Below are 57,671 nucleotides of genomic sequence, written 5' to 3'. Positions count from 1 at the left end.
ATATCCGCTACGTTTTTCTATTCATTTCATTGGGTGAGGCATTTATGCGTAATCTCACATTGACCGACCTCCAGCGCGTGGTGGCTTTAGGAGGGGGACACGGTCTGGGACGCGTCATGTCTTCACTCTCTTTTCTCGGCTCGCGCCTGACCGGTATCGTCACCACCACCGATAACGGCGGATCGACCGGGCGTATCCGCCGTTCCGAAGGCGGCATCGCCTGGGGCGATACCCGCAACTGCCTCAATCAGCTCATCACCACGCCCAGCACGGCATCGGCGATGTTCGAATACCGCTTCGGCGGCAGCGGCGAACTGGCTGGCCACAATCTGGGCAATCTGATGCTCAAGGCGCTGGACAATCTCAGCGTCCGACCGCTAGAGGCCATCAATCTCATCCGCAACCTGCTGCAAATTGACGCCGAACTCATCCCGATGTCCGAGCAGTCCGCCGACCTGCTGGCGACGGACGCGCAGGGGCTGCCGGTGTACGGGGAAGTCGCCGTCGACCAGTTGGCGACATTGCCGCAGGACCTGCGTCTGTTTCCCGCCGTCACCACCACACGTGAAGCGGTGGAAGCCATCGCCAACGCCGATTTGCTGCTCATCGGCCCCGGCAGTTTTCTGACCAGTTTAATGCCCTTGCTACTGCTGGAGGATCTGACCGTCGCGCTTTACCACAGTCACGCGCCGATGGTGTATATCGCCAATCTGGATCAGGAGCTAAGTCCCGCGGCTTCGCAGCTTACGATATCGCATCAGATTGAGATGATTGAGAGCAAAGTCGGCCGCCGGATGATCGACGCCGTAATCCTGGCTCCGCAGATGAACACCGAGGCCCTGACGGATCGCCTGGTGATACAGCAACCGCTGGCGGCGGCTGACGTCACACACCACCATGATCGACAGTTGCTGCGCGAGGCCATCGCTCAAACCCAGCGACAGCTGGCCTTGAATCTGCATCGCCAAACCGCCTGAGGGTCGTCGCGCCCCCCACTCCGAATAATGGTCGCCGTTATCCCGACGGCGACGGTCCTATGGCCCCGTGTTTTTCTTATTTCCTGCGCGTACCCCTTGTTTTTTGTGTAAAAAACGTTACTGGTCCTGAGGATGATGGACCGCTGTGCGCGTACTGTTGATTCCGAACGGGTCTCTGTCTGGGCGGCTCAGTTAACATCTTATGTGCCCATCTATCGCCATATTTCTTAGTGGTGGTTCTATTTTCCGCTTCATAGACTGGCGCGCAGTCTGGTGACGCAGCCGGAAATTCTGCTGATGGGCGCCCCCTTATCCAAGCTGGCCCCGCAAACACGTAGTGCCATGCTCGGCGAAATCCTTTATCCATGAGGGCGGCCATCCCCCACCCTCACGAGACCGCGATAAACTGCGCCCGCAGCGCCTGAACCTCGTCTCGCAGGCTGGCGGCGTCCTCAAACTCCAGATTTTGCGCGTGTTTCAACATTTGCGCTTCCAACTGGGCGATCTTCTGCTCCAGCGCCTTCGGAGTCAGCAGCGCATAACTCGCATCCGGCTCGGCGGCCTGACGGCCACGCCCTTTGCCCTTGTTGTTCGGCGACTGGCCGATCTGCAGGATATCGCCAATTTTTTTGTTGAGCTTCTGCGGCACGATACCGTGCTGCTTGTTGTACTCCTGCTGTTTCTCTCTGCGACGCTGAGTTTCCGAGATCGCCCGCTCCATCGACGGGGTGATCTTGTCACCGTAAAGAATCGCTTTACCATTCAGGTTACGCGCCGCGCGACCAATGGTCTGGATCAATGAGCGCTCGGAACGCAGGAAGCCCTCTTTGTCCGCATCCAGTATCGCCACCAGCGAGACCTCCGGCATATCCAACCCTTCTCGCAACAGGTTGATCCCGACCAGTACGTCGAACTCGCCCAGCCGCAGGTCGCGGATGATCTCCACCCGCTCAACCGTATCGATATCCGAGTGCAGATAGCGGACACGCTCGCCGTGCTCCTCCAGATATTCCGTCAGGTCTTCCGCCATCCGTTTGGTCAGCGTCGTCACCAATACGCGCTCGTTGATGGCAACGCGCTTGCGGATTTCCGATAGCAGGTCGTCCACCTGCGTGGACACCGGCCGCACCTCGATAATGGGGTCCAGCAGACCGGTAGGACGCACCACCTGATCGATAACGTCGCCGCCGGACTTCTCCAGTTCGTACTTGCCCGGCGTCGCCGAGACATAGATGCTCTGCGGCGCCAGCGCTTCGAATTCCTCAAACTTCATGGGTCGGTTGTCCAGCGCCGACGGCAGACGGAAACCATACTCCACCAGCGTTTCTTTGCGCGCCCGGTCGCCGCGGTACATTCCGCCCAATTGCGGGATTGTTACATGGGATTCATCGATGACCAGCAGGCCGTCCGCCGGCAGATAGTCGAACAGCGTCGGCGGCGGCTCGCCCGGGCCGCGACCGGACAGATAGCGGGAGTAGTTCTCGATGCCTGAGCAGTAGCCCAGCTCGTTCATCATCTCCAGATCGAACGTGGTGCGCTGCATGATGCGCTGCTCTTCCAAAAGCTTATTGTTGGCGAGCAAAATTTTGCGGCGCTCGCCCAACTCATCTTTGATCTCTTCCATCGCCTGCAGAATGCGTTCGCGCGGCGTGACGTAGTGCGTCTTGGGATAAATGGTAAATCGCGGTACGTTGCTGATGATCTGGCCGGTCAGGGAATCAAACAGCGACAGACGCTCCACCTCGTCGTCAAACAGCTCCACCCGGAGCGCCACGTCATCCGACTCCGCCGGATAGATGTCGATGACATCGCCGCGCACCCGAAAGGTGCCGCGCTGGAAAGCCTGATCGTTGCGGGCGTACTGCAATTCAGCCAGGCGACGCAAGATATCTCGCTGTCCAATCAACATGCCCTGAGACAGGTGCAATATCATTTTCAGATATAGCGCCTTATCGCCCAGACCATAGATGGCTGAGACGGAGGCCACCACCACCACATCGCGCCGCTCCAACAGCGCTTTAGTGGCGGAGAGACGCATCTGCTCGATATGTTCGTTTACCGACGCATCTTTTTCGATGAACGTGTCTGAACTCGGTACGTAGGCTTCCGGCTGGTAGTAGTCATAGTAGGAGACGAAATACTCCACCGCGTTCTCCGGGAAGAACTCCTTCATTTCGCCGTACAATTGCGCCGCCAGGGTCTTGTTGGGCGCCAGCACCATCGTCGGCCGGTTGAGATCGGCGATAACGTTAGCCACGGTGAAGGTTTTGCCTGAACCGGTCACGCCCAGTAGCGTCTGGTGTGCCAGGCCGTCTTCCAATCCCTCCTTGAGCCTGCGGATCGCTTCCGGTTGGTCGCCTGCGGGTTGGTAGGCGGAATGCAGTTTAAATTCTTTACTCATGAGCTGGGCTACCTGATTGGAGAGAATGAAAAAAACGACGGTCGGTCACACCAATGTCGACTTCCTCAGTATGGGAAGCGATCGGGCTGATTGCCAGCCACATGATACTGGATATAACCACAGCCTCAAGTTTCGTGTGCCTGGTAGCATATTGTGAGGCCCTTAGCCAGCGCGAAAATGCATCTTATCCCCAGCTGTCACCATAGTGACATAAGAATGTCTTGAACGTTGACCGGAATTTACACAACTCGTCAGCGGCGTGACAAATGGCGCTTGATTTTCATTAACTTATTGATTTTGAATGTGTGAAGTAAAAAGCCGAGAATACCGTCAACCCGAGCAAAACCCGCGCCAGCTCTCGTCTGGATGAGTTTTTCTAATCCTCATACACACAGTTATCCACAGAAATAGTGGATAACTCCCACAAGCGCCCGGTGGTCCTGAGTTGGAGATGGCGACCTCGACTTACGGTATGGGGACGCAATCATTTTTTTAAAGTTTATTTTTAGACGGAATGATGATCCAGCGAGGCGAAAAAAGGCGCTTGAGTGTTGATTAACGTCAAAAAAAACACGCAAATTCACCATGAAAAAGGTTTTTTCAAGATGCTTTTTCCTATCAATTCTCAGCGCCTTTAGCCTTTAGGGCGCCCGTTAAACCAGAAGCGCGGTCAGGCTCAGATACTGTCCCAGATTCTGGCGCGGTTCAGGATCGGTCAAATGCGGGATTTCTCCCAGCATTGGCGCAGGGATGCACTGCTGAAGCGTCTGCAAATACGCCTGATGACGTTTTCCGGGCGGAGCGACGTCATTGGCTATCCACCCCGCCAGCGTCAGCCCGGCCTGCTGCACGGCCTGCGCAGTCAGCATGGCGTGATTGATGCAACCCAGCTTGACGCCGACCACGAGAATGACCGGCAGTTGTTCTTCCGCCACCCAGTCCGCATAGGTGTGCCGACCGGAAAGCGGCGTGAACCACCCGCCGGCCCCTTCCACCAGCACCCACTCCGAACGTGCCGTCAACGCGTCTAAACCGGCGCTGAGCACGTCAAACGCGATCGGACGCCCCTCTTCCGCACTGATGATATGAGGCGACGTCGGCTCGGCGAAAGCCAACGGATTGACCTCGTCATAGGCCAGCGCCAGACGACTGTTGGCCTGTAGCCACAGCGCATCCCGATTTCGCAGCCCGTCCGGCGTCATGTCGCAGCCGGAGGCCACGGGTTTGTAACCCGCGGTGAGATACCCGGCGCGTCCTGCCGCCTGTAATAGCGCGGCGCTGGCGACGGTTTTTCCCACGTCGGTGTCCGTGCCGGTCACGAACCAGCGCTTAGTCATGTTCAATTACTCCCAGAATGCGTTGATACGTCAGAGGGTAGCCCTGCGGCTCACGCGGATAGACCTCCGCCAGCGCCCGCAGTCGCTCCCGATTGATCGCGCGCGAAGGCCGCCCCTCGTGCAACCAGGTCGCGCCCACGCCTTTGAGCGAGCGCATTAGGCTCAGCACATCGGGGAAATAGCAGGTCATCGGCGCGCTCACTAACCGATGGCGGTAGGGCTGACAGGCGGCTTCGATCTCCGGCGCGGTCAAGAAACGGTTGACCCGGCGCGAGCCATCCAGCTGCAACCATGCTTTTTCCAGCTCCGCCAGCGTACCTTGAGCCAGAGTACAGAAGGCGACGGCCCCGCCGGAACGCGTCACTCGATATAGCTCGCCCAGTCCGCGCGACAGTTCGTCGCACCACTGGATCGCCAGATTGCTGAAGCACAGATCCACACTGGCCGTCGGCAACGGCAGCTGTTCGATATCGCCCAGCACATAGTGTGATGCCGACGCCCGCTGCCGCGCTTCCGCCAGCATCTGCGACGACAGATCCAGCGCGGTGACGATTTTGCCCTGCGCCTGCCAGCGGCGGCTGAAGTAGCCCGTCCCGCAGCCTGCATCCAACAGTTCCCGTCCGGCGTGTTCGTCGAGCAGCGACATCAGCCGCTCCCCGCTATCGCGCTGCAACTCGGAAAAACGGTCATAGTGCGTGGCGGCGCGGCCGAACGCCCGCGCAATCGCCTGCTTGTGAGGGGCCTCAGCCGGCGTCATGTAACACCTCCAGCAGCCGGTCGATATCCTGCGGCGTATGACTCGCCGTCAGGGTGATGCGCAGACGAGAAGTGCCCGGCGGCACCGTCGGCGGCCGCATTGCGCCGACCCAAAGCCCCTGGTCGCGCAGCGTCTGGGACAACGCCAGCGTCTGGTGATTGTCGCCGACAATCAGCGGTTGGATCGCGCTCTGGGAGGTTTGCAGCTGATAAACCAGCCCGGCGGCACCGTCACGAAAGTGGGCGATGTTGTCCGTCAGTCTTTGTCGGAGGTCGTCACCGTGTCGCACTACCTCCAGCGCCGCGCTCAATGCGCAGGCCTGAGCAGGCGGCATGGAGGTGCTATAGATGAGGTGCCGGGCGAACTGCGTCAGATACTCCGCGACGTCGTGGCGACATAGCACCGCCGCGCCGCTGGCGCCGAACGCCTTGCCAAAGGTGACAATCAGCAGCTCAGGCTGAACGCCTTGAGTCCAGCAGCTGCCGCGCCCCTGTTCGCCCAGCACGCCGATGCCATGCGCATCGTCGACCATCAGCCAGGCGCCGTGCCGACGACACGCAGCCTGAAATGCCGGTAGCGGCGCCGCATCGCCGTCCATGCTGAAGATCCCTTCCGTCACCGCCAGCGTCTGACCGTCGCACGACGAGCGCAACAGGCGTTCCAGTCCTTCCGGCTGATTATGCGGGAAACGGCGCAACGTGGCCGGGGACAAGGCGGACGCCTCCAAGAGCGATGCATGGCTGAGTTTGTCGGCCAGAATGCGATCTCCCGCTTCCGCCAGCGCGGCGATCACCGCCTGATTGGCGGCATAGCCGGAGATGAACAGCAGCGCGCGATCGTAGCCGAGCCAGTTCGCCAACTGCCGTTCCAGCGCTTCGTGCGCAACGCTGTAGCCGGTGACATGACCCGAACCGCCGCTGCCCACGCCGAAACGCTCGGCGCCGTGCTGCCATGCGCGCACAATGCTGGGATGCTGGCTGATGCCAAGATAGTCGTTGCTGGAAAAATTCAGATAGCCACGGCCATTGGTCTCCAGCCAACGCCCGCCGCCGCCTTCATTCACCTGACGCTGACGGTAGGCGCCCTCCTCGCGACGCTGCGTCAGCGCCCGTTCGATACGTTGCTGCCAGCCCATTCAAACCGCCGCGTTGTAGAACTGCTCGGTGTCGGCGTTCATCAGCTGCTCGGTCAGATGTTGCTGCTGCTGGTTATCGCCGTACTCGGTGCTGGTCTGCTGCGGGTTAAGTCCCAGCTTGCGGAACAGCAGCAGGTCTTTGTCTTCCTTCGGGTTCGGGGTCGTCAACAGCTTACAGCCGTAGAAAATCGAGTTTGCCCCGGCCATAAAGCACATGGCCTGCGTCTGCTCGCTCATCTGCTCGCGCCCAGCGGACAGACGGACGTGCGAGGTCGGCATCATGATGCGGGCGATGGCGATGGTACGCACGAAATCGAACGGATCGACGTCCTCGTTTTCCGCCAGCGGCGTGCCTTTGACCTTGACCAGCATGTTGATCGGCACGCTCTCCGGCGGCGTCGGCAGGTTGGCCAACTGCACCAGCAGACCGGCGCGGTCGCGCACCGTCTCGCCCAGACCGATGATCCCGCCTGAACAGACTTTGATCCCCGCTTCACGCACTTTGCCGAGCGTATCCAGACGCTCTTGATAAGTGCGGGTCGTGATGATGCTGCCGTAGAATTCCGGCGAGGTATCGAGGTTATGGTTGTAAAAATCCAACCCGGCTTCCGCCAATCGCTCCGCCTGATCGCCTTGCAACGTACCCAGTGTCATGCAGGTTTCCATGCCCAGCTCTTTCACGCCGCGCACCATCTCTTCCAGATAGGGCATGTCGCGCTCATGCGGGTTTTTCCAGGCGGCGCCCATACAGAAACGGGTCGAGCCTGCCGCCTTAGCCTGACGGGCCGAGGTCATTACCTGCTCGACCTGCATAAGACGCTCGGTTTCGATGCCGGTACGATAACGGGAACTCTGAGGGCAATATTTGCAGTCTTCAGGGCAGGCGCCGGTCTTGATCGACAGCAACGTGCTGACCTGAACCTGGCGCGGATCGAAATGCTGCCGGTGAACAGTCTGCGCCTCATACATCAGCTCCAGAAAGGGCTTATTAAACAGGTCTTGCGCCTGTTCCAACGTCCATTGAACTCGTTCTGACATCGCTACAACTCCGGGTGAAAAAGATTTCGTCAGTGTAATTAATGGGGATATACTGTCAACCAAATTGAATTAGATTTAGTTGACAAGTTATGATCACTCCAGACGATCTCCAGTTTGACCAACGCCATATCTGGCATCCTTATACGTCCATGACCCAGCCTCTTCCCTGCTATCCGGTGAGCGCCGCGCACGGCGTGGAGCTACAGCTGGAAGACGGCCGTAAGCTGGTAGACGGCATGTCGTCCTGGTGGGCGGCGATCCACGGCTATCACCATCCCCGCATCAATCAGGCCGTCACGGAGCAACTGGGCCAAATGTCCCACGTCATGTTCGGGGGCATCACCCATGCGCCCGCCATCGCGTTGTGCCGACGGCTGGTAGCGATGACCCCGGAGGCGCTGGAGTGCGTTTTTCTGGCGGATTCCGGATCGGTGGCGGTTGAGGTCGCCATGAAGATGGCGTTGCAGTATTGGCAGGCGCAGGGACAGTCGCGTCGCCAGTTTGTGACGCTGCGTCATGGCTATCACGGCGATACGCTGGGGGCGATGTCGGTGTGCGATCCGCAGAACTCGATGCACAGCCTCTATCAGGGGTATTTACCGCCACATCTGTTCGCGGATGCGCCGCAGTGTCGCTTTGGCGAAACGTGGCGGGAAGAAGACGGCGATTCGCTGGCGGCAATCGTCGAACAGCACGCGGACAGCATCGCGGCCGTGATTCTGGAGCCGATCGTGCAGGGCGCTGGCGGCATGCGCTTCTATCATCCCCAGTATCTGCGTCGGGTGCGCCAGCTATGCGACCAGCACGGCATCCCGCTGATCGCCGATGAAATCGCCACCGGCTTCGGCCGCACCGGCAAATTGTTCGCCTGCGAACATGCAGGCATCACGCCGGATATTCTGTGCCTGGGTAAAGCCCTCACCGGGGGCTATATGACGCTGTCCGCGACACTCGCCACCCGACACATCGCCAACACCATCAGCGACGGCGAGGCGGGCTGCTTTATGCACGGCCCGACCTTTATGGGGAACCCGCTCGCCTGCGCGGCCGCCAACGCGAGCCTGGCGCTGTTGGAAGAAGGACATTGGTCGTCTCAGGTCGCGGCGATTGAAGCGCAGCTGCGCGCTGAGTTATTGCCTCTGGCCGCCTCTCCCCGCGTGGCTGATGTCCGCGTACTGGGCGCCATCGGCGTGGTGGAAACCGTCGCGCCGGTGAATATGGCGCGGCTGCAACGCTTTTTTGTTAACAAAGGTGTCTGGATCCGGCCCTTTGGCAAACTGATCTACCTCATGCCTCCGTATATTATTTCAGCGGAATCCCTATCCCGACTGACGAAGGCGATCGCCGAAGCCGTATCGCAGAGTGAATTGTTCGACTAAACCTTGGTTTAGCGGCGAAAAAACCTTGATTTCCGATCGGGGGAAACGGTGCTGCGCAACCCGTAGCACCGGCTTTCGGTTAGCGCTATCATAAATCCCCCCAGATAATCAGGAATCCTTCCATGCGTAATACGATCACACTCTGCTGGCAGTATTTACGCGCTTTCGTATTGATTTACCTGTGCCTTTACGCAGGCAATACGATATCCGCGTTACTGCCTATCACTATCCCCGGCAGCATCATTGGTATGCTGATTCTTTTCGCCCTGCTCTCTTCGCAAATCCTGCCCGCCGACTGGGTCCGACCCGGTTGTCATGTACTGATCCGCTATATGGCTTTGCTGTTCGTCCCTATCGGCGTCGGCGTGATGAGCTATTTCGATCTGTTGCGCAGCCAGTTTGGTCCCATCGTCGTCTCCTGCCTGATCAGCACGCTGGTTGTGATGGTGGTTGTCGGTTACTGCACCCAAATCATGCACCGGGAAAGGACGCTGCCGGGAACCCCGCAGGCAGCTAAGGAAAAAGAGCAATGCTGACCTATTTATGGTGGTCCTTGCCGCTGACGCTGCTGGTGTTCTTCGGCGCGCGCCAGGTGGCGATTAAACTGAACATGCCGCTGCTCAATCCGCTGCTGGTCTCCATGCTCATCATTATTCCCGTCCTGCTGCTGCTACGCATTCCTTACGAACACTATTTCAAAGGCAGCGAGGCGCTGAACAACCTGTTGCAGCCCGCCGTGGTCGCGCTGGCTTTCCCGCTCTACGAGCAGATTCATCAAATTCGCGCCCGGTGGAAATCCATTATTACCGTCTGCTTTGTCGGCAGTCTGACCGCGATCGTCAGCGGCACGCTGGTGGCCCTGTGGCTGGGCGCGACGCCGGAAATCGCCGCGTCGGTCCTGCCGAAGTCCGTGACTACCCCGATCGCGATGGCGGTCGCCAGCTCGATCGGCGGCATCCCCGCCATCAGCGCCGTCTGCGTGATTTTCGTCGGGATCCTCGGCGCGGTGATGGGACACAGCCTGCTCAATCGCCTGAAGATCACAGTGAAGTCGGCGCGCGGGCTGTCGATGGGCACCGCGTCCCACGCCCTGGGCACCGCCCGCTGCGCGGAAGTCGACTTTCAGGAAGGCGCGTTTAGTTCGTTGGCATTAGTGATCTGCGGCATTATGACGTCGCTGCTCGCCCCGTTCGTCTTCCCGCTGCTGTTGCTGATGGCGCACTAAGGACAGGAGCGCTCTCCGGCTTGTGCGGACGAGCGCTCATGCGAGTCATATTTTGATCAATAGGGTCCCCCAGCTTTTCATTCCGTTTCATGTCATTGTGCTAAAGATCACATTTAGGCGATTCGACGTCGTCTGTCCGCTATGCTTGAAAAAAGAAGAATGAGAAGGGGGACGTACATGCAATCACGGTTTCACGCTGCACTCAGCCAGTTGCCCGACGCGATGCAGGCGGTGCTCACGCCGATGCTTAATCGGGGAGATTTCGCCGCGTGGCTATGTGCCGCGGACGTCGGACGTCTCTGCGCCGCCGCTCAGGTCGATGAAGCGCAGCTCGCGCTGATGCTGCTTCCGCTGGCGGCGGCCTGCGCCCATGCGCCGATCTCGCATTTCCAGGTCGGCGCGGTCGTCCAGGGCGCCAGCGGCAACCTCTATTTCGGCGCCAATATGGAATTTCCCGGTATGCCGCTGCAACAAAGCGTTCATGCAGAGCAAAGCGCCATCACCCATGCCTGGCTGCGTCATGAGCGGGCACTGCGCGCGCTGACCGTCAACTATTCGCCCTGTGGGCACTGCCGTCAGTTCATCAACGAACTGAACTCTGCGGCGACGCTGAGTATTAGCCTGCCCGAACGCACGCCTCAGCCCCTTTCTCATTATCTGCCCGACGCCTTCGGCCCGCGTGATTTGAATGTCGCCACGCTGCTGATGGACCAGGCGCATCACGGGTTAAAATTGTATAGCGAAGACACATTAGTACAGGCCGCGCTGGCGGCGGCCAACCGCAGTCATGCGCCGTACACGGAGTCCTACAGCGGCATTGCCCTGCAGACGCACTCGGGCGCGATCTACATCGGCTGTTACGCTGAAAATGCGGCCTTCAACCCCAGCCTGCCGCCGCTACAGGCGGCGCTGAACCTGATGAATCTGTCAGGGGAAAGAATCGCGAATTTGCGTCACGCGGTGCTGGTTGAACGTAAACAGGCCGTCATCAGTCAGTGGAGCGCTACGCAGGCCATGTTGGGGGCCTTGGGAGATGTTGATTTCCGGTACGTTGTTATTACGTGAATGTTGCCCAAGGCCAAACAGGGTGTGACCTTGCTCACTTTCTAGTTGAATGCAAGTCATATGTAATTATTTTAATTAACATTGCCTGTACATATTCAGTGGGTTCTTTAAGATTTTAAAGACACTTCTTTTCGTTGCTGCACCTGAACCCATTTCTGTTACCCCTAAAAAAAAGAGCTAAACGTCATGGAATTAGAATACGAAAGTAAACGCCCTCTCTATATCCCTTATGCTGGACCCATCCTTCTCGAATTTCCGCTACTAAACAAAGGCAGCGCCTTTACCGAAGAAGAACGATCGCAGTTCAACCTGACCGGCCTGCTGCCGGAAGCGGTCGAAACCATTGAAGAACAGGCCGAACGCGCCTGGCGTCAGTACGAAGGCTTCAAAAACGACATCGAAAAGCATGTCTATCTGCGCAACATTCAGGACACCAACGAGACGCTGTTCTACCGACTGCTGCAGGGTCACCTGAGTGAGATGATGCCGATCATTTACACCCCAACCGTCGGCGAAGCCTGCGAACATTTCTCCGATATCTACCGTCGCGCGCGCGGCCTGTTCATCTCCTACCCAAACCGTGAGCATATCGACGACATGCTTCAGAACGCCACGAAACAGAACGTTAAAGTCATCGTGGTGACCGACGGCGAACGTATTCTGGGGCTGGGCGATCAGGGTATCGGCGGCATGGGGATTCCTATCGGTAAGCTGTCGCTGTACACCGCCTGCGGCGGCATCAGCCCAGCCTATACGCTGCCGGTCGTGCTGGATGCCGGAACCAACAACCCCCAGTTGCTGAACGATCCGCTCTATATGGGCTGGCGTCATCCGCGTATTTCCGGCGACGAGTACTACGCCTTTGTGGACGAATTCATTCAGGCGGTAAAACGCCGCTGGCCGAACGTTCTGCTGCAGTTCGAAGACTTTGCGCAGGGCAACGCCATGCCGTTGCTGAACCGCTACCGCGATGAAATTTGCAGCTTTAACGATGATATTCAGGGCACCGCCGCTGTGGCGCTAGGTAGCCTGATTGCCGCCAGCCGCGCCGCCGGTAGCCAGCTGCGCGACCAGACCGTCGCCTTCCTCGGCGCCGGCTCCGCCGGTTGCGGCATCGCGGAGCAGATTATCGCCCAGATGGTGGCGGAAGGCCTGACCGACGAAGAAGCGCGCTCCCGCGTCTTCATGGTTGACCGTTTCGGCCTACTGACCGACAAACTGCCGAACCTGCTCAACTTCCAAAGTCCGCTGGTGCAGAAGAGCGAGAAAATCGCGCATTGGGATGTCAGCAGCGACGCGATTTCTCTGCTGGAAGTGATGCAAAACGCCAAGCCGACCGTGCTGATCGGGGTTTCCGGCCAGCCGGGGCTGTTTACGGAAGAGATCATCCGTGAGATGAACAGCAACTGCGCGCGTCCTATCGTTATGCCGCTGTCCAACCCGACCTCACGCGTAGAAGCCCGTCCGGAAGATATCTTCAACTGGACCGACGGTACGGCGCTGGTCGCCACCGGCAGCCCATTCGCTCCCGTCACGCACAAAGGCGAGATCTACCCGATCGCTCAGTGCAATAACTCCTATATCTTCCCGGGCATCGGTCTCGGCGTGCTGGCCAGCGGCGCGCGTCGCATCACCGACGGTATGCTGATGGCGGCCAGTCGCGCGCTGGCCGACTGTTCGCCGTTGGCGAACGATGGCAAAGGCGGCCTGCTGCCGGAGATCGAGAAAATCCAGGACGTGTCGCACCACATCGCGCTGGAAGTCGCCAAAATGGCGCAAGAAGATGGCGTCGCGGAAGTGACCTCCGAAGAAGCGCTGATCAAGGCGATCGAGCACAACTTCTGGCACCCGCAGTACCGCAAGTACAAGCGTACCTCGTTCTAAACACTCCTCGTCCGCGCCGCATTCGCCGCGCGGACGCCAGACAAAAAACGCCGTGTCATGTTCGACGCGGCGTTTTTTTAAACGAACCAGTCCGATGCAGACCGTTGAATAAAAAGATTACGACTTCAGCTTAGGATCCAGCGCGTCACGCAAACCATCACCCAGCAGATTGAATGCCAGCACCGTCAGAAAGATCGCCAGGCTGGGGAAAATCGCCACGTGCGGCGCCAGTACCATATCCGACCGCGCCTCGTTAAGCATCGCCCCCCACTCCGGCATCGGCGGCTGCGCGCCCAGACCCAGAAAAGACAGGCTCGCGGCGGCGATGATCGACATCCCGATGCGCATGGTGAAATACACGACGATGGACGATACGGTGCCGGGTAGAATATGGCGCAGTACGATAGTCCAATCGGACGCCCCGATGCTGCGCGCCGACTCAATGAACGTCTGATGCTTTAACACCAACGTGTTGCTGCGAACCAGACGGGCAAAGGCCGGAATGCTGAAAATCGCGACCGCCACCACCACGTTCGCCATGCCGCTGCCCATGATCGCCACGACGGCAATCGCCAGCAGGATCCCCGGGAAAGCGAACAACACATCGCAGAGACGCATGATGAGGCGGTCCCACACGCCTTCGTAGTAACCCGCCACCAACCCCAGCGCCGTGCCGATCGCCATACCGACCAGTACGGAACACACGCCGGAGACCAGCGAGATCCGCGCGCCGAGCAGAATCCGGCTGAAAATATCCCGGCCCAGCGAATCTACGCCAAGCCAGTGCAGCACCGACGGCCCTTCGTTCAACCGGTCGTAGTCAAAGTAATTTTCCGCGTCGTACGGCGCCAGATAAGGGGCGAACACTGCCACCAACACCAGCAGCACGACAAACAGGCCGGCAACCAGCGCCACCCGCTGCTGACAGAAGCGCCGCCAGAATTCCCGCAGCGGCGTCCGGTTTTTCCCCGTCGTCGCCGTCGGCATGCCTGCTATCACGGCGTTGCGTCGCCAGTTTTTCATTGTGTCCCTCACTGATAACGAATGGCCGGATTGATGGCCGCATACAGCATATCCACCAATAGGTTGATAAGAATAAACTCCAGCGAAAACAGCAGCACTTCCGCCTGAATCACGGGATAGTCGCGCATCTCGACGGCGTCCACCAATAATCGGCCCAATCCCGGCCAATTAAATACCTTCTCCACCACGATGGAGCCGCCCAGCAGAAAGCCGAACTGTAGACCCATCATCGTCACGACGGGGATCAACGCATTGCGCAATCCGTGTTTCACGATAACCAGCGACTCCCTCACCCCTTTGGCGCGGGCGGTGCGCATATAGTCTTCCTGCATCACCTCGACGAAGGACGCGCGAGTAAAGCGGGCCATCACCGCCGCCACGGCAGCGCCAAGCGTGATGGATGGCAGGATATAGTGCCGCCAGCTGTCGGCCCCAACGGTCGGCAGCCAGCCCAGTTGGACCGAGAAAACCTGCATCAATAACATGCCCAGCGCAAACGCCGGGAAAGAGAGTCCCGACACCGCCAGCGTCATGCCGACCCGATCTGGCCAGCGATTGCGCCACACGGCGGAAACCATCCCCATGCTCATGCCAAACAGCGTCGCCCAGGCCATGCTGCACACCGTCAGCCAAAATGTCGGCATGAAGCGGGTGGCGATCTCTTCCGTGACCGGCCGTTTGGACACCATCGAGTGGCCAAAGTCCCCCCGCAACACATTAGCCATAAAATGCAAAAACTGCTGCGGCAGCGGTCGATCCAGCCCCAGTTCCTGGCGCACCATCTGTACGACTTCGGCATCCGCATCCTGTCCGGCCACCAGACGCGCGGGATCGCCCGGCAACAGGTGAACAAACAGAAATACCAGCACCATGACGATGAACAAGGTCGGGATGAGTCCCAGTAAACGTTTGAGAAAATAATTCAGCATTGACGCCTTTCCACATACGGTGTTTCGCCGACCGGCCGATACGCCGGTCGGAAAAGCCGCCGGTCTGAAGCCGGCGGCGCAGGTTGATTACTCAGTCAGGTCGGCGTTATCAAAACTGAACGAGGTGTCCGGCATCATGTAGAAGCCGGTCAGTTTTTTGCTATTGGCTGACACCAGTTTCTCCGTCACCAGGAACGCCCAGGGCGCATCGGCCCAGATCTTGTCCTGTGCGTCGGCGTAGAGTTTCTGCTTCTCGGCGCGATCCGTCGTTTTCAACGCGTTGGTCAGGTCGGCATCTACCGCCGGATTGCTGTAAAACGCGGTGTTAAACTGCGCGGGCGGCCAGGCGGCGGTCGAGAACAGTGGGCTCAGCGCCCAGTCGGCTTCGCCGGTGGAAGCGGACCAACCGGTGTAGAACATCTTAACCCCGCTCTCTTTCACGCCTTTGCCTTCCACTTCCGCGGCGCGCTGTCCGGCGTCCATCGCGGTCACTTGCACCTTAATACCCACCTGCGCCAGCTGCTGCTGGGTGAACTGCAATACCTTCTGCGCCGTGCTGTGGTTATGCGACGACCACAGCGTGGTGGTGAACCCGTTGGGGTAGCCCGCTTCTTTGAGCAGCTCGCGCGCCTTGGCCGGATCGTACGGCCAGGGCTTGTACTGCACCGCGTAGTCAATGCCCGCTGGCAACGGCCCCTCAGACGGCACCGCATAGCCCGAAAACGCGACCTTGATTAACGCATCTTTATTGATGGCGTAGTTAATCGCCTGACGCACTTTAGGATTGTCGAACGGCTTTTGCGTCACGTTGAAGCTGATGTAGCGATGCAGGATCGACGGCGACGCCACCAACGAGATAGCCTTGTCTTTTTCCAGCAGCTTGGCCTGCTCGAAGGGGATCGGATAGGCGAACTGCGCCTCGCCGGTCTGCAACAGCGCCGCGCGCGTATTGTTATCGACAATTGGACGCCACGTGATGCTATCCAATTTCGGCAGGCCGGACTGCCAATATCCGGCGAATTTTTCCACCTTCACGAAGTCGGTCTGATTCCAGGTCACAAAGCGATATGGCCCCGTTCCAACCGGATGAAAGCCGATCTCCTTGCCGTATTGCTTCAGCGCCGCCGGCGAGATGATGACCGCCGCGGGATGCGCCAGATTATTGATAAACGCGGAGAACGGCGTCTTCAGCGTGATTTTCACCGTCAGCGGGTCGACCACTTCCGTGCTGGCGATACTCTTGAACAGGTTGTAACGTTTCAGGCGGTTGTCCGGATTGCTGGCACGATCGAAGTTGACCTTCACCGCTTCGGCGTTGAAATCGCTACCGTCATGGAATTTCACGCCCGGACGCAGTTTGATGGTATACACCTTGCCATCGGGGCTGGCCTGGTAGCTCTCCGCCAGAACATGGGTGAGCTTCATCTCCTTATCAAAGCCGAACAGCCCCTGATAAAACGACTTGGCCACCGTCTGAGACAGCGTGTCGTTAGCGTCGTAAGGATCGAGCGTTGTGAAGTTGGAGGCGACGGCGATGACTGCGTCCTTCGCTGCCCATACCGGGGCGGCGGTTATTGAAGCAGCGATGCCCGCGGCCAACAGCCAGCGATGCGACTTAACTGTATTCATGTTGTGCATTCTCCTTGTGTTCCCTATCAGTAGGCGCCGGCGATGCGGTGGCGGGCGACGAAGTGCCGCTCCCCCACCTGCACCAGCGGAGCCGTCGCGGGCTCATCGCCCAATGCCCGGATCGGGCTGGGTATTTCATCAATCTCTAGCGTCAGGTTCTGATGACGTCGGGCTGGATCGGGACTGGGCACCGCCGCCATCAGCTTGCGCGTGTAGGGGTGCTGCGGGTTTTCGAACACGTCCTGACGCGTGCCAAGCTCGACGATTTGCCCCATATACATCACCGCCACACGATGGCTGATGCGTTCTACCACGGCCATGTCGTGGGAAATAAACAAAAATGCGGTGCCGAATTCGCGCTGAATATCCATCATCAAATTGACGATCTGCGCCTGAATCGAGACGTCCAACGCCGAAACGGACTCATCTGCGATCACCACCTTAGGATTGAGCGCCAGCGCCCGTGCGATGCAGATACGCTGGCGCTGACCGCCGGAAAACTCGTGAGGGTAGCGCTGCGCGTGCTCCGGCGACAGTCCCACGCGCTCAAGCAACGCGGCGACGCGCTGCTCCGCCTCCGCCCGATTGGCGACCTTGTGCACCAATAGCGGCTCCATGATGGAATATCCCACCGTCTGACGGGGGTCCAGCGATGCGTACGGGTCCTGAAAGATAAACTGAATGTCCCGCCGCAGATGCTGCAACGTGGCCCCTTTCAGCTGATTAATACGCCGCCCATTGAAGGTAATTACGCCGTCCTGACTGTCAACCAGCCGCAGCAGCGAGCGGCCGGTGGTGGATTTACCGCAACCGGACTCGCCCACCAATGCCAGCGTTTCGCCCGGATAAAGGTCGAAGCTGACATGTTCTACCGCATGAACCTGACGGGTGATGCGGTTCAAGATCCCTGAACGAAGGGGGAATCGCGTCACCAGGTTCTCCACTTGCAGGACCGGCGCCGCGCCGTCGGGTAAAGTGTTCTGCGGCGCCGCGGCGACTTCAGGCGATTGACCCGGCAACATGAACGGCAGGGGGAAAGGCTGTCCGCTCATGGCCCCCAGCCTCGGGACTGCGGCCAGCAAGGCCTGCGTATAGGGCTCCTGCGGCGCGGAGAACAGCGGCGCGACAGCGCCGGATTCGACGCAGACGCCACGGTGCATGACCAGCACCCGGTCCGCCATCTCAGCCACCACGCCCATATCGTGAGTGATGAAGATCACCCCCATCTCCATCTCGCGCTGCAGCGTACGAATCAATTGTAGAATTTGCGCCTGAATGGTCACATCCAGCGCCGTGGTCGGTTCATCCGCAATCAATAGCTTCGGCCGACAAGAGAGCGCCATCGCAATCATCACGCGCTGGCGCATGCCCCCGGAAAGCTGATGCGGATAACGCTTCAGAACGTTGGCGGCTTCGGGGATCCGCACCCGCTCCAGCATTTGCAGCGCCTCGCGTCGGGCACTGGCATGATCCAGTCCCTGATGCAGGCGCACCGACTCGGCGATCTGTTCGCCCACGGGAAAGACCGGATTCAGGGACGTCATGGGTTCTTGGAAAATCATCGCCATATCCGCGCCGCGAATATGCCGCATCTGTGACTGGGGGATTTGACGAAGGTCGACGACCTGCCCGCCACGGCGGCGGAATAGCAGTTCGCCACTGGAGAACGCGCCGCCCGCCTGCTCGATCAGGCGCATTAACGCCAGTGAAGTGACCGACTTGCCGGAGCCGGACTCCCCGACGATCGCCAGTGTTTCGCCGCGATCGACGGTAAAAGACAAGTCTCGAACCGCATCGACCCGATGCTGATGTTGCACGAAATTGACGCCCAGCCCGCGAACGTCGAGTACGCGGGCTGGGGGCAGCGTCCCTGCGCTGCCTGCCTCGGAGGTAGGCAATAGATCTATCTGAGACGACGGTGTCATGTACGGTGAATCTCCCATAAAACTCGCTTCCCGCCGCTGTAGTTACGGGATCCTCATCGGTTTTCGACTATATTTAGCGCTGGCGTCAATGTAAAGAACAAATCATTCGCCGAGTTGATAAAAAGATCTTTTATAACAAAAAGTTACTACACATACTCTCGCGCTATAAGGCCAAAGAAGCCCCCTTGTTCACATTTTCTACCTGCGGCGTGCGCCCCCTCATCCATCACGTTCTCCCGTCAGGCGTTCTCTGACATAATGATGGCATAGGAACCCTGTTTTCGCCTGCGCGCCTGCTGCGGCGCAACTCTTTGTGGAGTATTCATGAACACATCCGGCCTTATTTCCCTCGACCAAGCGCTACAGCGCATGCTGGCGCAGATTACGCCGATCGCGGATATCGAGACGGTATCGATTTATCAGGCCGACGGCCGCATCGCGGCAACGCCGCTGACCTCCCCGATCAACGTGCCCCACTTCGACAACGCCGCGATGGACGGCTACGCCGTACGCGGCAATGAAGACGTCAGCCAACCGCTGCCGGTAGCGGGGAAATCCTTCGCGGGCGCGCCGTTCGAGGGCGTCTGGCCCGCCGGCAGCTGTATTCGGATTATGACCGGCGCCCCCATCCCCGCCGAAGCGACCGCCGTTGTGATGCAGGAACACACGGCGGTGTCCGACACCGGCGTACAGTTCATGCATCCGATAGCGCCGGGGCAAAATATTCGCCGCGCCGGGGAAGATATTCGCGAAAATGAGCCGGTTCTGAGCGCTGGTACGCGGCTCGGAACGGCCGAACTGCCGCTACTGGCTTCTCTCGGTATCGCGGAAGTGAATGCCTATCGCCGACTGCGCGTCGCCGTATTTTCGACCGGCGACGAACTACAGCCAGTAGGACAACCGTTGCCCCCGGGGCAGATTTACGATACCAATCGCTTCGCGGTGCAATTGATGCTGGCGCGACTGGGCTACGACGTGGTCGACCTCGGCATTATCCCTGACGATCCCGCGGCGCTGCGTCAGGCCTTTACCGACGCCGATGCCTGCGCGGACGTCGTCGTCAGCAGCGGCGGCGTCTCCGTCGGGGAGGCCGACTACACCAAGTCGATGCTCGATGAGCTAGGCGACATCCATTTCTGGAAGCTGGCGATAAAACCGGGTAAACCCTTTGCCTTCGGCAAGCTCCCCCACGCCTGGTTTTGCGGTCTGCCGGGGAATCCGGTTTCCGCCGCCGTGACGTTTTATCAGTTGGTGCAACCGCTATTGGCGAAGCTATCCGGCTATTCGCAATGGCGATTGCCGGCCCGTATGCGGGTCAAAACCACGACGCCGCTGAAAAAGACACCCGGTCGACTTGATTTCCAACGCGGAATTTTCTCGCGTAACGCGGACGGCGACATCGAGGTACGCAGCACCGGTCATCAGGGCTCGCATGTATTCAGCTCATTCAGTCAAGGCAACTGCTTTATCGTGCTCGACGCCGAGCGCGGCTCCGTCGCCGCGGGCGAATGGGTGGAGATCGAGCCGTTCAGCCGTCTGTTGGGAGACGTATGATGCCAACGCTGACGGATGCCGAAGCGCTGCGCTATAACCGGCAGATTGTCCTGCGCGGCTTTGACTTCGACGGCCAAGAGGCGCTGAAAGACGCCCGTGTGCTCGTCGTTGGTCTCGGGGGACTCGGCTGTGCGGCGGCACAATATCTTGCCGCGGCGGGCGTGGGACACCTGACGTTGCTCGACTTCGATACAGTTTCGCTCTCAAACTTGCAACGACAGATCCTGCATCGCGACGACCGCATCGGCATGACGAAAGTCGCTTCCGCCGCCGTCGAGCTACAGAACATCAATCCGCACATCGCAGTGGAGCCGATAGACGCCCGCCTGGACGACCCCGAGCTACGGGAGCGCATCGCCGCGCACGACGTCGTCGTCGACTGCACCGATAACCTGACCACCCGCAACCAGCTCAACCGACTCTGCTTTGGGCTGAAGAAACCGCTCGTCTCGGGCGCGGCCATCCGTATGGAAGGACAGCTCGCCGTCTTTACCTACCAGCCGGAAGCCCCCTGCTATCAATGCCTCAGCCGGTTATTCAGCGACAACGCGCCCACCTGCGTGGACAGCGGCGTCATGGCCCCGTTAGTCGGCCTCATCGGCTCTCTGCAAGCGATGGAGACCCTGAAACTGCTGACCCACTTCGGCACCCTCAACTCGGGGAAGTTAATGATGGTGGATGCCATGACGCTACAGTTTCGCGAGCTGGCCCTACCCAAAGATCCATCCTGCGAGGTGTGCGGCAACCCGTCTTCCTCTTCTCCCCGTTGATCCACAAAATTTCGCCGTCAGCGCCCACACAAGCCACGCACATCACCTATCCTTAGTCAGGTATCTATCCCACAGCCGCTGACCCGCATCGCAACCCCTATTCAGCGGCGCCAGAGAGATCAAGGGAACTCGTCCCTTGCAGAGAGGAATGACCTATGAGTAATCGATTTCTTGAGACCATCAAGGCCCGTCGCTCCATTTATGCTCTCGGCCCTACGCTGTCCTTGTCGGAAGATCAGGTCACGCAGATTATCATGGACGCCGTCAAACTTAGCCCGTCCGCCTTTAATTCGCAGACTTCGCGGGTCGTGATCTTGTTCGGCGAGCAGCATCGCAAGGTCTGGGACATCACCCGGCGACAGTTACAAAAGATCGTGCCCGCCGAAACCTTTGGGCCAACCGAGAAAAAATTGGCCTCGTTCGCCGCGGGAGCCGGTACGGTTCTGTTTTTCGAAGACACCGAGGTAATTAAAGCGTTACAGAAGCAATACGCCACCTATGCGGACAACTTCCCGGTCTGGTCTGAACACTCGACCGGCATCGCGCAATTTGCCGTGTGGTCGGCGCTGGCGCAGGAACACATCGGCGCATCGCTGCAACACTACAACCCGTTGATCGACGACGATATCAAAACCACCTGGTCGCTGCCTGAGAGCTGGCACCTGCGGGCTGAGATGCCTTTCGGCGCTATTGAACAGCCAGCCGGAGACAAAACGTTCATCCCGGATGACCATCGTTTCCGTCTGTTCAAATAACGGTTCTGCGCGTCGCGGGGGGTTCACCCGCGGCTTTGCTCAACTTCCGCTATCTGGCCCGTTTTCTGTCCCATCACCGCCCCCTACATGCCCCAAAAACCGCCGATTGTGTTGTCCCAGAGGGGGGGCTAGTATCAAGAAGTTCGCTCTGAACACCCTGCGTATACAAAACCTGTGCGCGTTCTGATTCCAAATTTTTGAAACAGAGAGGCAGACACATGAGTAAGATCGTTGTGGTTTATTTTTCCGGCTACGGTCACACCAAGCTTGTTGCTGAAGTGGTGGCGGAGAGCGCTGGAGCAACATTAATCCCTATCGACAACAACGGGGACATTGAAGAGGCGGACTGGCAGACGCTGGCCAATGCCGATGGCATTATTTTCGGCTCCCCCACTTACATGGGATCTGTCGCCTGGCAGTTTAAGAAATTCGCGGACGCGTCGTCCAAAGTGTGGGCTGAACACGGCTGGCAAGACAAAGTGTTCGGCGGGATCACCAACAGCGCCAGCCTGAACGGTGACAAGCAGGTCACCCTCATTTATCTGCAAACGCTGGCCGCGCAACATGGTGGTATTTGGGTCAGCCTGGGACTGCTGCCCGCCAATACCCAGGCATCGACGCGCAGCGACGTTAACAACCTCGGCGGCTCCGTCGGCGTGTTGGTTCAGTCCCCTGCGGATGCCGGGGCGGACGCCATTCCGACGGGCGATTTGGAAACCGCAAAACTGTATGGCGCCCGTATCGCGGACATCACCCGCCGCCTGCACGGCTAGCCACACGCTCAATCGTTAACAGGGACTCACGCTCAGCGGCAGTCCCTCTCTTTCGGGCGGTGCGCGTCATTTCGGTGTCGACGGCGTCGGCCCCACGTCGGACGCCGGAGCGAACACCCGCACCGCGCTTCGGCGAATACGGAATCTCGCGGGCGTAGTGCCGACAATCTCTCCGTCGGCATTGATATCGTGTGGTCGTGACGTCTGCAACGTCAACGCCGTGGTCGAAAAAGCACGGACCTTACGCCAGCGCCCATGAGTGCCGCGGCGGAGAAACGGGATCAGCGCAATCATCTCCCACCAGTGGTCGATTTCGAGACTGTAGACATCGAACAGCCCATCATCCGGTCTGGCGCTTTGCTCCACTGCCATCCCCCCGCCGTAAAAACGCCCGTTGCCGACGGACACCTGCACGGTTTTGACCCGTTCGCGCCGACCGTCGTGGTCGATCTCCACGGTAAACGGTCGGCTCTGTTTCAGAAGTCGAATGGCCGCCAGCGCATAGCCTAGCGTTCCCCAGCGTTTTTTCGATTTAGCCGACAGTCCGCGCGCCATCGCGGCGGAAAAACCGATGCTGGAGACGTTAAAGAAAGGATGACCGTTCACCTCGCCCAGATCGATGGCACGCACCGCGCCGCGGGCGATAACCGCCACGGCCTGCTTGATATCGCGCGGGATCCCCAACGTCCTCGCCAGATCGTTCGCCGTGCCCAACGGCAGAATTCCCAGCGGCAGACCGGTTTCCGTCAGCGCGTTAGCCGTCGAGTTCAGGGTCCCGTCGCCGCCGCCGACAATCACCATATCCACATGACCGGCATGCGTGCGAATGACATCCCAGTAACGGCTATGCTTGTCCATTTCAGGAATAACGGGATCGATGTCTGCATCGCGCAACCACTGGGCAATTGCGTCGATCGAGGTATCGCCATTGCGGGCCTTGGGATTAATTAACAATAGCGCGCGGAAGCGATAGGTATTCGACATCTCTTGGGTATTCACCATAAGGCCTCTCTGACCCGCCACAGGGGAAAAACTCGCAAAGTTAACCACAGTAAAAATCGCCGGTACAGGTTTTAGCCCGTGGTGAAAGGGATAATAGGCAAAACATTACATTCACTGACGCGGCGGCCACGCCTTATACGCGAATAAGCGCACCCTTCCTGAGGAAAAAACAGTGAGGCGTGCGGTGAAATAGGGAGGAAGACGGAGATAAACCTTATTAGCCTGAGGGGAATAGCCGGTACGAACACAGGGTTGAGGTTAACGTGGCGCCATCAACGCCACGTCCGGTAAATAATCGTGGGAACCGCGGACGCTTTATTTATGCATCCGATTTGGTCTGCACCCAGAACGCATGAATCAGACCTGGAATATAACCCAGCAGCGTCAGGATAATATTAATGATAAAGGCCCCGCCCAGCCCTTTGCCTAACAGCACACCCAGCGGGGGTAAAATAATCGTGAAAACAATTCTCCAAAATCCCATTCGCTTTCTCCACTCGAGGATAGTCAAGGTAACCATAGTCGCACGGCGTTAATATGCCTACTGTCGGTATATCGAAGGCCGGTGTATTCAGCCCCTTTCGACCCGGCCCTTTTTCGGGATAATTCACGGGACAAGTTGCGCGTGGGCAACGGTCGAAATCCATACGCACTTCGCCGTTGTTCCATTCCGTATCCAGTACCCGTGGTCAAACTGGCGTCGCCGGTCGCACCAACCGAGCCTGGCGCCTATACAGTTATGGAGGTAAAAGATGAAAAACCAATCCCCCCGATAAGCCCACCCCAAAACCATCATTTTTTCTAAACATTACCAATTGATATTGATAAAACTGGCTAATCAAACAATAGTTAATAGTGGTCTATATCACTGAACACTTTTAGGAGGATGAATGGGTCATTTCGTTATCAAGAAAAGCGCTAAGCAAACCGAGCAGCCTTACTACTTCAAGCTGGTTGCCTCTAACGGCGAAACTATCGCAACCAGTGAGATGTACGCGTCTAAACAAGGTGCGAAGAAAGGGATTGAGTCGGTGCAAAAAAACGGGCCAACGACCGATGTTCGAGACGAAACGGGCGCCTAACCGATTAGATTAAAGGCCCTTTGGGGCCTTAGTTGCTGAGGATGGTCTTGCTCTGACTCTCTCAGCCGGACCCACAGCGGTTGGATAGCCGTCCAGCCGGCGGAAAAACGTCTCAACTTGCTATCTCTGAACAGATCGCATCCTTTATCAGTCACCCCGGCGGTTAGCTAAGCGGCGTCTGACTACAGGGCCGAGACAAGCGATTTTATCTTTTCAGCCTTCTCGAAGTGATCCAGCTTCATCTCCATAATCCACCAGTGTGCAACTTCCATGAGTTGTTCGGGATCATCATTTTTGTTGGCAAAAAATGCATAAAAAGACAGCCCGACGTGGCTGCCTTTTGTATTGATTTTAGCCTCACAAATCTTGATGATTTTCTCTTTCATCGCTGCTCGCACGCTTTCTCCTTCGGGGATAGTGGCTATTGGTTTTGCCTATTATATCCCCGTGTTACGAAACTGTGCGAGCAGAAAAAAAGACACTGTGTGAGAGCTTTGCCTTGTGTTTATTCTCGCCCGAGTGTCTTAAGCACGAGTTGAATATTTGAGGTTGGTTTTGACACCCCACAGACCGCCCATCACGCTGACAACCGCGCCGACCAGCAGTGCGAAGAAGGACCACAATGCGGCCTTAGCCATCATGCTGGCTGCCTCTGCCGCCTTTTCAGTTGCTTGCTGTTTGAATTCAGCGTACTGCTGTTTAGCCTGATTGATCTGCTCCTGGGCCTGGCTCAGACGTTTGTCCACTTCCTGAGCCGCTTTTTCACGAGCCTGGACCATATTGTCGACGGTTTTATCCACTTCTTGCGGCGTCATCGAGGTATTTTCAGTCAATGCTTTCTTCAGGTCGTCGCGGTTGATCCCCTTGGAAATCGTGTCGGCACGCGCTTTAAGTTTATCTGTCAGTCCCTGAATCACGGCATCGCTGTTACTCGGCGCGGTGGCCAACTGTTTCACCGCCTGAGTGACTTCGTCTTTCGCTTCCATCATTTGCTGCTTCAGATAGTCCGGCTGCAGCGTCGGGATATTGGATTTTTTCAGCGCGGCGGCAACATTGTCCTGCACCTTATCGGACTGGACATCCGTATTAAGGGTGAACTGATTGAACGCGGATTTGCCCATTTCACCCAGACCTTCGGCGCCGTGGCCCAGCATATTGCCGGCACCGGAGATGACCGAACCGGAGGCGGAAGCGATGGAACCCAGCATGTTACCCGCCGTGCGGACAGCGGAGCCGACCAGCATCGCGCCCAGAATCGCCGCGACAATCAGCGACGTGGCCCACACCAGGAAACCGTGGATCATGCCATCGTTGCCAGCCAGGCGACCCGCCACGAAGGCACCGGCCAGCAGACTAATGACGATCGAAACCGCCGTCCACAAACCAAAGGCCATACCGGCGCCGTTAGCAGGATTTTCGGCATTGGGATCAACAATTGCAAAGCCCATGCTGGTGCCTAACGTCGACAACAGCATAGACACGGCGAGAACCGTGACCACGCCACCGATAATGCTCCCCCACGATATTGTTTTGAACGGTCTAATTTGATTGGTAACGTCCATCATGACTCCTTAGATTGAACATGCATAAGATTACGATCGCTAATGAGTATAGACCTATAATCGTTCTTCAAGTCTTGATATGTTTAACAAAATTAAATGGTCATGTAGGGGCCGACACAGACAAGGAGGCGTGAGTTTTGATCCACAGAACACAGAAGCGCGAGGAACCGGCTGGAGCATCGACGGCGCAATACCGTCGGCCCCTGTCCCAGCAGCTCAACAGGTCTATAGCGACATCTTTACGACACGGTTTTTTTTCATTTCACACGCTGTCTCACGCTTATCCACAGGTGAAATACCGGCGTCATATTCTCTTCTTCAATGACTAAGTCACTCTCGATATTTGTCAGGTATCGATTAATAAGGCGAGTCATTATTCCTATAAAAGGATTGCACCTCATGGAAACGGTCATTCCACCGGACGATTCAAGCACAATCAACCGTCCGGATGATTTCGAGCTAATCGCGCTTATGGAGTTATTAAGTTTCGAAGATATAGCTTTTACGTCAATAAATTATTATTTATCCACCATGTTCCACTCCGAAGAACCGCCTCCACCATTATTCATCTCCTCAACCGGTAACCGGCGTCTCTTTATTAATTATCAGGGGCCGGTGGATAATCGTGAACCTCATGATGTCGTTTTTAAATTTGCTCATCAAATCCACGCTGTCGCCGTCAGCGCCAGTGACAGAATTCGACGAATGCAAGCATTCACGTACAGAAATATTCATGCGTTTATTATCGAGCGTATTATTTCTCCCCAACCCAAACCTCAAATAAACGTCATTGAAGGACAAATTGAATGGCGTATTCCCTCCCCAGAAATTAAGTATCAGAGTCGCCTATCTATTTCGGATAACTGGAAACCGGGTGCGCTCAATTACGTAAAGCAAGTCATCAATCGTTATCAGCACACCCGCTGTGCTAACTATCATGAGTGAGGAAGACGCTATGAGCACGAGATTACATCTTATTTGGGGACCAACAAGTACAGGGAAAACCGCCAGATCGGTGGCGTTGGCGGAAAAAAACGGCGCGCCGGTATTGGTTCTTGACCGTATTCAATGCTGCCCTGAAGTGACGATGGGCAGCGGACGTCCGACCGAACAAGAGTTGCATGGCACCGAGCGCATCTACCTCAGCACTCGTCCCATTGGTCAAAGCATCATCTCTGCGCCACAGGCCGTTAAACGGCTGCACCTCCTGGTGGACCATTACGCCAAGATCCATCCGCTGATCATTCTGGAGGGAGGCTCCGTCTCGATACTGCAGGAAATGGTCAAACACCAAACCTGGGGCCAGCAATACACCTGGTCTTTCGAACCGCTCCCCATGCCTTCCACCGAGCATTTCCTGAAACGCGCCAGAAAACGCATCTGGCAGATGTTCTACCCCGGTGGCGGGCTGACGTCGTTGCTGGATGAGATGGTCCAGATATGGGCCCACCCCGAGTATCGTGACACATTGGCGGACATTGACGGCTATCGCTGCATTATCGGCTATCTGCGTCAGCGGGGACGCCGCGTAGATGACATCCTCCGCATGCCTCTCCACGAGCATAAACAGATGGCGGAAGAAATCGCCCAGGAGTATTGGCAACATGCCGTTTGGCAAACGGATAACTTCCCTGAGATCCCCGCCAGTTGGCGCTAGGCCGTCGCCACCACGACTGATTTAAGGTCACTGAACCAGCGGGCACCGCGCATGCCGTGCCCAGCGAGTGCGTGCTTTAGCCATAGCCTGCTCCGCGGGTATCCGACAGCACCGCGTCAAAAACGCGAAAAAGAATAATTAAGATGTTTCCTTCCTGCATTCCTGCCAGCCTTTGCTACGCTTAGTGTGACATTTAGCCATTAGTGAAGGAGCTGGTATGTTCGGAAAAGCAGAAGATAAAGTAAACGAAGCGGCAGGCGCTGCTCAGGAAACTTTCGGCGAGGCCACTGACTCACACGAGCATCAGTTCAAAGGGGCGGCGAAAAAGTACGCTTCTCAGGCCAGCTATGCTGCACGTGATGCGGCTGATGTGGTCAAAGACCAGGTTAAATCCAATCCGATGGCAGGCGTCGCGATTGCCGCCGCGACCGGGATTGTGCTGGGATTTTTACTCGGCCGTAAGTGATCGAAAAGCCGTTAGCAAACACCCTGTAAGTTGCGGCAACGCGGCAAACATAAAGGCCCCTCACCGGGCCTTTTTTATGTTTGTCGCCTGTTGGTTTATAACGAACCGTTTTTCATTGCGACAATCGTCAGCGTCAGGCCTCGGTATCCCGTATTTAATAAACGTTCTTTATCCACACGATCATCCCCCCATCATGGCGCATCAGATACCATTACCTGATGTCCGGGGCCGACCTCGCGATACACACGCGGCGGGGGTACATAGCCAACAGGACGCACCGGGCTGTGCAACTCTTCGATCGCCGCATTGCGCCGCATACCGCGTCGCGCAGGATCCGGCACCGGCACTGCCGCAATCAGCTTCTGCGTGTAGGGATGCTGCGGGTTGGCGAAGATCGCCGCGCGCGGCCCAATCTCGACAATTTCCCCGAGACGCATCACCACCACCCGGTGACTAACGCGCTCCACCACCGCCATATCGTGGGAGATAAACAGAAAGGCGATATTGAACTGCTCTTGCAAATCGAGCAGCAGATTGCACACCTGCGCTTTTATCGATACGTCTAACGCCGAGACGCTTTCATCCGCAATGATCACCTTGGGATTCAACGCCAGCGCCCGGGCAATCGCCACCCGCTGGCGCTGCCCGCCGGAAAATTCATGCGGGAAGCGATCCATCATGGACGGCGAAAGCCCCACTTGCTCCAGCAAATTGGCGACCTTCTGCCGCGCCTCGGACGGCGTGGCCAGCCGGTGTTTGATCATCGGTTCCGCGACGGCCGCGCCCACCGTCATACGCGGGTTGAGGCTGGAAAACGGGTCCTGAAAAATCATCTGCGCGCTGCGGCGCATCGTGCGCAGGCCGACGACATCAAGGTTGAGTACATCGTAACCGTCCAGCTGGACGTCGCCGCTTTGCGGTTCGATCAGGCGAATAATGGAACGTCCGGTGGTCGACTTGCCGCAGCCGGACTCGCCCACCAGCGCCAGCGTCTCGCCCTGAAATAGATCGAACGACACATTTTCGACCGCGTGTACCGCGCCGCTCGATCGCCCCAGCAGGCCGGAACGAAGCGCGAACCGCGTCACCAGATTTTTTACGGACAGCACCGGCGTTTGGCCGCTCTCCACCGTGTTGGGCACGTTATGCGCAGGAAGGGCTTCGCCGCTCTGCATGTCGATGCGCGGAAAGCGCAGCGGCCAGGGTTGATCCCCCATCGATCCCAGCGTCGGCACCGCCGCCAGCAGCGCTCGCGTGTAGGGATGTTTGCCGTGCCGGAACACCTCCGCCGTCTCGCCGGTTTCTACTTGTTCACCACGAAACATCACCAGCGTCCGGTCGGCTATTTCCGCCACCACGCCCATGTCATGCGTGATGAACAGCACGGCCATCCCCTCCTCTTCCTGTAGGGTTTTGATCAGATCCAGAATCTGGCCCTGAATGGTGACGTCAAGCGCGGTCGTCGGCTCATCAGCAATCAGCAGTTTGGGCTTAGAGGCCAGCGCCATCGCAATCATGACGCGTTGGCGCATACCGCCGGAGAACTGATGCGGGTAGTCGTCAAACCGGGCGGCGGGATTGGGGATGCGCACCTTGTCCAGCAGTCGCAGCGTCTCTTCCCGCGCGGCCGACTTGCCCGCCCCCTTATGCTGACGCAGCACCTCCGAAATTTGCCGCCCAATGGTGAATACCGGATTGAGCGACGTCATCGGTTCCTGAAAAATCATCGCGGCGTCGTTGCCGCGCACCGCGCGCATTGCTTTCTCCGGGAGCGACAGGACATCTTTCCCGTTCAGCATAATGCGACCTTCGATACGGCTGGACCGCGGATCGAGCAGCCGCATGACCGACAGCGAAGTCACGCTTTTGCCGGAGCCGCTCTCGCCGACCACGGCGACCGTCTCACCGGCGCTGACCTCAAAGGACATCCCGCGCACCACCGTTTTCCACACGCCGTCCACGCGAAAAGAGGTGGTAAGGTTCTGCACGGAAAGGACGCATTCCCGCCGCGTTTCTTGCTCATTCATGATGCTATCTCCCCGTGAGTGGCGGCCGTCTTCGCACACCGTATTAACCCGTTTGTCTCGCTGCTCTTCACGCCGCAGGCCGACATTAATCACCGGCCTATCGCATATGCCTGCATCAGACGCGGCGTGGCGGCGGCGCGTAGCAGCCCATCTTCGTCCCGACGCGCGGCCGTTAAGCGACCGATCGTCCAGGGGTCGGACGCCACAATGTCATGTCCGCGCGCTTTAAGAGCCGAGAGCGCGGCGTCGCCGATGCTGCTTTCAATCATGACGTGACCCGGCTGGCGGGTGCGCGGATAGAACGAGCCTGGGAAATGCGCGGTATGGAACAGCGGCAGGTCGATCGCCTGCTGCAGGTTCAATCCGTAATGGGCATAGCGCAGGAAAAAAGCCAGCTGCCATTGATCCTGCTGATCGCCGCCCGGCGTACCAAACGACAGCGTCGGCCGACCTTCATACAGCGCAATTGACGGTGTGAGCGTGGTGCGCGGACGCTTGCCGGGCGCCAGCGACGTCGGCAGGCCCGGTTTCAACCAGAACATCTGCGCGCGGGAATTCAGACAGAAGCCCAGCCCCGGGATCACCGGCGACGACTGCAACCAGCCGCCGGACGGCGTGACCGACACCATATTGCCCTCGCGATCGATGACGTCGATATGCACCGTGTCACCGCGTTTTTCGGTCAGGTGCGACATGGTCGGTTCATACACGGCACCGCTGCCGCGCTGCGCGGCAAGCATGTTCAGCGTCAGATCGTGCTGATGCGTGTACCCCGGCAGGCAGCCCGGCCGCAGCGCCAACGACGCCTCGTCGGCAATCAGTTGGCGGCGAACCTCGTTATAGCCGTCGGACAGCAGAGTCTGCATCGGCACAGAGGCGAAGTTCGGGTCGCCGTAATAGACTTCGCGATCCGCATAGGCCAGCTTCATGGCTTCCACCACCGTGTGTACGAAGTCCGGCCCCGCCGGATCCATGGCGGCGATGTCGACGCCTTTCAGCAGCGCTAGCGACTGCAACAGCACCGGCCCCTGCCCCCACGGCCCGGTCTTGGCGACGGTCCAACCGTGGTAGTCATACGTAGTGGGCGCTTCGACCGTCGCCTGCCAGTTCGCCATGTCGTCGGCGGTCAGTACGCCTTTATGCCGATGGCCGCTGGCGTCCATGACCTCGGCCGTGCGCAGATAGTCCGCGATGGCCTCCGCGACAAAACCACGATAAAAAGCGTCTCTCGCGGCGTCGATACCCGCCTCTCGTCCTGGTCGGGATTCGGACTCCCGAATAATGCGCTTCCAGGTTTCGGCCAGTACCGGGTTGGTAAAGTTCGACAATGCGGCAGGCGCGGCGCCGCCGGGCAGCCATGTGTCGTACGACGTCGGCCACTCCGTGCGGAAGAACTCGGCCAGATCGCTGATGGTCGCCGCCACTCTCGGCAACACAGGATGACCGTGCTCCAGATAGCCAATGGCCGGTTCCAGCACCTCGCGCACGGTCAGAGTGCCATAGTCGCGCAGCATCAACATCCAGCCATCGAACGAGCCGGGGATCACCGTCGCCAGCAGGCCGTCGCCGGGGATCAGGTCCAGCCCCTCGGCGGTATAGTGCTCAAGCGTCGCCGCCGCCGGCGCGGTCCCCTGCGCGCAGATCACCTCGACCTTGTCTTTTTTACGCGAATAGATCACGGCGGGCATATCGCCGCCGGGACCATTCAGATGCGGTTCAACCACCTGCAAGACAAAGCCGGTGGCGACGGCCGCGTCAAACGCGTTGCCGCCTTTCTCCAGAATGCTCATGCCGACCGCCGAGGCGATCCAGTGGGTAGACGTGACCACCCCGAAAGTGCCCAAAATCTCCGGGCGCGTGGTAAATGCGTTCATGACGCTCTCCATCTGTTATGCGTTTTCACGCGGGTCGAGCGCGTCTCGCAAGCCATCGCCCAGCAGGTTAAAGCCAATCACAACCAGGAAGATGGCGGCCCCCGGCCACAACGCCATCCAGGGCGCCTGCGTCAGGAAGTTTTTGGCGACGTTCAGCATCGATCCCCAACTGGGCGCGGGCGCCTGCTGGCCAAGGCCTAAGAAGGACAGACTGGCTTCCGCGATAATCGCGGTCGCCACCGTCAGCGTCGCCTGCACGATAATCGGCGGCAGGATATTCGGCAGGATGTAGCGCAGCAGAATATCGCCGTGGCCCAGTCCGATGGAGCGCGCGCCTTCGATGTAGTCTTCGGTTTTAACCGCCAGCACCTGCGAGTGCGTCAGCCGGATAAAAATCGGCATCGCGGACAGGCCGATGGCGATCATCGCATTTGTCAGGCTCGGACCGAGAAAGGCCGCCAGCGCAATCGCCATAATCAGAAAAGGCATCGCCAGAAACGCCTCGGTCACACGGGATATCCCCTGATCGATCCAGCCGCCGAAGTAGCCGGAAATCAGGCCGAAAGGGACGCCGGTCAGTACGGCGATGGCGACGGAGATCACCCCCGCCATCAGCGAGGCCTGCGCGCCCCACACCATCCGCGACAGCACGTCTCGGCCGATGTCGTCCGTCCCCAGCCAGTGCGCGGCCGACGGCGCCTGGCGGATGGCGCTCCAACTGGTCGCCAGCGGATCGGCCAGCGGCAGCAACGGCGCCAACACCGCCAAAAGGGTGAAAAAGACGATGATGATGAGACCGGCAATCGAACTGCGGTTGCGCTTCATCTTCTTCCAGGCGCGGTTTCCGGTCACGACCTGTGCGCCGCCGACGACGGGTTCAGACAGGCTCATAGCGCGCTCCTCATTCGCGGATTCAGCAGCATGGCGGCGACGTCCGCCAGCAGATTCATGACGATGAAGCCCACCGCCGTACACAACACCACGCCCTGCACCACCGCGTAGTCGCGGTTGAAGACCGCATCGACGATCAGCTTGCCGAAGCCGGGAATGGTGAAAATCTGTTCGGTCAGCACCGCCCCCGCCAGCAGTTCGCCGAACAACAGCGCCGTGAGCGTGATGATAGGCGACAGCGCATTGCGGAAAGCGTGGCTCAACACCACCTCCCGATTGGATAACCCTTTGGCGCGCGCCGTGCGAATGTAGTCCGCTTTCAGGACCGACAGCATCGCCGAGCGCGTATGCCGCATCAGCGTGGCCGCCAGCGCGGTGCCGAGCACAAAGGCGGGCATGAGCGTGGTTTGCAGGGAACGCAGCGGGTCGGTGAACAACGATTCGTAGCCCGAGGCAGGCAGCCAGCCCAGCTGTACAGACACCAGCAAAATCAGCATGATGCCGAGCCAAAAGTTCGGGATCGACAGCCCTGACAACGCCACCACGTTCGCCAGATAATCCAGCGTCGTGTTCTGCTTCACCGCCGCCAGAATGCCGATCGGCACACCGAGGATCAGCGCAAAAAACATCGCCATCACCGCCAGTTGCAGCGTGACCGGCAGTTTTTCGCCGATCAGATCCAGCACGGGCTGATTGGTGCGGAGCGACACCCCGAAGTCGCCCTGGGCCACGGCCCCGAGCCAATAGAAGTACTGATACACCACCGGGTCGTTCATACGGTATTTTTCACGCAGTAGCTCCAACACCGCCGGATCGCGCTCTTCGCCCGCCATCGCCAGGATCGGATCCCCCGGCAGCAGCTTTTGCAGCGAAAAAACGAAAATGGAGATAATCAGGAGCGTCGGTATCGCCACCAACAGGCGTTTGCCGATATAGATGTGCATTCGCGCGTTTCCTCATTCAAAGAGTGCCTCGACCGGGTCCGCCGAGGGGATAACGGGCCTCCCCCCGGCAAGCGCACGCCGAATTAGTTGCCTTTTTTGACGCCCGTCAGGCGGATCATCCCGTCAGCGGACGGCGTAAACCCGGCGATTTTTTTGGAGTAGGCATAGAGGTAGGCCTGATGACCGAGATAGATCAGCGGCAGATCGTCGTCCAGAATCCGGGTCGCGGCATCGTAGCGGGCTTTGCGCACCGCGTTATCCGTGGATTCGCGCGCCTCGTTCAGCAGCTTGTCGACCTCAGGATTGCAATATTGGGTGTCGTTGATACCGCCTTTGCAGGTCACAAATGGATGGATATTGCCGTCCGGATCCGAACGCCCGGACCAGTCGGAGCGCGACAGCACATAGTTCCCCGCCGTCTGTTCGGAGAGCAGCGTGGCGAACTCGGTCGCTTTCAGTTTGACGTTGAAGCCGGCTTCGGCCGCCATGGACTGGATCACCTGCATCATCTGGGTCTGCGTGGTGTTGTTGGCGTGCTGGAGTTCGATATCGTATTTCTCATAGCCCGCCGCCTTCATCAGCGCCTTGGCTTTCGCCACGTCCCGCGCCGGGACCGGCAGGCTCTGGTTGTACCACGGGCTAGTGGAGGGCCACGGCTGATTCCCGGCCAGCGCAGTTCCTTCGAAGACCACCTGATTGATGGCTTCACGGTCGATAGAGAGCGAGAAGGCCTGACGCAGCCGTTTGTCCTTGCCAAAGGGATTATTGGCCTGCGGTCCGTTGCCAATATTGACGTACAGCGCCATATAGCCCGGTCCGATGACCTTGCCGTAGTTGAGGTTCGGGTTCTGCTGCACGGCGGCGACATCCGACGCCGAGATACGCTCGGCCAGATCCAGCTCGCCGGACTGCAAGTTGGCTAACCGTACCGTCGTGTCCGGGATGGGGAGGAAGGTCACCTTATCGAGAAAGATGTTACCGGCGTTCCAGTAGCGGGGAAATTTCTCCAGCACGATGCGGTCCTGCTGGACGCGCTGCACGAATTTAAACGCGCCGGAACAGACGGGCTCCGAACCAAAGTTAGCCCCGAGCCGTTTGCCTGCCGTCGGGGAAATCATCATGCCCGCGCGATCGGACAGCTGAGCCAGCAGGCTGGCGTCGGGGCTTTTCAGCGTAAATTTCACCTGATAGTCGCCGGTCGCCTCCACGCGGGCGACGGAGGCCAGCTCGCTTTTGCGTCGGGACTCCGGCATCGTCATGTAGCGTTGGATGTTGTAGACCACCGCTGCCGCATTGAACGGTGTGTCATCGTGAAACACCACGCCCTTGCGCAGATCCATCGTCAACGTTTTGCCCCCGTCGCCCCACGTCCACTGCGTCGCCAGCTGAGGAACAATCGACAACGTGTTATCGACATCCACCAGCCGATCGCACAGGCTGGTGTAGATAATGCGCCCGACAAACGTGCGCGACTGAGCCGGGTCCAGCACGTCAGGGTCGTCTTGCAGGCCGATACGTAATTCTGCCGCCTGCGCCGTCGTGGCCATCACCGCACCGGCCAGCAGGAGCCCGGTCTGTTTGATAAGTCGGTTCATGTCATGTTTCCTCTGGTCGAGAGCAAAAGCCGAGAGTCGGCGCAATGAATGCAGGTCAGACGGCGCTGGCCCGCGCAAAAACTTAGCGGCGGAGTGCTTCTGCGTCGGCCGGCGCATCGTCGCCGAGCGTGGTATGGCGAATGAGCCTATCCTCCAGCGTCAGCAGGTGCTGGCGCATCGCTTCGCCCGCCTTCACCGGGTCGTGGGCGGCAATCGCGTCGATAATTTCCGTATGATCGCTGTGTGAGTCGGTGAGCGACGCGTTATGACTGCGCGCCAACGCGCGGAGCGCCTGCCAGGCCGGGTACTGGCGCACGCGGTTTACTACGTCGAACAGCGAAAGAAACAGCTGGTTGCCCGCGCTTTGCGCAATCAGTCGGTGCAACGAGCCATCCCACAGCTCGCGCCAGTCGGCGTCGGTGCGCTCGTAGATTTTATCGCGCAGCGTCCGCATCCGTTCGATGTCCGACGGTGTGGCGCGCAGCGCGGCCAGCTGCGCCAGCTGTGGTTCGATGCGCAGCCGCACTTCCATGATTTCCATGAAATTGGTCCCTTCGATTAGATTGGCCGCGTGGGTGCCCCAATGATCCGGCTTTGGTCCGAGAAACGTGCCGGAACCCTGCTTGCGCCAGATAAGTCCCTCCGCTTCCACCACCTCCAGCGCGCGCCGCACCTCGCGCCGTCCTACGCCCCACAGCTCGGAGAGCGCTCGCTCCGTCGGCAGTTTTCCGTCAGGCTCCAACGCGCTCTCGCGCAGAAGCTCGCGCAGTTTCTCGAGCGCATAATGCGAATTTTCCTTTTTGTTGACGCGGGCCATGTCGCTCATTGGTTCGCTCCAATGGGTAATTGGTTCAAAAAAAGCACGATGACCGGGTCAAGTCAATACGGGGGAAAAGCGCTGAACCTGCAGCAAATAGCCCCGAAATCACTGCGATTGAGGCAGAACGGATGCAGATGCTGCGGCACTGAACCGGGCGACCGGATGAATACGCGGCGAGTGTCGAATTTTTAAGCGTTTTATATCGGGACATTTCACGCTATTTTTTTGTTAATACATAAAAAAAACCGGCCTTCAGCGCGACGCATTGGTCACACAGCGCTGCCAAGCGGATGATTAGCAATAAGAAATGATGATGGATAGCCGTGGCCGGGACGCCAGACAACGTCTTTGTACTCGCAAGATTTTTCGGAGGTGTATCTTTAGGCGGGCGGAAAACGCCGCCGTCTATCGACGACGGCTCAGAGCGGTCATGCGGCCGCGCGCGACGTCGCAGCAGGCAGAAGACGATACAAGACGAAAGCGGTGATGAACGTGGCGGGCGCAGACCAGGACTGCCATGCCGTCTGCGCATACATCAACAAGATGCCGACGGCGACGCTCGCGCCCCAAGCGGTCAACCCGCTGAGGTTAATGTTGCGCTCATAGTTGATGCCCGGCGCCTGACGCGCGGACGTCAGGATATAGCTCAGCGCCACGCCCACCCAGGCCACCACGAAGATCCCCTGCCAGGCCAACGCCTGCAAGATATAGCTGAACACATCCGCCAGCATCAGCACATAGACCACCACCCCGACCAGACAGGCCCAGATAATCCGCCGGAAGCGCAGCCGGAACAACAGCCGGAAAAAGTCCTGCATATTGACCGTCGCCAGAAAATAGTTGGCGGTGTTGATGCGGGTTTGCGTGACCCAGACGAAGAACAGTCCCCACAGCCCCAGCAGGTTGAGGATCGCCACCACCACGCCGGTTTCGCTGAGTCCGTCGCTTTCCGAAAACCCGCTAACCAAATAGATGCCCGCCACGCCGTTGAGCAGGAAGGTGATGAGATAGAACGGCATGCCGAAGTTAATCCCCGCGTGGTAGCTCGCGTCCTCCGCTTTGCCGTACCGGGCATAGTCGAAGGTATACATCATCAGGATCCACACGCCCATGTAGTAGGTGAAGCAGTGCCACCAGCCGTAGGCCGGCGGATCGGCGGGACCGAACGCCAGCCACTGCGGGTTATAGCCGTTTTGCTGGATAGACACCGCCACCGTCAGCAGCAGGCCAAGCAAATAAAACGGCAGCAGTACGCCGTTAAATTTATCCAGCCAGTGCTGCACGCTGCCGAAAATCAGCGGCACGCTGTACAGCACCACCACCAGCGCGGCGACGGCATAAGGCAGTGCCGGAAACAGATGGTTCAGCGCGAAAGCGATGACCGCCCCTTCGAACACGGCGTAATAGATGGCCGTCGAGAAGAAAATGAGCGTGGCGAGCGACGAGCCGAGCCGACCAAACAGCGCCTGCGAAAACAGAGAAACCGACAGCCCGGTCTTGATTGCGAACCGGCTGATGATCCCATTGATCACGCCATAGCTGACGACCGACAACACCATGCCGATAATGGCGTTTTTCGCGCCCCAGCGCTGCGCGAGCGACGCGCCGACCACGATGTAAAATAGCGCGCTGCATACCGCCCACCACGCCATAGTCAGCGAGAGTTTGCCCATGCGCTCGCTGTCGGTGACCGTGCCGGACTCGGTCGCAGTGGCGGTCAGTTTAACATCAGAAAGATCTGCCATAGGGGGCTCCTGAGTGCAAAAGAAGGAAATACACACCTGACCGACCAACATCGGAAAAGGCCACGTTTCAGCGATAAACCGCGAGTAGCAGACAGCCCCCATCACCATGCGGACCGTCGCTGCCGCATGGCCCGTGAGAAGACCATGAGTACGGCTACGCTACCGTAACCGGCGAAGGCCGCCGGGCGGGATCAGGCCGTTTGCCGGCCAATCCAGTCTCTTAACTGTGCCAGCCGCTGCTGGGATTGCTGTCGGGCAGCGAGCGCCTCCTCCAGCGAGACAGGCACAAAACGTACCTGATGATGCGGTTGCATCTGCGCCACCCGATCCAAATCGGCGCTGATCACCGTTCCCAGTGTCATATAACCGCCGCCGGAAACCGCATCGCGCAGCAGAATTATTGGCTCCAGCCCGCCCGGCACCTGGACGGAGCCGATGGGATAGCACGCGTCGACGATATTGGACGGGTCGGAACCGGCGCCGAACGGCGGCGTACGCGGTAGGTACTCCAGCGGTTTACCGCCTTTCAGGCGATAGCCAATGCGGTCCGCCTCCGTGCCGACCCGCCAGGTATCGGCGAAAAACTGCGCCGCCGCGTCGTCAGTCAGGCGATGAATGTAGAGGCCGGGCACCAGCCGCAGCGTGACCTCCTTTTCAAAGCTCGGACACAACGCCTCGGGCGCCTGCGCGCCTTCGGCTCCCTCGCCGGTCGGTTCGCCGATAGGCAACCGATCCCCCTCCTGCAACCGCCGCCCTTCCCATCCGCCGAGCGCCCCTAGCGTGTAGGTGGAGCGGCTGCCGAGCGCCAGCGGGACGTCAATACCGCCCGCCACGGCGAGATAGCTGCGACAGCCTGCTTTGGCGAAATCAAACTTCAGCACCTGACCGGGCCTGACTCGAAATGCGGCGTCCAGCGGCATTTCCGCGCCGTCCAGCCGGGGCGCCATCCGCGCGCCCGTGACCGCCACCAAGACCTCTTTACCGAACGCCAGCTCCGGGCCGATCAACGTGATTTCCAGTACGGCGGCAGACTCATTGTTGCCCACCAGCAGGTTGGCCATGCGCAAGGCATAGTTGTCCATCCCGCCCGAAGGCGGTATGCCGAGGTGGTAGTACCCCTCGCGACCGATATCCTGTACCGAGGTCGCCAGTCCGGGCTTGATAACTTTAATCGGCATACAGCACCTCCCGCAGGGAGTGGGTGTAATGCGCGGCGTCCGCGCTGAATTTTTCCAGTTCGAACGTCACCGGACGGATGCGCAGGCTGAACGTGCCCGCTTCGACCTCCGCCACGGCACGGTCGTATTCGGCGCGATCCATCGCCCGGAACTGGACGATATCCCCCGCGCGGAAGAACACCATCGACGCTTGCAGATAGTCGAGACGCTGGCTCGGGTCGTAGATCGGCGCGGGCGTGACGCCGAATAGCTGGTAGCCGCCCGCTCCACGTACCGAATAGAGGCAGCCGAAGCAGCCGCCGTGACCGAGCGACTGGCGCGGCGTATCGGTGCGGGGCCGCAGATATTTAGGCACTTCCAGCTGTTTGGCTTCTTCCACCATCTGGAACATGAAGGGCAGCCCCGCCACAAATCCCACCATCGAGACAAACCACGGCGTGCCGCTGTGCGCGGCGATAAAATCTGCTACCTCGGCATAGCCGTTAATCGCGGCGGCATACTCCAGATCGGTCGCCTGCGGATCTTGATGACGATCGCGAAACCGCATGAGCGTTTCGTGCGTCCACGGGTCGTTATAAAGCACCGGTATTTCGATAATACGAGTCGACAGCATGGTGCCGGTGGTGGCCTGCGCCTCGGCGTTTTTCACCTGCTCCAGCACGGCCTCCGGCGCAATGATGTCGGGATTGAAGCGCACCTGAAACGAGGCGTTCGCCAGACAGATATCCAGCACGCCAGGCAGCCTCTGCGACTCCAGCGCGCGCGTGATCGCCATGCCGCGAAAGAACGCGTCCAGCGACATGGCTTCGTCAATTTCCGCAAATAAATGTTCGTCGCCGCCAAAGCTGTAACGAATGGCTTTCGTCGTCATGTCATACCTCCTGAGCGGCCGCAGCATCCGCGGCGGCCCGTTCAGCCAGCCAGCGCTCCAGCGCCGTCGTGGTAAAGTCGCCCGCCTGCAGGCGCGAGTCCGCCAACAGCCATTGGTGCAGCGACTGGGTGGTGGTGATACCGGCGATGCGCAGGTCCGCCAGCGCAGCGACGGCGCGAGACAAAGCCTGTGCGCGATCTTCGCCGTGAATGACCAATTTCGCCACCAGCGAGTCGTAATACGGCGGGATACGATAGCCGGAGAACAAGTGGCTTTCGACCCGTACGCCCGCGCCCCGCGGCCAACTGACGTCCGTCACCGTGCCGGGACAGGGGAAGAAATGGCGTTCCGGATCTTCCGCATTGATGCGCATCTCGCAGGCCGAACCGTTCAGCGCGATCGCTTCCTGCCGTAAAGTCAGCTTTTCGCCCCCGGCGATACGCAGCATCCACTGCACCAGATCCACGCCCGTGACCATTTCCGTCACCGGGTGTTCAACCTGAATGCGGGTGTTCATTTCAATGAAGTAGAAGCGGCCGGTGGCCGAGTCGAAGAGATATTCCAGCGTGCCCGCGCCCTGATAGGACAGGCTCTGCGCCAGCCTCACCGCGCTGTCGCACAGCGCCTGACGCTGCGCCCCGGTCAACGCCGGAGACGGCGCCTCCTCGAAGAGTTTCTGGCGCCGCCGTTGCAGCGAGCACTCCCGGTCGAACAGATGTACCACCCGTTCGCCGTCGCCGAGGATCTGGACTTCGATGTGGCGGGCGTGTTCGATAAACAGCTCCAGATAGACCTGGCCGGAGCCAAAGGCGGCCTTGGCTTCCTGCTGCGCCAGCGGAAAAGCGGCTTGCAGCGCTTCCTTTGACTGCACAATGCGAATGCCGCGACCGCCCCCACCTGCCGCCGCTTTGATCAACAACGGATAGCCGATATGCTCGGCGGCCTGCAATGCGTCGTCGATCGTCGTGATCTCCTGCTCCGATCCTGGCACCACCGGCACGCCCGCCGCCTGCGCGGTACGACGGGCGGCGGCCTTGTCGCCCATCGACCGGATCACCGCCGCCGTCGGCCCGACGAAAATCATGCCAGCGTCCCCGACGGCGGCGGCGAACTCCGCGTTTTCCGACAAAAATCCATACCCCGGATGGATCGCATCCGCGCCGCTCTCCCGCGCCGCTTGCAGCACCGCCTGCGGATTCAAATAGCTCTGGTCGGCCCTGGCCCCGCCAATGATGCGGTAGTCGTCGGCCAGTTGCACCGGCAGCGAGGCCACGTCCGCCTCGCTGCACGCCGCCACCGTTGGGATCCCCAGCGCCTGAGCGGCGCGAATAATCCTGACGGCAATTTCCCCTCGGTTGGCAATCAATAATTTATTTATCGGCATCAATATCTCCACTTCCGCGGTGATTGAAATAAACGCTCAGCGATAATAAAAACTTTTATTTAGCGATCGCTTTTAATAATGGCTATAACCTGTCCGGGTTCGATCGGATCGCCACTTTCAACGTTGAATTTAATTAATTTTCCTGAATGCCCTGCCACCATTTCGGTAAATTGTTTCATTACCTCAATCAGGCCAATGACCGTATCTTCCTGAACATTATCGCCCTCTTCCGTAAAAGGCGGCATTTCCGGCGCGGGTTGCCGATAAAAAACGCCCGGCAAAGGAGAATAAACGTCATATTCTTTCATATTAATCACTCCTGATACGGCATTATTATTTTTGAAACATGCGCTGCTTTCCTGGTGCTGTAATTTCAATAGACGACGACTTTAATAATTCGCAGGTCGCCTTTAACAATCCCTGCGCGCCCGGCGTATCGCTATGCATGCAGACCGACTCGAAAACGATAGGAATATCTTCGCCCTCAACGGTGCGCACGACGCCATCCCGACATGCGCGCAGCACCTTCTGCGCCACCTCGTCCGGGTCCAGCGCGCCCACCCGGCGGGTAAAGACGATAGAACCGCTCTGGTCATAGTCCCTATCCGCATAAAACTCACAGATTACAGGATGTTGTACAGACTGGGCCGCTCGCCATACAGCCGTGCCGTGCATGCAATACAGCAGCAAACCCGGCGCGATGCGATGCAGCGCCTCTACAAAGCAGTGCGCCGAGGCCGCCTCTTGCGCCAGATGCATATAGAGCGCGCCGTGCGGTTTTATATGCTGTAACTCCATCTGATATAACCGCGCTAATTCTCGCAATGCGCCCAGCTGATAAATGATATCGTTAACCAATTCGTCCGGTTGCATGGCAATATGTCGACGGCCAAAACCCATTAAATCGCGGTAACCGGGATGCGCCCCGATGGCGACGCCGTAATATTTCGCCATCTCGATAGTTTTACGCATAACGGTGGGATCGCCGGCATGAAACCCAGCGGCAATATTGGCAGAACTTATGAATGACATAATTTCCCGATCAATATTGCCGTTAATTAACCAGGATCCGAAGTCTTCGCCCATATCAGAATTTAAATCGATGCGTTTTGTCATAATATTTTATTATTGGTCGCTCATTGATTTAAAAATAATATAGGGGAAGTTTTTTACAGACGAATAGCATTATTTTCTGATAGCAACCCATCGAAAAAAGAGATCGCTAAATGAAGTCCTATCCCGGTGACGACGCCGGACTGATTTCAGCCCCTCATACCGGAGAAGAGCATGTTGACACTACGCCAGATTCGCTACTTCGTCGCCACGGCGGAAATGGGGCAAATATCACAGGCCGCCATACATCTGAATATCTCGCAATCGGGCGTGACAAGCGCCATTCAGGAGCTAGAAGGCCTATTGGGGAAGCCGCTGTTCCGCCGTTCAGTGCGGGGCATGACGTTGACGGAGACCGGCACCCACTTTTTGCACCATGCCTACTCCATTCTGCGCAGCGTGGACGATGCGCTGCATATTCCCTCGACGGACGACCAAATCTGCGGCCAGCTAAATTTGGCCGCCTCCTACACGGTGATGGGCTATTTCCTTCCCTACCATTTGCAGCGGCTCTCTTCCGCCTTTCCCCATCTAAATATCAATCTCTACGAGCGGGAACGCATCGATATTGAGCGCGGTCTGCTGGATGGCTCGCTGGATATCGCGTTGGTGCTGACCGCTAACCTGACCCTCCCAGGCATCACCTCGGAAACGCTGTTTAATTCCGAGCGCCGTCTCTGGCTGCCCAGCCGTCATCCACTGTGCGACAAACCGCATCTCACGCTCGCGGACGTCGCCAGAGAGCCGTTTATTATGCTGACCGTCGATGAAGCCGACCATAGCGCGATGCGCTACTGGGAAGAAAGCGGGCAGCGTCCCAACGTGATGCTGCGGACCAGCTCCGTCGAAGCTGTGCGCAGCATGGTCGCCGACGGGCTGGGCGTCGCGATCTTGTCCGATCTGGTCTATCGCCCGTGGTCGCTGGAAGGTAAAAGGATCGAAACCCGTGCGCTGACCGACAATCTACATCCCATGCTCGTTGGGCTGGCGTGGCGCAAGGACGCGCTTTTCACCCCGTCGATGAACGCCTTCCGACTATGGTTTCGCAGCGCCTTTCTGACGCCGCAGATGAACTTTAACCGCCGTTGACGACGGTACAAAGCAGGCGCACCTGCGGAAACGGTGGAAATGTGACCCGTCTAACAGCCGCAGCGCGGCAATTTACGTAGCCTTCCCCCTATCACCGTTGGATTGTCACTGGCCGCCGGCCAGGCAAAACCTGAAAGGTTCTCTTACGAGAGGCCGTTCAGGTTTTTTTTGCGCCATCACCGAGGTGTCTATGAAAAAAAACAGCGTCACAGGAATAATAGGCGTCACTCTGGCCGCGCTGGCCCTACCGTTCAGCTCGCCTTCCGCCGCCGAAAATAGCAGGATAGAAGCCTCGTTGCAGGCCGACCGTCCCGGTGCGCCGATTTCCCGCTACATCTATGGTCAGTTTTCCGAGCATCTGGGACGAGGCATTTACGACGGTATCTGGGTCGGTCCTGACTCTCCCATCCCCAATACGCGCGGCATCAGAAACGATGTGGTCTCCGCGCTGAAAGCCATTAAAGTGCCGGTCGTACGTTGGCCGGGAGGCTGCTTTGCGGATGAATATCATTGGCGCGACGGCATCGGTCCGCGCGATAAACGACCGGTGCGTAAAAACAACTGGTGGGGCGGCGCGCTAGAGTCTAACGCGTTCGGCACGCACGAATTCTTCGATTTCGCCGAACAGATTGGCGCGGACGCCTACGTTTCCGTCAACGTGGCTTCGTCCACGCCAACGGAGATGCGCGAATGGATCGAGTATCTGACGTCTAAAGATCGCGACAGTCTGGCGAACGAGCGACGCGCCAATGGCCGCGATGCGCCCTTCAAGGTGCCGTTTATCGGCATCGGCAATGAAAGCTGGGGCTGTGGCGGCAATATGACGCCCGAATACTATGCGAATGAATTACGCCGCTTTGGCTCGCTGTTCCATAAAAACGGCACCAACTTCCACCACGATAACGACAATACGGCGATGCGCGTCGGCTCCGGTGCGAATAATGACGACACGAACTGGACCGACGTCGTCATAAAAAACGCCAGCGCGCATCTGGACGCCATTTCTCTGCATTTCTATACCGTGATCACTGGCGACTGGAAGAACCGCAATCGGGCGTCCGCCACCGGTTTTCCCGACGCACAATGGAATGCCATTTTCCAACAGACGCTGCGCATGGATGACATTCTGCGCCAGCACATCGTCGTCATGGATAAGCGCGATCCGGAGAAACGCATCGGCCTGTTCGTTGACGAATGGGGCGCCTGGTATAACGTCGAGCCCGGCACCTATCACGGCCATCTGTTCCAGCAGAATACGCTGCGGGACGGCATTCTGGCGGCCGCCAACTTCAATATTTTCCACCGGTATACCGACCGCGTACGGATGACCAACATCGCCCAGACCATCAATGTGCTACAGGCGATGATCCTGACGGAAGGCGATAAGATCGCCTTAACGCCGACCTACTATGCCTACAAAATGTACGTGCCGTTCCAGGATTCGACCGCCATCCCGCTAACGGTGAAAGCGCCTCAACTGACGTATAACGGGCGCCCATTCCCGGCCCTCAATGTTTCCGCCGCCAAGGGAAAGGACGGCAAAACGTATATCGGGGTCGCGAATATGAACCAGCACGAGGGCTACGATCTGGCCGTTAAACTGGGTACGTTGAAGGTGAAAACGGTGAAGGGAGAAGTGCTGACCAGCACGACGTCGGATGCGCATAATGTACCCGGCCAGGCCGAAGCCATTCACCCCGTCCCTTATCACGGCGGCAAGATCGACGGGTCGCAACTGAATCTGTCTATCCCTGCAAAATCAGTGGTGGTGGTCAGTCTGGAATAGAGGATTAACAAGGAGCGAGACGTGGCCGGCAGGACATAAACCAAGGTAGCCTATACCCAGGAATGAGGTAATAGGCTGCGCTTTAGCACGACAGCGCTCACGCCCGGGAAGTCCTCACGATTAGCGGGAATACGCGCGCCTGAACTCGCCTCAGAGAGAACCGGGAGACCTCTCACCCAAGATTTATGCCCTTCTCTTCGCAAAGAGGTTGTGGTTAAACCCTCGTCTCAGTCTCTCCGGGGAATGAACACCCGCAGGCTTGATGCTTAATTCGGCGGTGAGAACTGATTTACAGCGATTTGACGGCGTTTTGTCGACCCAATACCGGCGGCAGTACATCCCTGTCTATGCGCACATCAATGACAGTGGGAAGCGCTTGGTTAACCGCCGTACGTAGCGAGCTTTCCAATTCGGCGCGACTCGTGACACAGACACCGTTTGCCCCTAGCGCATGAGCGAACATGGCGAAATCCACCATTGGAATAGCGCAATCCAGCGCCGGATAACCGACCGAATTCAACCCCTGCCTGCACATGTTGTAGCCGCCATCGTTCAATACCACCCAAATCGCCGGGACTCGGTGATGCACTGCGGTACTAATTTCGTTATTCATCAGCATCGAACCATCGCCGATGATGCCCACGGTGACTTTCCCCGACATCGCCAGCCCGACGATGCCGCAGGCATAATGCCCCATGGTACCCATCGCGGAATTGACCCGGTATCGGTTGGGCTTTTGAAATTGCAAAAATCGGTTTGCCCAGACATGCGAGTTGCCGGCATCGGACGCCACCAGACAGTCGTGTTCATCAATCGCTACTTTTTGAATGGCGGCCATGACATCGACTGGATTAACCACGCCATCGTTGTTCTTGACCGCGACTTCACATCGAGACGCTTTGAGCTGCGGAAGAGCGGTTGAGCGATGAGCGAGAGGCAGCGTTTTTATTTTCTCGTAGACGCCCTGTAGAAAGGCGGTGAGTTCGGCATGAATCATTTCAGTTTTAGGAGGCAGGTTATTTTTAATATCGGCCTTTTCCAGGCTGACGTAGTAGACCTTGACGCCTTTTATTTTATTTTGAAGATAATGCGCGCTGGATTCCCCCAACCGCGTTCCCAAGATAACCATTGTTTTCAACGACAGCTTATCGATGGCAGACAAAAGTGCCGGCTCATCGCAGCCTAAACCGGTAGAGCCGATATATAACGGATGATTTTCAGGGAAGACACCTTTCCCGCGAGGCGTCGACATCACCGCCGTCTGGGTTTCAATGGCGAGTCGCGTTAATACATCCGACGCGTCGAGACAACCAAAGCCATTCCAAATAATGGCATCACCCGCAGCCAGAACTTCTGCTATTTCTTGCTGATGCGCGTCCAGAGCGCCCTTATCTTCACAGACGATCGGAGAGGAGAGAGAGGATGGTGTTTCGTTGTATTCCTCTTCTGCAATTTCTGACTTCTGTATGTTGGGAAGAATGAAAATTCCCAGTACATGGCCTTGGGAAACATTGAAATGATTGATGGCGTCAATCGCTTCACTCAATTTTGCTTTTTCATCAATACATACGACACGATCGAAGTAGCCCGAAATTCCCTCTCCTTGCAGGGCAAGGACGTCCTCTACCGTCGTTTGTTGCAACCCCCACAATCCATTACTTTTCGCCGTGGTAATCGGGGCGATGAATATCACTTTAGCGCCATCCAGCTTTGCCGTGCGCGCAGCCGTTAATGCGTTGGTGATACCCGGTCCCGCGGTGGTAAAGACGGCGGCAGGCTTATGATGATACAAGCTGTATTCAGAAGCACAGAACGTCGCGCCGGTCTCATGTCGGCAATGAATGGTATTAATAGACGATTCGGTCAGCGCCTTCCATACCGGGGATATATAAGCACCTGAAACGCCAAAGGCGATATCCACCCCGGTATTTTCTAAATGTTTGACCAGGATTTCCGCTACTGTCTTCCGTGATTTTCCTTCCATAGATTTTCCTTATATAACCGTTAAGTTAGCAAACACAGAATAAAACTATGATAATTTGATCAGAAAAAAAGCTGTTATTTAACCTCAAAAATTGTCAGCAAAAAATGGGGGATTCGCGCACTGGTATCATACCGCCAACGCCTTATCATTCATTGTCATATCATCAATTTAAAAAATCCAACTCGCTTCCAATAGACCCGAAACAATCATGAAAAATAACTGTTTCAACGCCACATCGCAATTAATTATTAAGCCTACGAAAGCTGATACTATAAATTCTTCAAAACCCAAGATATTAATAAAACATATTGATATGCAAACAATTAACCCACTTAGAAAAGCAGAAAAACCAATTTTCACCTTATGAATAGTCATACATATAGTGGGTCGATACGTCGTAGTGCTTCACTATCCGGCAGATCGGGCATGTGTTCGTGAGCGGCACTTGTGTAGCCCATGTTCACTCGCTAGCGCCATCAATTTACTTTTCCCAGCGCTGTCACCCTCGAGTCAAAAATTAACTAATAGAGGCTCGTTTTTACTATCGCGAGCTAAGGTCTCGGAGCAATTTGAACAACCTATTTCAATACACTTGCTCCACGTTTCCGAAAGTCGAAAGCACAGCAAATCTTCAAGAGGCTGGATAAAAAGCTAGCACCAACAGACAGATAGATTAACGTTTTATTTTTCATCCAAAACAATCTAGCAGGTTGTTCACCTTGTGTATCTCAGGATTAATTTAGAATAATTAATTTAATGCAATAAAATTTTAGGAAATTATTCCCCCGCTAATATTTAGCGAAGAAAGAGTTGAACAAATCCATTTCATCGACTAAGTGTTGAGGATGCTTTCCATTCGACCATCGTAAGTGCCCCCCACTAGTTTATATAAAGAGTGAGGTGTCAAATTTAAATGATAAAGGGGAGTTTTAGACAAATGAAGAAACCAGTTGTTATAAGAGAACTCGGCATCCTTGAGCGTCGGGCTTGGCAAATGGATGCTGTAAGTCCAAAAAATCTCAGTATGACAGCTGAAGTGTCTGGTTTCACAACGATAGAAAGTTGGTCGAAAGCCCTGAAAGATGTTCAGTCAAGACATCCATTACTTAATGCATATGTGGGCACTAATGGAGAAGGCCAGCTGTGTTTTTTCCATGACGACAGCATCGAGATTCCATTGAGAGTTTCATATTTAAATGAAACATATTCTGTTGAACAAGAGATAAAACGAGAGTTTTTTACTCCATCTGATACAAGTGATAAAGCTTTGCTAAAAGCTGCTCTTCTTTACAGTGAAGAACGTTGCGTTATCATTGTGACGTCTCATCACGGTATTTCAGATGGGAGATCGTTATCCTTTTTTATTTATGACGTCTTACAGCGTTTGGCAGGAAATACACTACCAGCCTTGACGTTACTTCCCCCGATTGAGGATTTATTTTCTTCAAGCTTAGACTCAATCGGAAATATAAAACCCCCTTCTTTCACCAATAAGCCCGTACCCTATACTGAACGGGATTTCGCAAAACTAAAAATTTTCCGTGAACGTCTATCGCCCGGGCTTTCAAGCAAAATAAGAGAACGAGCAAAACAGGAAAAGACAACGGTTCACGGGACATTATCCGCCGCCTTTGCCTTTTCCTTGTACAAGTCCCCTGAATGGGATGGAAGGCCAGTAAGGATTTGTACGCCTATTGATGCCAGAAAACACTTCGGGCTGGATTATAGTCTCTGTTTTTTAGCGTTATTTCCAACCTATAGCTATAACCCATCTAAACCGGACACATTCTGGGATATATCCAGATTAATCACAAATGACTTAAGCTGTTACCGGGAAAAGTCTGGCATGACGGCGTTAATGGATTTTTATCAGCCTTATATGGATAACAACGACTTAGAAAACAATACATCCTTCGACAATGAAATGTGTGCTCCAGATATTATGCTATCAAATTTAGGGATACTTCCATTTTCAGAAAACTTGGGTGATATAAAAATAGACTCGATATGGGGGCCGAATATTTTAGTTGGCACTGAAGGCGAACAGAGTATAGGCGTAGCGACAATTAATAACTCCATACATTTGATACATGCCTCTTATCAATCAATGCCTACTCTTCTTGAAAATACGAAGAGAACACTATTAAAAGCTGTAGAATGAAATAAATACAGTGGTCATTATGCGAACGCTTATAGAGTGCAGCGCTCACGAAGATGAGTCAGGAAGGATCACGTTCCATGGTCGTTTTATGGAGTAATGCGAGTTTCAACTCGCGGGTTTTCGTCTCGTATGGGGACCTATACGGGTCAAATCGTTATTGAACTAATCTCGACCTGATCTCATTTTGACCACCAGATTCTCCCGATGCGGAGGAAATTGGAAAACGTAGCTGAAAGCTCTCTCGTTATCTCGCCCTGTCGAAATGTGGCAAGAACTTGCTCAGGTGCAGGTAAAGCAAGAAGCCCGCTTCAGTTTCCTGAAGCGGGCTTCTCTAAATATGGCTCCTCTGACTGGACTCGAACCAGTGACATACGGATTAACAGTCCGCCGTTCTACCAACTGAACTACAGAGGAATCGTGTGAACGGGGCGCATAGTATCTAGGTCACTCGGGGCTGTCAACGCCAAAATCGCGTTTATACCCTAACTGCTTAGCCTCTGTTCAATTTCGCGTTGTTATGCTCAAAAGTTATGCGATGAAGTCGCTTCGACCCCTTTTCGCCAGCGCTGTAAACGCTCCAGCGGCTTCTGTCGGTAGAACCGCGTGAACACGTCATAGACCACGGGGAAACGTTCATAGAGCAGTTCGGGCCCGCTAAAAAAATACTCGGACAGCACGGCGAAACACTCCGCGGGATCGGTTGCGGCGTAGGGATCCATACTGGCCCCCTCCTCTCCCACCAGGTCAATCTCCTCCTGCAGCTCGCTCATCGCCCCGTGGAGCGCCTGCTCCCACTGCGCTATTTCACGCAGCGGAAGCGGTGGAACACCGCTGACTTCATGCCCGCCACGCAGATCCAGCTTATGCGCGACTTCGTGGATCACCAGATTGAATCCCGACAGATCGTAAGAGTCTTGGATATCCTGCCCGTTAAGCACGATTGGCCCCTGCTCCCAACTTTGCCCAGACTGAACAACCTCCCCTGAATGGACCAGGCCAATCTCGTCCTCCCATTCGTCCGTCACGATGAACGGCGAAGGATAGATAAGGACGTCATGAAAGCTATCAAGCCAGTGAATGCCGAGCTCCATCACGGGAAGGCAAAACAACAGCGCGATGCGTTGCTGCATCACCCCATCCAGCTCAATATGCTGCAGGGGCACCAGTCGTTTTTGCCGCAGAAACTGCTGCGCAAGGTTAACCAACTGGTGCCGCTCGCGTTCGTCCAGCGGCGCCAGCAGTGGGATAGACAGTGCAGACTGCCATGCGGTCCCCTCTTCGGGCGAAGGCGATGAGATTTTCCATTGCCACTTCATGCATATTGCTCGCTATGTCGTCACTCAGGTCTAAAAATGGGGATCGGGACTGTTAAAATGCGCCAAAAAGGGGCATTATAATCGCCCTTCCGTGGAGAGATGCCGGAGCGGCTGAACGGGACGGTCTCGAAAACCGTTGAGGGAGTCATCCCTCCGAGGGTTCAAATCCCTCTCTCTCCGCCATCATTCAAGCAGCTATCCCCATCGCTTTCTGTGATAAAAATCCCGCGGAGCTAGTCTGGAGGGAAACCGGCGCATCGTCTCTAACGAAGCTACGCCGGCTCATGCAGCTTATCAAGCTTGAATAAAGCGCTGTTAGCGAGTACGCCACAGTCGGTACTGGCCCCAGATGCCGACTTCCGTCAGATATTCCTGCTCAGTGCCGTCGGCGAGCACATCCACGGTTCGCCGCATGCCCAACGACATCGCTGCGCACTCGTTGCTGACTCTCAGCTTGTGCAAGCCGTTATCTAAATAGGCTGTGACGTACTGATTTTGTCTTAACAATGCAATCTCTATACCATCAACCGCGACCACAAACTTACAGAGACCGCCGCTCCCGCTACCGATAAACTGTTTATTTCGGGTCACGGTCACTTTGGTCTGCTTGACCTGATTATTTGGCTTAACGATGTTCTGATCCAATATATATTCGGCCGGGCCATGCGGTCTGGAACACCCACTTAAAACCAATACGACAAACAGAAAAAATAGTCTTTTCATTATTATTTACCCAATACAAATGGAGAGCAGCTCTTCCACTGCTCTCATCAAAAATTGTTGATTGAAGTCCACCGTAAGAATGCAAACAGACGTTATTGCGCTTGAGGTGTTAACATTGCATTGGCGGATTTGGGGTGAAGCGTATACATACCACCGTTGAAAGGGTCCACCAGCAAGTAGCCGATAAGACCGCCGAAAACCAGGTTCCCGCCGATATACCATCCGTTTGCAGATGATCGAACAGGCAAGGTCAGCGGCTGATAACTTTCTTTTGTGAACGTAATCAGGTATTTTTTCCCACCAAAATAATGCCCGTTAGATTTATCCAGAACCACGTTTTGAGGCGTATTACCGGTGACTATGACTCGCCCGGTTTCATCCTGTATCGAGAATTTTGCGCCAGTGGGATGACTTTCAACGTTGACTACCTGAGATCGTTCTCCAACAATAGTTGCGCATCCAGAAAGTAATATTGCTGCAGATAAAGCAAAGACTGCTAATTTTTTCATTTGCGAATGACTCTTTGACGGTTTTATATTTAGCCTGAGTTGGCTAAAAAATATTACCAAACATTTCAAAGCGAGTCATCTTAAAGCATCATTGATATTTATTCTTAGCGGCGGAGGAAATATAAAATAATTACTACGATATGAATCCAGCCATGATCATTTTTCACGAAAAGTTGAAGGTTATAATTTGCGCAATTTATCGCCATTGCATTTCATTACATCGACCGGCGATTTGTCTTATTCCGCCTTGCCGCTTATTGCTTTACTGCACCGACGTTTGCATTCAATGCAGTAACCAATTTATCCCGTCCGCCGCATTACGATAACAACGCTTTCAAGCGCGTCGCGCTCATAGGCCGGCCGTAGTACCAACCCTGCCCCACGGCGTCCTTGCAATGTTCTTTGACGTAAGCAGCCTGTTCTGCCGTTTCGATCCCTTCGACAATGACGCAGGTATTCAGCATGGACGTCATCGTAAACAATAAATCCACCATGCGTGCGTTGACGGAGTCAGTGCCGATGGCTTCGGTAAACATTCGGTCGATCTTCAAAGCATCGAACGGCAAGCTGGAGAGATACGAAAAATTAGAGTAACCCGTACCGAAATCGTCGATGGCAATACGATATCCCTGCGCGCGCAGCTCGGATAATCGTTTCGCCAACGTCGCATAATTAGCCGTCGAACGCTCCGTGATCTCCAGAATAATTTGTCTCGGCGTCACACCAAAATGCGCAATCTGCTCATTCAGGTAGGTCTGATAATCGGTGTCCAGGACGTCGGAGATGTCCAGATTGATGCTGAGGTAAAACTCCGGATTATCCAATAAAACGCTTTGCATCTCGGCAACCGAGCGCTGAGTGATATGCCGCGTAATATCACCGATGATCCCTTGTTTTTCCGCTACAGGGATGAAGACGTCGGGAGACACGAGCTGACCGTGTTTATTTGTCCACCGAGCCAGCGCTTCGACGCCAACGATTTTTTCATCCTTAAGGTCAATGATCGGCTGGTAATTCACATGAAGCTTTTTGCGGCTGACGGCCTGACGCAGCTGTTTGGTCATTGAACGATTAATGTCGAGCAGCAGAAAAATAACCAGCGTCAGCGAGCCGCCCAATATAGCGCCCAGCAACGAGATAGCGGTAATCATATAGGCGGGCATCTGTAAAACGCCGGAGGCGTTCAGCCGCGCATGAATACAAATTTCATACAGCTTACTGCACAGGTAGGATTGACGATATTGAGCGAGCCAAGAGCTTTCATAGCGGCTCGGCGTCACGCTTTTACTGCCAAAAGTCTGGAAGATGTGGCTATCGTCCGCCGACGTTAACACTGCGCCGTAGCCGTTAAGTGGATAAGAAAAGCTACGAAAGGCATCGGGCGATGTGAATACCACCACGTTTTTGCGGCTGGCGATATCGGTTTGAATGCGGGGATCAAAGAGGCCTCTTACTGCGGTCCAAAGCTGAGTGCCGTCCACTTTTTGAACGTCTGTTTCTGGTAGCGTAATGGGCGATGACAACACGCCACGCCCAGCGGTACATAATAATTCGCCGTTCTTTATTCGGCCGAGGTCGCTTATATAGCGGTACTTGTAAATCATGTAGCGAAGCTGAAATAAATCGTCTTCAGAGCAGAGAGGATACTTCAGTGCGTAGGCTTCATTAATCGCGGTATTGGATTCAGTGACGACGTCATCGGAACGCTTCATTATGGCTTCGGCAAAGTCCTGCAATTTTTTTTTGATCGTTTTTTGCTATCACCCGCTGGCTCAGGAGCAACAAAATCAATATCCCCCCCATAATGCCAGCGACCACCATCGCTAGTATCATTTTATTTATTGACTTCATGTTGACTTCCCCAGCCTTGATAAATCCCAACTCGTCGCCCATTAATCGGCATCACTCTAGGGAAGTTTATTGATTTATCTTTGAATCAATCCCGCGAGTATCACTGTTGATGTCGCGTATTTACGGTAAATTTCCAATTTCACCGCATATCTTCACGATAAATTGACCTAACGTGATCAAACATAAGGCGAATATTCTTGCCGAGGCAGGGGCTGAGAGACGCGAGCCTACCGAAGCCCCGCGTGCGTCGGACGACTAGAGATACAGAGAGGGTTCACCCATGGGGCGCGTTTTGAAGCGGCGATGCAGCCAGAGATATTGGCCCGGCGCCTTCATGATTTCGTGTTCTATAGCCCGGTTAATATAGGCCGCCGCGGCCAGGCTATCGTCATAGGGATAGTGTTCGAGCGCCGGAGAAATCACCAACTGATACCCCTGCCCCGCCGGTTTGCGGATGACAACGGCCGTCACCAGTTTGGGCTGAGCCAGGCGCGCGATGGTGAAAGTGCCATTTGAGGTCGCCGCCTTCTCTACACCAAAAAACGGGACGAATACGCTGCCTTTCGGCCCGTTATCCTGATCCGGCGCGAACCACACCGTGCCGCCGCGTTTTAGCGTGTGTACCATGCTGATCAGATTTTTGCGATTCACCAGCACATTGCCCGACCGGGACCGCCCCCACTTCTGCACCCGCTCCAGAATGGGGCTGTTGTGCGGACGGTACATGACCACCATCGGTTTGCAATGGCCGAGAATACGAAAATGCAGCTCCAGCGTCATGAAATGCACGCCAATCACCATAACGCCTTTTCCCCGATCCTGCGTATTATGCAGATGTTCCAGCCCGACGATATCGAACCATTTTTTTATGCGTTTGTCCGGCCAAAACCAGGCCATCCCTGTTTCCAGCAGTGCGATGCCGAGCGACGAAAAATGCTCGGTCAATTTGACCTGTTTCTGGTGCTCGTCAATCTCGGGGAAACACAGCTCAAGATTACGCCGGGCAATGCTGACCCGTCGTTTCAAAAAACGCATAGATCGCCGCCCCAACCAGCCGCCAAGACGCACCAGAATGGGATAAGGCAATTGAACCAGTAGATATAACACCGCCAGACCACACCACAGCGGCCAATGCCTGGGGTGGGCGTCACGGGCAAAAAAGAGGGGGTACGAGCGGGTCACCATAAACGCTTATCCTTCACTGTCGGATCGTGACAGCATCAATGAATAATGGGGGCTCCAACAGCTCGAGCCGTTTCTGTACAAAAACCATTGCAGCAACGGTGAATGTTTAGACATTGCAGCGAGACGTTAATTCCGAGCGAAATGCGGGCAACCGCCGATTTAACACGCCGGTCAATGAGGCTGTCGCGGCGCAAGGGATAAAACCGCAGCGGGACAATAAAAGAGAAACTAGCGCAACACGGTGACAGTCTGTGGAACGTGACGGTAAAAAATGAAGGCCGCGATGAGTTCGCGGCCCAGGAAGGCTGTTTAGGCGATTATGATTTCAGCATGGAGTCGAGATCCGCCATTTTCGGCCCGTAGGGCGCGCGCATCATCAGGTTGGACTCACCGACAGGACTTTGCACCACCACCACCGCCTTGGCATGACTGAAACGACGGAAGCCATGGATGCCATGATAGGCGCCCATACCGGATGCGCCTACCCCGCCAAACGGTACGCTATCGATCGTCGCCTGCGTCATGACGTCGTTCACCACCAGCGCGCCGGACGTCGTCTGCTCGCTGAAATCACGCTGGCGCACCGGGTCTTGACCAAAGTAGTAAGCCGCCAGCGGACGCGGATGTGCGTTGATGTAGGCGACCGCCTCCTCCGGTTTGGCGTAGGTTTTCAACGGTAGGATCGGCCCGAAAATCTCTTCCTGCATCACCAGCATATCGTCAGTCACATTCAACACGATCTTCGGCGACAACTTCCGCTGCGAGAGCGATACGCCCGCTTCCCCTTCGGCGGAAAGTTCAATCACCGTCGCGCCTTTCTCCCGCGCATCGGTCAATAACTGCTGTAGCCGCTGGAAGTGACGATCGCTGATGATGCTGTTGTAGTCGGGGTTTTCAGACAATGTTGGATACGCTTCGGCGACAAACGCGCGCGCATGTGTGACAAAGTCATCGCGCGCCGACTCAGGCAGCAGCACGTAATCCGGCGACATACAAATCTGTCCGGCGTTGAACGTTTTGACCGTCATCACGCGCTGGGCAGCCATCTGGATATCCGCGTCGTCATCCACCATTACGGGTGACTTCCCGCCCAGTTCCAGCGTCACGGGCACCAGATTCTCCGCCGCCGCACGCATGACGTGACGCCCGACGCTGGTGCTGCCAGTAAAGATCAGGTGGTCGAAAGCCTGTGCGCTAAACGCTTTACCGACATCCGCATCGCCCAACACGGTCGTCATTTCCAGCGGATCAAAATAACGCGCGACTAAATCCGCCAACAGCTCTGCCGTTCGCGGCGTCAGTTCAGAGGGCTTAATCAACGCGCGGTTACCGGCGGCGAGAACGCCCGCCAACGGATAAAACGTCAGATTCAACGGGAAATTCCACGGACTGATAATCCCGACGACACCGAGCGGCTGATATTGCACCCGCGCGTGAACCCCCGGCCCCGGCGCGGGCTGTTCGTCAGGCTGCATCCACTGCGCCAGACTTTCTCGGGCATGATTCAACGCTTTCACAGATCCCAGAATATCAGCCAGGATGGTCAGATAAGGGCTCCGGTGACCGTAGTCGGCGCGAACCGCCGCTTCGAGCGCCTGATGATGGCGAGTCAGCAACTGAATGGCGCGTTCAATACGGTCGCGGCGCAATTCACCACTGGCGGGGCCGTCCTGCACATGCGCTCGTTTCATGTCGGCGACGGTGGCGGCCAGAGAGGCCGCAGTAACTGAAGAACTCATAATTCACTCCGAAATAAAAATGCGGATTAGGCCAACTGCTTAAGCAAAGCCTGGGCGACCCCTTCTGAACTCGCCGGGTTTTGACCCGTGGTCAGAAGACCGTCGGTCACGATATGGGGCTGCCAGTCGGCGCCTTTTTCGTAGCGTCCGCCCAGCTGCGTAAATTCATCTTCGATCAGGAACGGAACCACCTCCGTCAATTGGACCGCGGCCTCTTCGCTATTCGAGAAACCGGTCACTTTACGTCCTTTGATCAGCGGTTCGCCGTCGGCACCTCGGACATGACGCAATGCGCCCGGCGCATGACAAACCAGACCCAGCGGTTTCCCAGCACGGTCAAAGGCTTCGAGCAAGGAGATGGAATCGGCGCTTTCCGCCAGATCCCACAGCGGGCCATGTCCGCCGGGATAGAACACCGCGTCGAAGTCCGCCACATTCACCTCAGACAGTTTCGCCGTGTGGCTCAGTGCGTTCTGAACGTCCGCATCCTGCCGGAAACGTTCGGTCGCGGCAGTCTGCGCTTCCGGCGCATCGCTTACCGGGTCCAACGGCGGTTGTCCA

Annotated in this window: 51 protein-coding genes and 2 tRNA genes; 18 read left to right on the top strand and 35 right to left on the bottom strand. The window is 56.8% G+C overall.

All coding sequences use genetic code 11. The features are described from left to right. Positions 1-44: 44 nt before the first annotated feature. Positions 45-977: a uridine diphosphate-N-acetylglucosamine-binding protein YvcK gene (gene yvcK / locus AU511_RS04210; RefSeq protein ID WP_094108914.1), complete on the top strand. Its 933-nt coding sequence runs from the start codon at positions 45-47 to the stop codon at positions 975-977. Between the two features lie 388 nt (positions 978-1,365). Here the strand turns inward: yvcK and uvrB are convergent, their stop codons facing one another. The 5 genes from uvrB to bioB form a co-directional block, all read right to left on the bottom strand. Next, positions 1,366-3,378: an excinuclease ABC subunit UvrB gene (gene uvrB / locus AU511_RS04205; protein ID WP_094100170.1), complete on the bottom strand. Its 2,013-nt coding sequence runs from the start codon at positions 3,376-3,378 to the stop codon at positions 1,366-1,368. 653 nt (positions 3,379-4,031) lie between these two features. Then, positions 4,032-4,715 (bottom strand): dethiobiotin synthase, encoded by a 684-nt coding sequence (gene bioD, locus AU511_RS04200; RefSeq protein WP_094108868.1) that lies wholly within the window; start codon positions 4,713-4,715, stop codon positions 4,032-4,034. Continuing rightward, positions 4,708-5,472, bottom strand: coding sequence for a malonyl-ACP O-methyltransferase BioC (bioC, locus tag AU511_RS04195; RefSeq protein WP_094100168.1), 765 nt, complete (start codon positions 5,470-5,472; stop codon positions 4,708-4,710). The genes bioD and bioC overlap by 8 nt, the downstream gene beginning before the upstream one ends. Beyond that, positions 5,459-6,607, bottom strand: coding sequence for an 8-amino-7-oxononanoate synthase (bioF, locus tag AU511_RS04190; RefSeq protein ID WP_094108867.1), 1,149 nt, complete (start codon positions 6,605-6,607; stop codon positions 5,459-5,461). Before bioF ends, bioC begins: the two co-directional genes overlap by 14 nt. Beyond that, complete coding sequence (gene bioB, locus AU511_RS04185) at positions 6,608-7,645, bottom strand: biotin synthase BioB (protein WP_094108866.1); 1,038 nt, start codon at positions 7,643-7,645, stop codon at positions 6,608-6,610. A gap of 89 nt (positions 7,646-7,734) precedes the next feature. Here bioB and bioA point away from each other — a divergent pair, with 89 nt between their 5' ends. The 5 genes from bioA to AU511_RS04160 all read left to right on the top strand — a co-directional run bounded on the left by bioA (position 7,735) and on the right by AU511_RS04160 (position 13,198). Then, positions 7,735-9,024 carry an adenosylmethionine--8-amino-7-oxononanoate transaminase gene (gene bioA, locus AU511_RS04180; RefSeq protein WP_094108865.1) on the top strand — a complete coding sequence of 430 codons (1,290 nt, stop codon included), beginning with the start codon at positions 7,735-7,737 and terminating at the stop codon, positions 9,022-9,024. A gap of 122 nt (positions 9,025-9,146) precedes the next feature. After that, a complete protein-coding gene (locus tag AU511_RS04175; protein WP_094100164.1) occupies positions 9,147-9,560 on the top strand; it encodes a CidA/LrgA family protein in 414 nt (137 codons plus the stop codon). Beyond that, positions 9,554-10,249, top strand: a complete 696-nt coding sequence (locus AU511_RS04170) for a CidB/LrgB family autolysis modulator (protein WP_094100163.1) — start codon at positions 9,554-9,556, stop codon at positions 10,247-10,249. Before AU511_RS04175 ends, AU511_RS04170 begins: the two co-directional genes overlap by 7 nt. 177 nt (positions 10,250-10,426) lie before the next feature. Further along, positions 10,427-11,314, top strand: coding sequence for a cytidine deaminase (cdd, locus tag AU511_RS04165; protein WP_094108864.1), 888 nt, complete (start codon positions 10,427-10,429; stop codon positions 11,312-11,314). Between the two features lie 186 nt (positions 11,315-11,500). Then, positions 11,501-13,198 (top strand): NAD-dependent malic enzyme, encoded by a 1,698-nt coding sequence (locus AU511_RS04160; protein WP_094108863.1) that lies wholly within the window; start codon positions 11,501-11,503, stop codon positions 13,196-13,198. 117 nt (positions 13,199-13,315) lie between these two features. Here AU511_RS04160 and gsiD read toward each other — a convergent pair whose 3' ends face one another. From gsiD to AU511_RS04140, 4 genes are all read right to left on the bottom strand, one after another. Further along, positions 13,316-14,221 (bottom strand): glutathione ABC transporter permease GsiD, encoded by a 906-nt coding sequence (gsiD, locus tag AU511_RS04155; protein WP_094108862.1) that lies wholly within the window; start codon positions 14,219-14,221, stop codon positions 13,316-13,318. 8 nt (positions 14,222-14,229) lie between these two features. Then, the gene (gene gsiC / locus AU511_RS04150; RefSeq protein WP_094108861.1) at positions 14,230-15,150 is read right to left on the bottom strand and encodes a glutathione ABC transporter permease GsiC; all 921 of its coding nucleotides are present in this window, start codon (positions 15,148-15,150) and stop codon (positions 14,230-14,232) included. Between the two features lie 87 nt (positions 15,151-15,237). Beyond that, complete coding sequence (gsiB, locus tag AU511_RS04145) at positions 15,238-16,779, bottom strand: glutathione ABC transporter substrate-binding protein GsiB (RefSeq protein WP_094108860.1); 1,542 nt, start codon at positions 16,777-16,779, stop codon at positions 15,238-15,240. A gap of 26 nt (positions 16,780-16,805) precedes the next feature. Further along, positions 16,806-18,704 carry a dipeptide ABC transporter ATP-binding protein gene (locus AU511_RS04140; RefSeq protein ID WP_094108859.1) on the bottom strand — a complete coding sequence of 633 codons (1,899 nt, stop codon included), beginning with the start codon at positions 18,702-18,704 and terminating at the stop codon, positions 16,806-16,808. Between the two features lie 324 nt (positions 18,705-19,028). On the opposite strand from AU511_RS04140, the gene moeA reads away from it, so the two are divergent. The 4 genes from moeA to AU511_RS04120 all read left to right on the top strand — a co-directional run bounded on the left by moeA (position 19,029) and on the right by AU511_RS04120 (position 22,556). Further along, entirely contained in the window at positions 19,029-20,258 is a 1,230-nt protein-coding gene (gene moeA, locus AU511_RS04135) for a molybdopterin molybdotransferase MoeA (RefSeq protein ID WP_094108858.1), read from the top strand. Continuing rightward, positions 20,255-21,028 carry a molybdopterin-synthase adenylyltransferase MoeB gene (gene moeB, locus AU511_RS04130; RefSeq protein ID WP_094108857.1) on the top strand — a complete coding sequence of 258 codons (774 nt, stop codon included), beginning with the start codon at positions 20,255-20,257 and terminating at the stop codon, positions 21,026-21,028. Before moeA ends, moeB begins: the two co-directional genes overlap by 4 nt. Before the next feature lie 155 nt (positions 21,029-21,183). Continuing rightward, entirely contained in the window at positions 21,184-21,783 is a 600-nt protein-coding gene (locus AU511_RS04125; RefSeq protein WP_094108856.1) for a nitroreductase family protein, read from the top strand. 218 nt (positions 21,784-22,001) lie between these two features. Continuing rightward, positions 22,002-22,556 carry a flavodoxin family protein gene (locus AU511_RS04120; RefSeq protein WP_094100154.1) on the top strand — a complete coding sequence of 185 codons (555 nt, stop codon included), beginning with the start codon at positions 22,002-22,004 and terminating at the stop codon, positions 22,554-22,556. A 66-nt stretch (positions 22,557-22,622) separates the two neighbouring features. Here AU511_RS04120 and AU511_RS04115 read toward each other — a convergent pair whose 3' ends face one another. Beyond that, positions 22,623-23,558 (bottom strand): lipid kinase, encoded by a 936-nt coding sequence (locus AU511_RS04115; RefSeq protein ID WP_240503761.1) that lies wholly within the window; start codon positions 23,556-23,558, stop codon positions 22,623-22,625. 319 nt (positions 23,559-23,877) lie between these two features. Beyond that, positions 23,878-24,042: a YqaE/Pmp3 family membrane protein gene (locus AU511_RS04110; protein WP_036153227.1), complete on the bottom strand. Its 165-nt coding sequence runs from the start codon at positions 24,040-24,042 to the stop codon at positions 23,878-23,880. A 406-nt stretch (positions 24,043-24,448) separates the two neighbouring features. Here AU511_RS04110 and AU511_RS04105 point away from each other — a divergent pair, with 406 nt between their 5' ends. Next, the gene (locus tag AU511_RS04105; protein ID WP_094100153.1) at positions 24,449-24,640 is read left to right on the top strand and encodes a YegP family protein; all 192 of its coding nucleotides are present in this window, start codon (positions 24,449-24,451) and stop codon (positions 24,638-24,640) included. A gap of 182 nt (positions 24,641-24,822) precedes the next feature. Here AU511_RS04105 and AU511_RS04100 read toward each other — a convergent pair whose 3' ends face one another. Together AU511_RS04100 and AU511_RS04095 are read right to left on the bottom strand one after the other, a co-directional pair. Continuing rightward, complete coding sequence (locus tag AU511_RS04100; protein ID WP_094100152.1) at positions 24,823-25,038, bottom strand: DUF6500 family protein; 216 nt, start codon at positions 25,036-25,038, stop codon at positions 24,823-24,825. Positions 25,039-25,164: 126 nt separating this feature from the next. After that, the gene (locus AU511_RS04095; protein ID WP_094108855.1) at positions 25,165-26,202 is read right to left on the bottom strand and encodes a CAP-Gly protein; all 1,038 of its coding nucleotides are present in this window, start codon (positions 26,200-26,202) and stop codon (positions 25,165-25,167) included. Positions 26,203-26,601: 399 nt separating this feature from the next. On the opposite strand from AU511_RS04095, the gene AU511_RS04090 reads away from it, so the two are divergent. From AU511_RS04090 to AU511_RS04080, 3 genes are all read left to right on the top strand, one after another. Then, entirely contained in the window at positions 26,602-27,147 is a 546-nt protein-coding gene (locus tag AU511_RS04090) for a hypothetical protein (protein ID WP_094108854.1), read from the top strand. A 10-nt stretch (positions 27,148-27,157) separates the two neighbouring features. Continuing rightward, positions 27,158-27,859 (top strand): isopentenyl transferase family protein, encoded by a 702-nt coding sequence (locus tag AU511_RS04085; RefSeq protein WP_167371996.1) that lies wholly within the window; start codon positions 27,158-27,160, stop codon positions 27,857-27,859. A gap of 217 nt (positions 27,860-28,076) precedes the next feature. Next, the gene (locus tag AU511_RS04080) at positions 28,077-28,325 is read left to right on the top strand and encodes an ElaB/YgaM/YqjD family protein (RefSeq protein ID WP_094100148.1); all 249 of its coding nucleotides are present in this window, start codon (positions 28,077-28,079) and stop codon (positions 28,323-28,325) included. Positions 28,326-28,516: 191 nt separating this feature from the next. Here AU511_RS04080 and AU511_RS04075 read toward each other — a convergent pair whose 3' ends face one another. The 12 genes from AU511_RS04075 to AU511_RS04020 all read right to left on the bottom strand — a co-directional run bounded on the left by AU511_RS04075 (position 28,517) and on the right by AU511_RS04020 (position 42,770). Next, on the bottom strand, positions 28,517-30,352 hold the full coding sequence (locus AU511_RS04075; RefSeq protein ID WP_094108912.1) for an ABC transporter ATP-binding protein: 1,836 nt from the start codon (positions 30,350-30,352) through the stop codon (positions 28,517-28,519). Positions 30,353-30,441: 89 nt separating this feature from the next. Beyond that, positions 30,442-32,226 (bottom strand): gamma-glutamyltransferase family protein, encoded by a 1,785-nt coding sequence (locus AU511_RS04070; protein WP_094108853.1) that lies wholly within the window; start codon positions 32,224-32,226, stop codon positions 30,442-30,444. A gap of 15 nt (positions 32,227-32,241) precedes the next feature. Next, positions 32,242-33,117 carry an ABC transporter permease gene (locus tag AU511_RS04065; protein ID WP_094108852.1) on the bottom strand — a complete coding sequence of 292 codons (876 nt, stop codon included), beginning with the start codon at positions 33,115-33,117 and terminating at the stop codon, positions 32,242-32,244. Next, on the bottom strand, positions 33,114-34,061 hold the full coding sequence (locus AU511_RS04060; RefSeq protein WP_094100145.1) for an ABC transporter permease: 948 nt from the start codon (positions 34,059-34,061) through the stop codon (positions 33,114-33,116). Before AU511_RS04060 ends, AU511_RS04065 begins: the two co-directional genes overlap by 4 nt. An 83-nt stretch (positions 34,062-34,144) precedes the next feature. Continuing rightward, the gene (locus tag AU511_RS04055; protein WP_094108851.1) at positions 34,145-35,656 is read right to left on the bottom strand and encodes an ABC transporter substrate-binding protein; all 1,512 of its coding nucleotides are present in this window, start codon (positions 35,654-35,656) and stop codon (positions 34,145-34,147) included. Between the two features lie 82 nt (positions 35,657-35,738). Further along, positions 35,739-36,482, bottom strand: a complete 744-nt coding sequence (locus AU511_RS04050) for a FadR/GntR family transcriptional regulator (RefSeq protein WP_205756415.1) — start codon at positions 36,480-36,482, stop codon at positions 35,739-35,741. A 422-nt stretch (positions 36,483-36,904) separates the two neighbouring features. Continuing rightward, positions 36,905-38,221, bottom strand: coding sequence for a purine-cytosine permease family protein (locus tag AU511_RS04045; protein WP_094108850.1), 1,317 nt, complete (start codon positions 38,219-38,221; stop codon positions 36,905-36,907). 191 nt (positions 38,222-38,412) lie between these two features. Then, positions 38,413-39,399, bottom strand: a complete 987-nt coding sequence (locus tag AU511_RS04040; protein WP_094108849.1) for a 5-oxoprolinase subunit C family protein — start codon at positions 39,397-39,399, stop codon at positions 38,413-38,415. Further along, positions 39,389-40,270, bottom strand: coding sequence for a 5-oxoprolinase subunit B family protein (locus AU511_RS04035; protein ID WP_094100141.1), 882 nt, complete (start codon positions 40,268-40,270; stop codon positions 39,389-39,391). Before AU511_RS04035 ends, AU511_RS04040 begins: the two co-directional genes overlap by 11 nt. A gap of 1 nt (position 40,271) precedes the next feature. Further along, a complete protein-coding gene (locus tag AU511_RS04030; RefSeq protein ID WP_100059637.1) occupies positions 40,272-41,660 on the bottom strand; it encodes an acetyl-CoA carboxylase biotin carboxylase subunit in 1,389 nt (462 codons plus the stop codon). A 53-nt stretch (positions 41,661-41,713) separates the two neighbouring features. Next, entirely contained in the window at positions 41,714-41,962 is a 249-nt protein-coding gene (locus AU511_RS04025; RefSeq protein WP_094100140.1) for an acetyl-CoA carboxylase, read from the bottom strand. A gap of 25 nt (positions 41,963-41,987) precedes the next feature. Then, complete coding sequence (locus tag AU511_RS04020) at positions 41,988-42,770, bottom strand: 5-oxoprolinase subunit PxpA (RefSeq protein WP_094108846.1); 783 nt, start codon at positions 42,768-42,770, stop codon at positions 41,988-41,990. A 171-nt stretch (positions 42,771-42,941) separates the two neighbouring features. Here AU511_RS04020 and AU511_RS04015 point away from each other — a divergent pair, with 171 nt between their 5' ends. Beyond that, positions 42,942-43,856, top strand: a complete 915-nt coding sequence (locus AU511_RS04015; RefSeq protein ID WP_094108845.1) for a LysR family transcriptional regulator — start codon at positions 42,942-42,944, stop codon at positions 43,854-43,856. Between the two features lie 190 nt (positions 43,857-44,046). Beyond that, on the top strand, positions 44,047-45,642 hold the full coding sequence (locus AU511_RS04010) for an alpha-N-arabinofuranosidase (RefSeq protein WP_094108844.1): 1,596 nt from the start codon (positions 44,047-44,049) through the stop codon (positions 45,640-45,642). A 289-nt stretch (positions 45,643-45,931) separates the two neighbouring features. Here AU511_RS04010 and AU511_RS04005 read toward each other — a convergent pair whose 3' ends face one another. Then, the gene (locus tag AU511_RS04005; protein ID WP_094108843.1) at positions 45,932-47,626 is read right to left on the bottom strand and encodes a thiamine pyrophosphate-binding protein; all 1,695 of its coding nucleotides are present in this window, start codon (positions 47,624-47,626) and stop codon (positions 45,932-45,934) included. A gap of 937 nt (positions 47,627-48,563) precedes the next feature. Between AU511_RS04005 and AU511_RS04000 the strand changes: the two genes are divergently transcribed. Then, entirely contained in the window at positions 48,564-49,787 is a 1,224-nt protein-coding gene (locus AU511_RS04000; RefSeq protein ID WP_100059636.1) for a condensation domain-containing protein, read from the top strand. Positions 49,788-50,125: 338 nt separating this feature from the next. Here the strand turns inward: AU511_RS04000 and AU511_RS03995 are convergent. After that, a tRNA-Asn gene (locus AU511_RS03995) sits at positions 50,126-50,201 on the bottom strand. Positions 50,202-50,308: 107 nt separating this feature from the next. Next, complete coding sequence (gene mtfA / locus AU511_RS03990) at positions 50,309-51,103, bottom strand: DgsA anti-repressor MtfA (protein WP_094108842.1); 795 nt, start codon at positions 51,101-51,103, stop codon at positions 50,309-50,311. Positions 51,104-51,196: 93 nt separating this feature from the next. Here mtfA and AU511_RS03985 point away from each other — a divergent pair. After that, positions 51,197-51,286, top strand: a tRNA-Ser gene (locus AU511_RS03985). 132 nt (positions 51,287-51,418) lie between these two features. On the opposite strand, the gene AU511_RS03980 is transcribed toward AU511_RS03985, so the two are convergent. The 7 genes from AU511_RS03980 to AU511_RS03950 all read right to left on the bottom strand — a co-directional run. Continuing rightward, positions 51,419-51,826: a hypothetical protein gene (locus AU511_RS03980; protein WP_094100134.1), complete on the bottom strand. Its 408-nt coding sequence runs from the start codon at positions 51,824-51,826 to the stop codon at positions 51,419-51,421. A gap of 92 nt (positions 51,827-51,918) precedes the next feature. After that, on the bottom strand, positions 51,919-52,335 hold the full coding sequence (locus AU511_RS03975; protein ID WP_094108841.1) for a single stranded DNA-binding domain-containing protein: 417 nt from the start codon (positions 52,333-52,335) through the stop codon (positions 51,919-51,921). Between the two features lie 317 nt (positions 52,336-52,652). Next, positions 52,653-54,047, bottom strand: coding sequence for an EAL domain-containing protein (locus AU511_RS03970; protein WP_094108840.1), 1,395 nt, complete (start codon positions 54,045-54,047; stop codon positions 52,653-52,655). Further along, positions 54,031-54,228 (bottom strand): hypothetical protein, encoded by a 198-nt coding sequence (locus AU511_RS03965; protein WP_094108839.1) that lies wholly within the window; start codon positions 54,226-54,228, stop codon positions 54,031-54,033. Before AU511_RS03965 ends, AU511_RS03970 begins: the two co-directional genes overlap by 17 nt. A gap of 213 nt (positions 54,229-54,441) precedes the next feature. Continuing rightward, positions 54,442-55,371 carry an LpxL/LpxP family Kdo(2)-lipid IV(A) lauroyl/palmitoleoyl acyltransferase gene (gene lpxL, locus AU511_RS03960; RefSeq protein ID WP_094108838.1) on the bottom strand — a complete coding sequence of 310 codons (930 nt, stop codon included), beginning with the start codon at positions 55,369-55,371 and terminating at the stop codon, positions 54,442-54,444. Between the two features lie 317 nt (positions 55,372-55,688). Continuing rightward, positions 55,689-57,110, bottom strand: a complete 1,422-nt coding sequence (locus AU511_RS03955) for a coniferyl aldehyde dehydrogenase (protein WP_094108837.1) — start codon at positions 57,108-57,110, stop codon at positions 55,689-55,691. 26 nt (positions 57,111-57,136) lie between these two features. Continuing rightward, positions 57,137-57,671 (bottom strand): type 1 glutamine amidotransferase domain-containing protein (locus AU511_RS03950; protein WP_139829354.1); only part of this gene is annotated, 535 nt, incomplete at its 5' end.

This window comes from Lonsdalea iberica (assembly GCF_002111585.1).
Classification (GTDB): domain Bacteria; phylum Pseudomonadota; class Gammaproteobacteria; order Enterobacterales; family Enterobacteriaceae; genus Lonsdalea; species Lonsdalea iberica.
Note: the sequence above shows the minus strand (reverse complement) of the source record. Positions and strands in the feature narration are given on the sequence as shown.

What these genes read in the sequence shown, in the direction of transcription:
- yvcK (WP_094108914.1), top strand. Translation starts at nt 45, where the DNA reads ATGCGTAATCTCACATTGACCGACCTCCAGCGCGTGGTGGCTTTAGGA.
- uvrB (WP_094100170.1), bottom strand. Translation starts at nt 3,378, where the DNA reads ATGAGTAAAGAATTTAAACTGCATTCCGCCTACCAACCCGCAGGCGAC.
- bioD (WP_094108868.1), bottom strand. Translation starts at nt 4,715, where the DNA reads ATGACTAAGCGCTGGTTCGTGACCGGCACGGACACCGACGTGGGAAAA.
- bioC (WP_094100168.1), bottom strand. Translation starts at nt 5,472, where the DNA reads ATGACGCCGGCTGAGGCCCCTCACAAGCAGGCGATTGCGCGGGCGTTC.
- bioF (WP_094108867.1), bottom strand. Translation starts at nt 6,607, where the DNA reads ATGGGCTGGCAGCAACGTATCGAACGGGCGCTGACGCAGCGTCGCGAG.
- bioB (WP_094108866.1), bottom strand. Translation starts at nt 7,645, where the DNA reads ATGTCAGAACGAGTTCAATGGACGTTGGAACAGGCGCAAGACCTGTTT.
- bioA (WP_094108865.1), top strand. Translation starts at nt 7,735, where the DNA reads ATGATCACTCCAGACGATCTCCAGTTTGACCAACGCCATATCTGGCAT.
- AU511_RS04175 (WP_094100164.1), top strand. Translation starts at nt 9,147, where the DNA reads ATGCGTAATACGATCACACTCTGCTGGCAGTATTTACGCGCTTTCGTA.
- AU511_RS04170 (WP_094100163.1), top strand. Translation starts at nt 9,554, where the DNA reads ATGCTGACCTATTTATGGTGGTCCTTGCCGCTGACGCTGCTGGTGTTC.
- cdd (WP_094108864.1), top strand. Translation starts at nt 10,427, where the DNA reads ATGCAATCACGGTTTCACGCTGCACTCAGCCAGTTGCCCGACGCGATG.
- AU511_RS04160 (WP_094108863.1), top strand. Translation starts at nt 11,501, where the DNA reads ATGGAATTAGAATACGAAAGTAAACGCCCTCTCTATATCCCTTATGCT.
- gsiD (WP_094108862.1), bottom strand. Translation starts at nt 14,221, where the DNA reads ATGAAAAACTGGCGACGCAACGCCGTGATAGCAGGCATGCCGACGGCG.
- gsiC (WP_094108861.1), bottom strand. Translation starts at nt 15,150, where the DNA reads ATGCTGAATTATTTTCTCAAACGTTTACTGGGACTCATCCCGACCTTG.
- gsiB (WP_094108860.1), bottom strand. Translation starts at nt 16,779, where the DNA reads ATGAATACAGTTAAGTCGCATCGCTGGCTGTTGGCCGCGGGCATCGCT.
- AU511_RS04140 (WP_094108859.1), bottom strand. Translation starts at nt 18,704, where the DNA reads ATGACACCGTCGTCTCAGATAGATCTATTGCCTACCTCCGAGGCAGGC.
- moeA (WP_094108858.1), top strand. Translation starts at nt 19,029, where the DNA reads ATGAACACATCCGGCCTTATTTCCCTCGACCAAGCGCTACAGCGCATG.
- moeB (WP_094108857.1), top strand. Translation starts at nt 20,255, where the DNA reads ATGATGCCAACGCTGACGGATGCCGAAGCGCTGCGCTATAACCGGCAG.
- AU511_RS04125 (WP_094108856.1), top strand. Translation starts at nt 21,184, where the DNA reads ATGAGTAATCGATTTCTTGAGACCATCAAGGCCCGTCGCTCCATTTAT.
- AU511_RS04120 (WP_094100154.1), top strand. Translation starts at nt 22,002, where the DNA reads ATGAGTAAGATCGTTGTGGTTTATTTTTCCGGCTACGGTCACACCAAG.
- AU511_RS04115 (WP_240503761.1), bottom strand. Translation starts at nt 23,558, where the DNA reads ATGGTGAATACCCAAGAGATGTCGAATACCTATCGCTTCCGCGCGCTA.
- AU511_RS04110 (WP_036153227.1), bottom strand. Translation starts at nt 24,042, where the DNA reads ATGGGATTTTGGAGAATTGTTTTCACGATTATTTTACCCCCGCTGGGT.
- AU511_RS04105 (WP_094100153.1), top strand. Translation starts at nt 24,449, where the DNA reads ATGGGTCATTTCGTTATCAAGAAAAGCGCTAAGCAAACCGAGCAGCCT.
- AU511_RS04095 (WP_094108855.1), bottom strand. Translation starts at nt 26,202, where the DNA reads ATGGACGTTACCAATCAAATTAGACCGTTCAAAACAATATCGTGGGGG.
- AU511_RS04090 (WP_094108854.1), top strand. Translation starts at nt 26,602, where the DNA reads ATGGAAACGGTCATTCCACCGGACGATTCAAGCACAATCAACCGTCCG.
- AU511_RS04085 (WP_167371996.1), top strand. Translation starts at nt 27,158, where the DNA reads ATGAGCACGAGATTACATCTTATTTGGGGACCAACAAGTACAGGGAAA.
- AU511_RS04080 (WP_094100148.1), top strand. Translation starts at nt 28,077, where the DNA reads ATGTTCGGAAAAGCAGAAGATAAAGTAAACGAAGCGGCAGGCGCTGCT.
- AU511_RS04075 (WP_094108912.1), bottom strand. Translation starts at nt 30,352, where the DNA reads ATGAATGAGCAAGAAACGCGGCGGGAATGCGTCCTTTCCGTGCAGAAC.
- AU511_RS04070 (WP_094108853.1), bottom strand. Translation starts at nt 32,226, where the DNA reads ATGAACGCATTTACCACGCGCCCGGAGATTTTGGGCACTTTCGGGGTG.
- AU511_RS04065 (WP_094108852.1), bottom strand. Translation starts at nt 33,117, where the DNA reads ATGAGCCTGTCTGAACCCGTCGTCGGCGGCGCACAGGTCGTGACCGGA.
- AU511_RS04060 (WP_094100145.1), bottom strand. Translation starts at nt 34,061, where the DNA reads ATGCACATCTATATCGGCAAACGCCTGTTGGTGGCGATACCGACGCTC.
- AU511_RS04055 (WP_094108851.1), bottom strand. Translation starts at nt 35,656, where the DNA reads ATGAACCGACTTATCAAACAGACCGGGCTCCTGCTGGCCGGTGCGGTG.
- AU511_RS04050 (WP_205756415.1), bottom strand. Translation starts at nt 36,482, where the DNA reads ATGAGCGACATGGCCCGCGTCAACAAAAAGGAAAATTCGCATTATGCG.
- AU511_RS04045 (WP_094108850.1), bottom strand. Translation starts at nt 38,221, where the DNA reads ATGGCAGATCTTTCTGATGTTAAACTGACCGCCACTGCGACCGAGTCC.
- AU511_RS04040 (WP_094108849.1), bottom strand. Translation starts at nt 39,399, where the DNA reads ATGCCGATTAAAGTTATCAAGCCCGGACTGGCGACCTCGGTACAGGAT.
- AU511_RS04035 (WP_094100141.1), bottom strand. Translation starts at nt 40,270, where the DNA reads ATGACGACGAAAGCCATTCGTTACAGCTTTGGCGGCGACGAACATTTA.
- AU511_RS04025 (WP_094100140.1), bottom strand. Translation starts at nt 41,962, where the DNA reads ATGAAAGAATATGACGTTTATTCTCCTTTGCCGGGCGTTTTTTATCGG.
- AU511_RS04020 (WP_094108846.1), bottom strand. Translation starts at nt 42,770, where the DNA reads ATGACAAAACGCATCGATTTAAATTCTGATATGGGCGAAGACTTCGGA.
- AU511_RS04015 (WP_094108845.1), top strand. Translation starts at nt 42,942, where the DNA reads ATGTTGACACTACGCCAGATTCGCTACTTCGTCGCCACGGCGGAAATG.
- AU511_RS04010 (WP_094108844.1), top strand. Translation starts at nt 44,047, where the DNA reads ATGAAAAAAAACAGCGTCACAGGAATAATAGGCGTCACTCTGGCCGCG.
- AU511_RS04005 (WP_094108843.1), bottom strand. Translation starts at nt 47,626, where the DNA reads ATGGAAGGAAAATCACGGAAGACAGTAGCGGAAATCCTGGTCAAACAT.
- AU511_RS04000 (WP_100059636.1), top strand. Translation starts at nt 48,564, where the DNA reads ATGAAGAAACCAGTTGTTATAAGAGAACTCGGCATCCTTGAGCGTCGG.
- mtfA (WP_094108842.1), bottom strand. Translation starts at nt 51,103, where the DNA reads ATGAAGTGGCAATGGAAAATCTCATCGCCTTCGCCCGAAGAGGGGACC.
- AU511_RS03980 (WP_094100134.1), bottom strand. Translation starts at nt 51,826, where the DNA reads ATGAAAAGACTATTTTTTCTGTTTGTCGTATTGGTTTTAAGTGGGTGT.
- AU511_RS03975 (WP_094108841.1), bottom strand. Translation starts at nt 52,335, where the DNA reads ATGAAAAAATTAGCAGTCTTTGCTTTATCTGCAGCAATATTACTTTCT.
- AU511_RS03970 (WP_094108840.1), bottom strand. Translation starts at nt 54,047, where the DNA reads ATGAAGCGTTCCGATGACGTCGTCACTGAATCCAATACCGCGATTAAT.
- AU511_RS03965 (WP_094108839.1), bottom strand. Translation starts at nt 54,228, where the DNA reads ATGGGCGACGAGTTGGGATTTATCAAGGCTGGGGAAGTCAACATGAAG.
- lpxL (WP_094108838.1), bottom strand. Translation starts at nt 55,371, where the DNA reads ATGGTGACCCGCTCGTACCCCCTCTTTTTTGCCCGTGACGCCCACCCC.
- AU511_RS03955 (WP_094108837.1), bottom strand. Translation starts at nt 57,110, where the DNA reads ATGAGTTCTTCAGTTACTGCGGCCTCTCTGGCCGCCACCGTCGCCGAC.